Annotated in this window: 42 protein-coding genes, 4 pseudogenes and 1 CRISPR repeat array; of the genes and pseudogenes, 17 read left to right on the top strand and 29 right to left on the bottom strand. The window is 69.2% G+C overall.

Features of this window, described 5'->3' with window-relative positions; genetic code table 11:
- The 6 genes from ACFY01_RS44260 to ACFY01_RS44235 form a co-directional block, all read right to left on the bottom strand.
- Window positions 1-359, bottom strand: a 359-nt coding sequence (locus ACFY01_RS44260; protein WP_390741448.1) for a hypothetical protein, incomplete at its 3' end; no start/stop codon positions are given.
- A 182-nt stretch (window positions 360-541) separates the two neighbouring features.
- Complete coding sequence (locus ACFY01_RS44255; RefSeq protein ID WP_390741447.1) at window positions 542-1,519, bottom strand: hypothetical protein; 978 nt, start codon at window positions 1,517-1,519, stop codon at window positions 542-544.
- Between the two features lie 9 nt (window positions 1,520-1,528).
- Window positions 1,529-2,709: direct repeats of the CRISPR family, unit length 29 nt; unit sequence GTCCTCCCCGCCGACGCGGGGGTGTTCCG.
- Between the two features lie 146 nt (window positions 2,710-2,855).
- Window positions 2,856-3,374: a hypothetical protein gene (locus ACFY01_RS44250; protein ID WP_390741446.1), complete on the bottom strand. Its 519-nt coding sequence runs from the start codon at window positions 3,372-3,374 to the stop codon at window positions 2,856-2,858.
- 92 nt (window positions 3,375-3,466) lie between these two features.
- On the bottom strand, window positions 3,467-4,201 hold the full coding sequence (locus ACFY01_RS44245; RefSeq protein WP_390741445.1) for a Crp/Fnr family transcriptional regulator: 735 nt from the start codon (window positions 4,199-4,201) through the stop codon (window positions 3,467-3,469).
- 2 nt (window positions 4,202-4,203) lie between these two features.
- Window positions 4,204-4,350 (bottom strand): hypothetical protein, encoded by a 147-nt coding sequence (locus ACFY01_RS44240; RefSeq protein ID WP_390741444.1) that lies wholly within the window; start codon window positions 4,348-4,350, stop codon window positions 4,204-4,206.
- 1,515 nt (window positions 4,351-5,865) lie between these two features.
- Window positions 5,866-6,840, bottom strand: coding sequence for a helix-turn-helix transcriptional regulator (locus tag ACFY01_RS44235; RefSeq protein ID WP_390741443.1), 975 nt, complete (start codon window positions 6,838-6,840; stop codon window positions 5,866-5,868).
- Between the two features lie 80 nt (window positions 6,841-6,920).
- Between ACFY01_RS44235 and ACFY01_RS44230 the strand changes: the two genes are divergently transcribed.
- Complete coding sequence (locus ACFY01_RS44230) at window positions 6,921-7,655, top strand: alpha/beta fold hydrolase (RefSeq protein ID WP_390741442.1); 735 nt, start codon at window positions 6,921-6,923, stop codon at window positions 7,653-7,655.
- Between the two features lie 846 nt (window positions 7,656-8,501).
- Window positions 8,502-9,281, top strand: coding sequence for a hypothetical protein (locus ACFY01_RS44225; RefSeq protein WP_390741441.1), 780 nt, complete (start codon window positions 8,502-8,504; stop codon window positions 9,279-9,281).
- Between the two features lie 525 nt (window positions 9,282-9,806).
- On the opposite strand, the gene ACFY01_RS44220 is transcribed toward ACFY01_RS44225, so the two are convergent.
- The 3 genes from ACFY01_RS44220 to ACFY01_RS44210 form a co-directional block, all read right to left on the bottom strand.
- On the bottom strand, window positions 9,807-10,355 hold the full coding sequence (locus tag ACFY01_RS44220; protein ID WP_390741440.1) for a hypothetical protein: 549 nt from the start codon (window positions 10,353-10,355) through the stop codon (window positions 9,807-9,809).
- 161 nt (window positions 10,356-10,516) lie between these two features.
- Window positions 10,517-11,779, bottom strand: a complete 1,263-nt coding sequence (locus ACFY01_RS44215) for an MFS transporter (RefSeq protein ID WP_390741439.1) — start codon at window positions 11,777-11,779, stop codon at window positions 10,517-10,519.
- Window positions 11,780-11,991: 212 nt separating this feature from the next.
- Window positions 11,992-12,252 (bottom strand): hypothetical protein, encoded by a 261-nt coding sequence (locus tag ACFY01_RS44210; protein ID WP_390741438.1) that lies wholly within the window; start codon window positions 12,250-12,252, stop codon window positions 11,992-11,994.
- A 650-nt stretch (window positions 12,253-12,902) separates the two neighbouring features.
- Here ACFY01_RS44210 and ACFY01_RS44205 point away from each other — a divergent pair.
- Window positions 12,903-13,472 carry a putative immunity protein gene (locus ACFY01_RS44205; RefSeq protein ID WP_390741437.1) on the top strand — a complete coding sequence of 190 codons (570 nt, stop codon included), beginning with the start codon at window positions 12,903-12,905 and terminating at the stop codon, window positions 13,470-13,472.
- A gap of 17 nt (window positions 13,473-13,489) precedes the next feature.
- Here ACFY01_RS44205 and ACFY01_RS44200 read toward each other — a convergent pair.
- Window positions 13,490-14,458: pseudogene (locus ACFY01_RS44200) on the bottom strand (transposase); the annotation flags it as partial.
- Between ACFY01_RS44200 and ACFY01_RS44195 the strand changes: the two are divergent.
- Window positions 14,443-14,544, top strand: a pseudogene (locus ACFY01_RS44195) (universal stress protein); the annotation flags it as partial. The pseudogenes ACFY01_RS44200 and ACFY01_RS44195 overlap by 16 nt on opposite strands.
- A 29-nt stretch (window positions 14,545-14,573) precedes the next feature.
- On the opposite strand, the pseudogene ACFY01_RS44190 reads toward ACFY01_RS44195, so the two are convergent.
- The 4 genes and pseudogenes from ACFY01_RS44190 to ACFY01_RS44175 form a co-directional block, all read right to left on the bottom strand.
- Window positions 14,574-14,758, bottom strand: a pseudogene (locus ACFY01_RS44190) (beta-propeller fold lactonase family protein); the annotation flags it as partial.
- A 124-nt stretch (window positions 14,759-14,882) separates the two neighbouring features.
- Window positions 14,883-15,101, bottom strand: coding sequence for a LexA family protein (locus ACFY01_RS44185; RefSeq protein WP_390741436.1), 219 nt, complete (start codon window positions 15,099-15,101; stop codon window positions 14,883-14,885).
- A 212-nt stretch (window positions 15,102-15,313) separates the two neighbouring features.
- The gene (locus ACFY01_RS44180; RefSeq protein WP_390741435.1) at window positions 15,314-16,300 is read right to left on the bottom strand and encodes a transporter; all 987 of its coding nucleotides are present in this window, start codon (window positions 16,298-16,300) and stop codon (window positions 15,314-15,316) included.
- Window positions 16,297-16,434: a hypothetical protein gene (locus ACFY01_RS44175; protein WP_390741434.1), complete on the bottom strand. Its 138-nt coding sequence runs from the start codon at window positions 16,432-16,434 to the stop codon at window positions 16,297-16,299. Before ACFY01_RS44175 ends, ACFY01_RS44180 begins: the two co-directional genes overlap by 4 nt.
- Window positions 16,435-16,461: 27 nt before the next feature.
- Between ACFY01_RS44175 and ACFY01_RS44170 the strand changes: the two genes are divergently transcribed.
- A complete protein-coding gene (locus ACFY01_RS44170) occupies window positions 16,462-16,680 on the top strand; it encodes a hypothetical protein (RefSeq protein WP_390741433.1) in 219 nt (72 codons plus the stop codon).
- 358 nt (window positions 16,681-17,038) lie between these two features.
- On the opposite strand, the gene ACFY01_RS44165 is transcribed toward ACFY01_RS44170, so the two are convergent.
- The 6 genes from ACFY01_RS44165 to ACFY01_RS44140 form a co-directional block, all read right to left on the bottom strand.
- Window positions 17,039-17,776 (bottom strand): SDR family NAD(P)-dependent oxidoreductase, encoded by a 738-nt coding sequence (locus ACFY01_RS44165; protein ID WP_390741432.1) that lies wholly within the window; start codon window positions 17,774-17,776, stop codon window positions 17,039-17,041.
- Window positions 17,777-17,790: 14 nt separating this feature from the next.
- Window positions 17,791-18,660 (bottom strand): SDR family oxidoreductase, encoded by an 870-nt coding sequence (locus tag ACFY01_RS44160; RefSeq protein ID WP_390741431.1) that lies wholly within the window; start codon window positions 18,658-18,660, stop codon window positions 17,791-17,793.
- Window positions 18,661-18,945: 285 nt separating this feature from the next.
- On the bottom strand, window positions 18,946-19,896 hold the full coding sequence (locus tag ACFY01_RS44155; RefSeq protein ID WP_390741430.1) for an alpha/beta hydrolase: 951 nt from the start codon (window positions 19,894-19,896) through the stop codon (window positions 18,946-18,948).
- A gap of 27 nt (window positions 19,897-19,923) precedes the next feature.
- Window positions 19,924-20,868: an NADP-dependent oxidoreductase gene (locus ACFY01_RS44150; protein ID WP_390741429.1), complete on the bottom strand. Its 945-nt coding sequence runs from the start codon at window positions 20,866-20,868 to the stop codon at window positions 19,924-19,926.
- Window positions 20,869-20,963: 95 nt separating this feature from the next.
- A complete protein-coding gene (locus ACFY01_RS44145; RefSeq protein WP_390741428.1) occupies window positions 20,964-21,539 on the bottom strand; it encodes an NAD(P)H-dependent oxidoreductase in 576 nt (191 codons plus the stop codon).
- 49 nt (window positions 21,540-21,588) lie between these two features.
- Window positions 21,589-22,056 carry a cupin domain-containing protein gene (locus tag ACFY01_RS44140; RefSeq protein ID WP_390741427.1) on the bottom strand — a complete coding sequence of 156 codons (468 nt, stop codon included), beginning with the start codon at window positions 22,054-22,056 and terminating at the stop codon, window positions 21,589-21,591.
- 240 nt (window positions 22,057-22,296) lie between these two features.
- On the opposite strand from ACFY01_RS44140, the gene ACFY01_RS44135 reads away from it, so the two are divergent.
- Complete coding sequence (locus ACFY01_RS44135) at window positions 22,297-22,800, top strand: MarR family winged helix-turn-helix transcriptional regulator (RefSeq protein WP_390741426.1); 504 nt, start codon at window positions 22,297-22,299, stop codon at window positions 22,798-22,800.
- A gap of 115 nt (window positions 22,801-22,915) precedes the next feature.
- Here ACFY01_RS44135 and ACFY01_RS44130 read toward each other — a convergent pair whose 3' ends face one another.
- Complete coding sequence (locus ACFY01_RS44130; RefSeq protein ID WP_390741425.1) at window positions 22,916-23,899, bottom strand: helix-turn-helix domain-containing protein; 984 nt, start codon at window positions 23,897-23,899, stop codon at window positions 22,916-22,918.
- Between the two features lie 199 nt (window positions 23,900-24,098).
- Here ACFY01_RS44130 and ACFY01_RS44125 point away from each other — a divergent pair, with 199 nt between their 5' ends.
- The 6 genes from ACFY01_RS44125 to ACFY01_RS44100 all read left to right on the top strand — a co-directional run bounded on the left by ACFY01_RS44125 (window position 24,099) and on the right by ACFY01_RS44100 (window position 29,730).
- Window positions 24,099-24,599, top strand: coding sequence for a cupin domain-containing protein (locus tag ACFY01_RS44125; RefSeq protein ID WP_390741424.1), 501 nt, complete (start codon window positions 24,099-24,101; stop codon window positions 24,597-24,599).
- A 134-nt stretch (window positions 24,600-24,733) separates the two neighbouring features.
- Complete coding sequence (locus tag ACFY01_RS44120; RefSeq protein WP_390741423.1) at window positions 24,734-26,785, top strand: AAA family ATPase; 2,052 nt, start codon at window positions 24,734-24,736, stop codon at window positions 26,783-26,785.
- Window positions 26,786-26,927: 142 nt separating this feature from the next.
- Window positions 26,928-28,394, top strand: coding sequence for an NF041680 family putative transposase (locus ACFY01_RS44115; RefSeq protein ID WP_390741451.1), 1,467 nt, complete (start codon window positions 26,928-26,930; stop codon window positions 28,392-28,394).
- A gap of 31 nt (window positions 28,395-28,425) precedes the next feature.
- Window positions 28,426-28,692: a hypothetical protein gene (locus tag ACFY01_RS44110; protein WP_390741422.1), complete on the top strand. Its 267-nt coding sequence runs from the start codon at window positions 28,426-28,428 to the stop codon at window positions 28,690-28,692.
- Between the two features lie 136 nt (window positions 28,693-28,828).
- Complete coding sequence (locus ACFY01_RS44105; RefSeq protein ID WP_390741421.1) at window positions 28,829-29,515, top strand: PH domain-containing protein; 687 nt, start codon at window positions 28,829-28,831, stop codon at window positions 29,513-29,515.
- Window positions 29,516-29,538: 23 nt separating this feature from the next.
- Window positions 29,539-29,730 carry a hypothetical protein gene (locus ACFY01_RS44100; protein WP_390741420.1) on the top strand — a complete coding sequence of 64 codons (192 nt, stop codon included), beginning with the start codon at window positions 29,539-29,541 and terminating at the stop codon, window positions 29,728-29,730.
- A 69-nt stretch (window positions 29,731-29,799) separates the two neighbouring features.
- Here the strand turns inward: ACFY01_RS44100 and ACFY01_RS44095 are convergent, their stop codons facing one another.
- Window positions 29,800-31,344: an ISL3 family transposase gene (locus ACFY01_RS44095; protein ID WP_390741419.1), complete on the bottom strand. Its 1,545-nt coding sequence runs from the start codon at window positions 31,342-31,344 to the stop codon at window positions 29,800-29,802.
- Window positions 31,345-31,419: 75 nt separating this feature from the next.
- Here ACFY01_RS44095 and ACFY01_RS44090 point away from each other — a divergent pair, with 75 nt between their 5' ends.
- From ACFY01_RS44090 to ACFY01_RS44080, 3 genes are read left to right on the top strand one after another with little or no spacing between them, the layout of a single operon-like run.
- Window positions 31,420-32,334 (top strand): transposase family protein, encoded by a 915-nt coding sequence (locus ACFY01_RS44090; RefSeq protein WP_390741450.1) that lies wholly within the window; start codon window positions 31,420-31,422, stop codon window positions 32,332-32,334.
- Window positions 32,235-33,071 carry a GNAT family N-acetyltransferase gene (locus ACFY01_RS44085; protein ID WP_390741418.1) on the top strand — a complete coding sequence of 279 codons (837 nt, stop codon included), beginning with the start codon at window positions 32,235-32,237 and terminating at the stop codon, window positions 33,069-33,071. Before ACFY01_RS44090 ends, ACFY01_RS44085 begins: the two co-directional genes overlap by 100 nt.
- A gap of 16 nt (window positions 33,072-33,087) precedes the next feature.
- Window positions 33,088-34,380 (top strand): MFS transporter, encoded by a 1,293-nt coding sequence (locus tag ACFY01_RS44080; RefSeq protein WP_390741417.1) that lies wholly within the window; start codon window positions 33,088-33,090, stop codon window positions 34,378-34,380.
- Between the two features lie 88 nt (window positions 34,381-34,468).
- Here ACFY01_RS44080 and ACFY01_RS44075 read toward each other — a convergent pair.
- The 7 genes and pseudogenes from ACFY01_RS44075 to ACFY01_RS44045 all read right to left on the bottom strand — a co-directional run.
- Window positions 34,469-34,801 (bottom strand): annotated as a pseudogene (locus ACFY01_RS44075) (transposase); the annotation flags it as partial.
- A 303-nt stretch (window positions 34,802-35,104) separates the two neighbouring features.
- Window positions 35,105-35,950: an RNA polymerase sigma factor SigF gene (locus tag ACFY01_RS44070; RefSeq protein ID WP_390741416.1), complete on the bottom strand. Its 846-nt coding sequence runs from the start codon at window positions 35,948-35,950 to the stop codon at window positions 35,105-35,107.
- Window positions 35,951-36,316: 366 nt separating this feature from the next.
- Window positions 36,317-36,922: a hypothetical protein gene (locus tag ACFY01_RS44065; RefSeq protein ID WP_390741415.1), complete on the bottom strand. Its 606-nt coding sequence runs from the start codon at window positions 36,920-36,922 to the stop codon at window positions 36,317-36,319.
- 235 nt (window positions 36,923-37,157) lie between these two features.
- Window positions 37,158-37,583: a hypothetical protein gene (locus tag ACFY01_RS44060; RefSeq protein WP_390741414.1), complete on the bottom strand. Its 426-nt coding sequence runs from the start codon at window positions 37,581-37,583 to the stop codon at window positions 37,158-37,160.
- Between the two features lie 656 nt (window positions 37,584-38,239).
- Complete coding sequence (locus tag ACFY01_RS44055) at window positions 38,240-38,953, bottom strand: alpha/beta fold hydrolase (protein ID WP_390741413.1); 714 nt, start codon at window positions 38,951-38,953, stop codon at window positions 38,240-38,242.
- A gap of 139 nt (window positions 38,954-39,092) precedes the next feature.
- The gene (locus tag ACFY01_RS44050) at window positions 39,093-39,893 is read right to left on the bottom strand and encodes a hypothetical protein (RefSeq protein WP_390741449.1); all 801 of its coding nucleotides are present in this window, start codon (window positions 39,891-39,893) and stop codon (window positions 39,093-39,095) included.
- Window positions 39,893-40,432, bottom strand: coding sequence for a SigE family RNA polymerase sigma factor (locus ACFY01_RS44045; protein WP_390741412.1), 540 nt, complete (start codon window positions 40,430-40,432; stop codon window positions 39,893-39,895). Before ACFY01_RS44045 ends, ACFY01_RS44050 begins: the two co-directional genes overlap by 1 nt.
- 384 nt (window positions 40,433-40,816) lie before the next feature.
- On the opposite strand from ACFY01_RS44045, the gene ACFY01_RS44040 reads away from it, so the two are divergent.
- Both ACFY01_RS44040 and ACFY01_RS44035 read left to right on the top strand, forming a co-directional pair.
- Window positions 40,817-40,942, top strand: a complete 126-nt coding sequence (locus tag ACFY01_RS44040) for a hypothetical protein (RefSeq protein WP_390741411.1) — start codon at window positions 40,817-40,819, stop codon at window positions 40,940-40,942.
- 474 nt (window positions 40,943-41,416) lie between these two features.
- Window positions 41,417-42,307, top strand: a complete 891-nt coding sequence (locus tag ACFY01_RS44035; protein WP_390741410.1) for a replication-relaxation family protein — start codon at window positions 41,417-41,419, stop codon at window positions 42,305-42,307.
- Window positions 42,308-43,979: the final 1,672 nt, after the last annotated feature.

The following is a 43,979-nucleotide window of genomic DNA, read 5'->3' as shown; positions in this document are numbered from 1 at the left end:
TGCCGACGCTCGATCAGACCCAGCTTCTCCAGGTGATGCCACTGACGTGAGACGGCCATGCTCGCCTTCTGGTCGGGGAGCATGTAGATGCCGGCTGCTCGTCCCCATAGCTGCGAGCGCTCGGTGACGCCGTAGTCGCCGCTGGTGGTGACCGCGTAGACCAGCAGCAGCAACTCCAGGGCGTATGGGGCCCGCAACAGCTTGGACAGGGGCCCCGGCCCGGTGGTCGGCTCCCCGTACTGACCCTGGACGCGGGTCCGGATGAACTCCTGGCGGATCGGGAAGAGGTCGTCGCGCCGCTGGGAGCGCCGCAGCAGGTACTCGATCGACTCATCCCGGGTCATCACTCGCTCGGCCATGGCCCCCGCTCCCCTCCGCTGGCACCCCGGCGGCGCCCCCGCGAAGAGCATGCCCCCATCCGTGCGGTCCGGCCGAACACCGTCCGCCCGTCCCGCACACCCTCTTCACCGGTGCCGGAGGAAGTGATAGATCCAGATCACCAAGGACCCCCGTATAGGACCGGATGCGCTGAAGACGCAGGTCATTCAGCAGCAGCATCGAATCCACGCTCATCTTTCGCCCACAAAGTTGCAGCCTCAGAACCCGTTGACTGCGTAGATTCACGGCGAAGAGTGAACCGGAACGCATTGGTGAGCCGAACAGCCCCCGGAACGCAGGTGACCTGCCCCACCGCTCTACAGCACGCCGAGCAGGGCGTTGCCCTCCCACTGATCGACGACTTCGAGGTAGCCGGCGAGGACCTTGAAGTGGGGAACGAGGGCCGGGAGCCGTAGGGGACCGGGACGACGCGGAGGCTGATCTTGGATACTCGCAGGTCGGCCTGGATGCTGCCGGGGGTCTCGGCGTAGTCGCGGACCCGGTTGAAGGCGAGGTCGTGTCGGCGGCCAGCGACGGCGAAGTGCATGAGGACCAGGGCGCGGTCGCGCAGGCCCGTGAGGTTGTCCGGGCAGGCGGTGCTGATCTTCACCAGGTGCTCAACGAGCAGCGGCGGGGCCTGGCCCCGGCCGCGGGTCTCGCCCTGCTCCTCCATCTCCTTCACCAGCTGCTTGAGCCGGTTGCGGCCGAGCCGCGCGACGCCGTCCTCCAGCCGCACGCCGTGCTCGGAGCGGGCGGACACCGCGGTGCCGGAGATCCGGCGGTCGATGGTCGACGGCGCGGTGCACGTTCCCTTCCTCCCGCCGGACTGGGTCCACAGCCACTCGACGAACATCACCAGCGTGCCGAGGGTGAGCGCGAGTACCGGCACCCCGGAGGCGGCGCAGAACCTCGTCCAGCTCACCCAGTCCTGGGCGTAGCTTCTGCGGGTGCGGCGGCCGCAGCCACGGGCGCGGCGGCCGCCGTCGCGGAAGTACACCTCGCCCAGGCCCTCGACAAGGATCGCCTGCAGCTGCTGTTCGTAGCGCCGGCGTCCTGGGCCTAGACGGCGTAAACGCACCAGACCCCGGACCAGCAGCAACCACCCGACGCCGAGCGCCGACGCGGTGCGGCGCGGGTCCAATCGGCGGAACACCCCCGCGTTCGGCAGGGAGAACTCCTCGCCCGACAACCAGTTCGTCCACGCCGTCGGAACACCCCCGCGTCGGCGGGGAGGACCAGGTCTACGGTCTCGTCTGCCTGATCGAGGTCGGAACGCCCCCGCGTCGGCGGGGAGGACGCCGCCTCGGCCTGCTCCACCCGCTCGAAGTGCGTAACACCCCCGCGTCGGCGGGGAGGACCGGGCAGCCGGTGACCTTTCCGGATCCCGGGACGGAATACCCCCACGTCGGCAGGGAGGACGAGATCGCCCCCTTCGTCGACCACTTCCTCCGCGGAACACCCCTGCGTCGGCGGGGAGAACATCGTGCACCAGCGCCTGCATCAGACCGTCCGCGGAAGACCCCCGCGTTGGCGGGGAGGACTCCACCAGGCGCTCGTCGAAGATTTCCTGCATCGGAACACCCCCGCGTTCGCGGGGGTGTTCCGCCGTTCGGCACTCGCGGGGGCAGGGTGAACTTGTCCTCCCCGCCGACGCGGGGGTGTTCCGTTCGTCCGCTGTCACGACGCCGGCGACTTCTTGTCCTCCCCGCCGACGCGGGGGTGTTCCGTAATCGGCCTGGGGTGCGCGAATGACAGAGCGGTCCTCCCCGCCGACGCGGGGGTGTTCCGGTCCGAGGGGGGTAAGACCCCCGGTCACTCCGTCCTCCCCGCCGACGCGGGGGTGTTCCGGCCCCCTGTCAGGTCTGGCCACCACCGTCTCCGTCCTCCCCGCCGACGCGGGGGTGTTCCGACGATGTCACCGCGCTTGATTCCGGACTTGAGGTCCTCCCCGCCGACGCGGGGGTGCTCCGCGCGATGAGATGTGGCTGGCCACCCGCGCACTGTCCTCCCCGCCGACGCGGGGGTGTTCCGCCGTCCAGGCGCCGGGCGATCTCGGTGTACGGCTCCTCCCCGCCAAACGCGGGGGTGTTCCGATCCCCATGGTCCAGCCGGTGTTGGCCAGCTGGTCCTCCCCGCCGACGCGGGGGTGCTCCGCTCTACCTCGTCATCATCTGCTGCCCGTACTGGTCCTCCCCGGCGACGCGGGGGTGTTCCGTTCCTGAACGAGCCCAGTCACCACGGCCTGGCATCCTCCCCGCCGACGCGGGAGTGTTCCGGAGTTCGTCGTCCTCGGTGAGACCTGGACCGGGCCCTCCCGCCGACGCGGGGGTGTTCGGGCGCGGCGACGCAGGCCTGGGCAGCGGCGCGGCACCGGATCCGGGTCAGCGTGGGCTGGCCGTGGCGACGGATCCGGTGCCGCTGAGGGGATGGTCTGGGGCGGGCAGCGGTGTGCCGCCCGCGGTGGCCTGCTGTGGTGGTCAGCCGCGGCGCAGGAGGGTGATCTTCTGCCGGGCGGTGGAGATGGCCTGTTCGAGGTCGGCGCGGGCGGCTTCCTGTTTCATGGCCTGGACGAGCTGCATCTGGTGGTCCTGGGAGGACACCTTGAGGGCGGGGGTGGGTGCGGGCAGGGCGGTGTCGAGGTAGTCGTCGACGCACTCGACGACCGCGGTGAGTTCGGAGCGGATGGCCTCGATGTGGCCGACGATGCCCCGGATCATGTCGCCGATCTGGGAGATCTCCTCCATGTCAGGAGTGCGGCTGGGCTTTTTCGCCCGGCGGCACTGGGCCTTGTAGAGGTCGGCGAGCCACTGGTCGGGCTCGTCGGAGGCGGTGTTCTCGGCGTCGGTGGTGCGGATCTGCTTCATCCAGGCGAAGACCTCCCGGTGGTGCAGGAGCCCGTACAGGGCGAGGGCTCCCATGAGGAAGGAGGAGACGATGCCTGCGGCGAGGGAGCCGGCGCTGGTGCCGATCGCCAGCGTGGTGCTGTTGATGGTCATGGTGGTCCGTTCGCGGGCGCGTCGTCCCCGACGGTTGGGGGCGGCGCGAGGAAAAGGGTGGTGGGTCCGAAGGGGGGTGCCGGGGGGTGGTGTCAGGCCCCGGTGAAGCGGCTGAGGCCGTCGACGTCGTGGATGACGAACTGGCGGTAGCGGGCCTCGATGACGCCGTGGTAGCGCAGGGTGCGCAGCGCGTTCTCGGTGGTGGAGACGGCGAGCTGGAGGGCTGCGGCGATGTCTTTTTGTCCCAGGCCGGTGATGACGGTGTGCCGACAGGTGCGGGGGTCGGGGACTCCGGCGGTCCTGGCGAGGTGGGCCAGGAGTCGGCTGACGCGTTCCAGGGGCGGGCGGATGGCCATCCCGTAGACGACTTCGTCGGTGCGGTGGCGTTCTTCGAGGCTGTGCAGCAGGGCCAGGCGGGCCTCGTAGAGGCGGCGTTCGGTGAGGGCGTTGAAGTAGCGGGCGGCGCAGGGGATGGCGACGGTGGGGGTCAGGCAGCGGGTGTCGACGCGGGAGGTGGGGTCGAGGAGCGCGGCTTCGCCGACGAGTTCGCCGGCCGCCCGGAAGCGGGTGATGGTGGGGATGCCGGGGCCGGTGCCCAGCGGGTAGCGGTCCTGGCGTACGACGCCCTCGAGGAGGATGTAGACGTCAGGGTTGTCCGCGCCCATGGGCAGCAGTTCGTCGCGGGTGAAGGTGCGGCTGCGCAGGCCGGCCTGCAGCAGCGCGTGCCAGGTCTCGGCCGGCAGGCGGTGCAGGAAGCTTCCCTCGGGCTTGCCTTCGTGGGCGTGCAGGAGGTCGGTGGGCCGGGAGACGTCGAGGGCGGGAGGCATGGTCACTCCCCCGTCGCGGCCCGGCGGGCGGGGCGCGCATCCGCGTAGGCGCCCTGGAGGGCGCGGTGGTGACGGCTCTTCAGGGTGGGCGCGGTGGGGTGGCCGGGAGGGTAGGGCGGCACAGCGCCGTGGGAGCGGGTGATGCTCATCGTCTTCGTCCTTATGCGGTTGATCGGCCTGGGACCCCGCTGTGTCAGCGGGGTCCCAGGTGGTGGGTCCGTCGCCTCTCCGGGAGGTGGTACGTGCCCGGGTGGTGTGGGCCGGGCGGGGTGGAGATGACGTTGGATCGGCATCACGCTACCGCTCGCCATGAGCCGAGAGCTAGTCGCGTTTCCGAAGGCGCTGCGGGAACGATTCGCGCCACGTTGATCCCCTACCTGTGGGGGATTTCGACGACCCGGCCGGGAGCGGAATCTATAAAACCGCTCTATCGATTTTCAGGAATCCCCGCATTCGGCATGCAGATATTCATGCGCAGACCTCAAAGCGCCTCCGGGCGAGGTCCGTGGGGCTTGCATGTAAACCGGCAGCAAAAACGGGAGGCCCCGGGGCACCACCCCCGGAACCTCCCGGAAAGGGTCCGGACCCACCAGGATCAGACCGGTGTCCAGTAAACACTATGGACCGCGTTAAGGTCACTCCCGAACGGGCGCCCTGTGGTCTCTACCGCTCCAACTAGCAACGGAAACCCCCTACCTGCGGGGCTTTGACAGGGACAGCACACCCTCGCGAGCCCGTCAAGGCGGCACTCCGTGACTCCGGAACCTTCGTCCCTTTTGTGCACCCGAGAGCGAGACGCGCCCGCCCCCTGAAGGCCGCGAGAGCGCTATCAAATGATAATCAACGTTCAAGAGTCAACAGATCCGGTCAAGGGGCGCCCGACCCGGTGCCGCCCGGTCGGCCACAGGTGCGATCATCGCATGGATGCCCTGGCCCGCCGCGATTGGCTTCTCAACAATCCACGGGCAGGCATCAGGGGAAATGCGAGGCGCATAGAAAATGAATCTCCCTCTCACCCGCGACGGGATATCGAACACCAATCGGTGACCCAAGCAGCCACACTTCCGAATGTCGACTGATCCACATTGTTGCCCGTCTCCTTCCGTTCACCGGCAGCCATGCAGAACAGCCCATGCACCCACAGCTGAAGCTCAGCTTTTGCCACGTCAGTTCCGTTACGCGGGGGACCAGTTGACGTCGGAAGCTGCACGGACATGGTTGATCGGGCACAGAGAATGATCATGTGGGCACAGCGGGTAACTTGCGTCACACTGCACGCCATCTGACCGCCAGCGTGCGCTCCCCATGCATCCGAAGCGCCCCATACCCCACCCCGTGCGCGGCACCCTGCAACACGCTCCCCCGGCACGCCGCCCCCGCACCCAGGCCATCCGCGCGGAGGACTTCGCGATGCCCGCACCGGTGAGATACCGCTCGACCGCCGCGGTGTACGTGACCGGAGGAGCGGACAGGGGCACCACCCTGGCGCTCGGCAGCCGGAGCGCGCGCCCGCTCCCGAGTTGGGTCTCACCGGTTCGATCGTCACGCCGTCCCGTCCTTCCGGTCCTGCCGCAGTAAATGCGTACACCTCGCCCCGGCGGCCCGAATGGCCCTCGCAGGTCGCGGCGATCGCGGTAGGGGCTCTGCCGCAGTAAATCCGGCGTTTACTGCGGTAGTTGCTCCGGTCCTCGCTGGGCGGCTGCGGTGAGCTGGGCGGCCAGGTCCTTGAGCGCCTGCCGTAGTTCGTCGGGATGGTGGATGCTGAAGGGCCACTCCAGGGAGGCGAGCATGTGGGCCATACCGTCCAGCCGTTCTGCCCGTGCGTGCATGAGAACGCCGGTGGGCTGAGCGGTGAGGGTCACCGCTGAGCGAGGCAGTCGGCGAGCGATCTCATCGAGGGGGCCATGAATCGTCACCTCGACCTGCCAGCGGTAGGACCCCTGAGCGAGGGTCGAGGTCAAGTGGGCGACGGGATCGAAGCCGTCGGGTGCGGTGAAGCTGTCGGCTCGGGGGGCGACGGAGGCGATGCGGTCGATGCGGAATGTCCGCAGGCTGTCGCGGAGGTGGTCGTGGCCGACGACGTACCAGCGGCCGGTGTGGAAGACCACGCCGTAGGGGTCGATGTCGCGTTCGGTGTGTTCGTGGCGCCAGGACTGGTGGTGGATGCCGACGGTCGTGCGGGCACGGGAGGCCTGGGCCAGGGCCAGCAGGACGCCGGTTCCGGGTGCCTGCCCAATCACGGCATTGGCAGTGAAGGACAGGGTCTCCCGCATGTCGGCGAGCGGTTCGCGCAGGGCGTGCGGAAGCACCCGCTCGATCTTGGCCAGGGCACCGGCACTGGCCGGCGCGGCAGTGCCCATGCCCAGACGTTCTGCCGCGAGCAGGCCAAGGACGACGGCGAGGGCCTCGTCATTGGTGAGGACCAGGGGTGGCATGCGGTAGCCGCGGGCCAGTCGGTAGCCGCCGTAGCGGCCGCGTTCGGCCTCCACGGGGATGCCCAAGTCGCGTAGGTGGGCCATGTAGCGGCGCACGGTGCGGATGTCGGTATCCAGGCGGTCGGCCAGCTCCGCCCCGGTGAGCCGGGCGTTGGACTGGAGTAGTTCCAGCAGGGTCAGCACACGGGTCAGGGGATGCGACATGGATCACTCGGCATTTCAGGGCGGATTCTGTCCTGTATGGACTTTACGCTCCCCGCAGCACCTCTTTCTTGGGAGATCACATGGCCACCTTCGCACTCGTTCCCGGCGCCTGGCTCGGGGCATGGGCCTGGGAAGACACCGCCCGCGCTCTGCGGGAGCGCGGCCACACGGCACTGCCGCTGACACTGACGGGCCTGGCCGAGCACGCAGACCAGGGCGGACCCGAGACGGACCTGGACACGCACATCGCGGACATCACGGGATTCGTCGAAGAGCACGATCTGCGCGACGTCACGCTGGTCGCCCACAGCTATGCGGCTGCTCCGGTGACCGGGGCAGCCGGACGTCTCGGCGACCGGCTGAAGCGCGTGATCTACGTGGACAGCGCCCCCTTCGCCGCGGGCATGTGCATGCTCGACCTCATGCCACCGCAGGCAGCGGACCAGCTGCGTCACCAGGTCTCCGCTTCCGGTGACGGGTGGCGGCTACCGATGCCGCCGTTTGAGGTCCTGGGATTGTCCAGCAGCCTCGACGGGCTCGATGAAGGCCAGCGGGACGCTCTGCGCTCGCGTGCCACCCCACAGCCGTTCGGCACCTACGCCCAGCGTCTCGACGAGCCGGCCGAGCCCGGTCCTGGTGTGGACCGTGCCCTGGTCGCGTGCCATGACTTCACGGGGCTGCTGGATGCCGGGGTGCCGATGCTGGCCTCCCTGAACCAGCCGCCGTGGCGGCGCTTCGACCTGTCCACCGGGCACTGGCCGATGCTGTCCGCGCCCGCCGAACTCGCCGACATCCTCGACAAGGCCGTCTCCTGACCGCGCTGGATGAGAGGCACAGCCCGAGAGAGCCGTGGGCGGAGTCACACAGGCGGCCTTGGACGCCGCTCCGCCGGAGGGTAGGCGTGCGCCGGCCCGGTGTGGAGGCAGCCGTTCCTGGGCCCGCCGACGCGCTTCGCGCATGGCGCGGTCGGCGGGAGCAGCTTCACCAGCGGTCTGGATGACCGTCTGCGTTGGGGCCATCCCCCGCAGGCGCAGGGAGCACGCCTTCCTCCCGCACGCCGGACCGCTCCCGCAGACACCCGAACGGCGGCCAGCCGCAGCGGAAGGCACCGAGTTCCCCGCAGCTCCGGGTAGTCCGGCCTGCCAGCGCGGTGCCCCACACCCTGGCCAGCGCCGGCCCTGCCGCTGTACCTCGGCCTGTCCGTCGCCCGGGGCGTGCGGGCACGTCCCGGCCGCGGGAGATGAGCGGGCGGGGACGTGGGAACGCCTAGAGACGCCACGCAGTGGAGCGCGTGGGCGCGTTGGCCGTCGGGGCCGGGGGATGCGCGCGGGAGTCGGGCCCAAGCGCCGCCCGTGACGGCGGAGGTCTCTGCCGCAGGCGGTTCGAGGCACGTGGTGCCGTGGGCGGACTCTGCGGCGTTGGTGTCGGCGGCGGCCCGCGGCCGGTCCGCCGCGTGATCGATGTGCCCGCGGCCGCCTGCCAGCGGGCCCCGATCGTGCCGGGCACCCGGCACGCGCCCCCCGACGCAAACTGTGGGGCTGAGCTGTTTGCGTCACGAGGTGAGCAGTGGGATGTGGCGTTGCTGACGTCTGTCCCCAATCCGGTGCCGTTGTCGGTTCGGCCGCGATAAGAAAGGGAGCCGACAGCGCAGGGGGGCGAGCATGAACGCGGCACAGCTGGTTGTGGTCGTTGTCGTGGGTTTGGGTCTGTGGGTGCTGTGGAGGCGGCACCGGTATCCCGGCGGATGGGCCTTCGCGTTCAGCTTGAAGTACGAGAGCGACCGCGACGCCTTGGCAAATGCACGTCATAAGGCACGTGTAGTGTCCCGCAGAGCGGCTGAGGCCGAGTCTGCTGCGCAGGCCGAACTCACCTCCACGCAGGCCGCTTACGAGCGAAGGCTGCGTCAGCTGGAGCAGCAGATAGCACGGCTGCGCAATCCCGGCACCGGTGAGCGACTGGACAGCCTTGGCGAGCTCGCCTTGTTCCAGCACGTCCTCGTGGTGACGTCCGGACCGGCAACGCGCTCGATCGAGCTGGCCGGCCTCGACGCCCGCTTCGACACGGGCAAGACAAACCACTCGATCTACCTCACCGACGTCACCGGGCGGGTACATCGCGCAAAATACCCTCACCTCCTTCCCGCGATGGATGACCACCAGCGGTTCGACGAGGAAGCGGTACGCGACTTCACCGTAGCCATTCAGAACGCCATCGCGGACGAGAACAGCTTCCGCGTGCGGATCCCGCACCAGCTCTCTGAAGCTGAGGACGAGTTGGAGAAGGCCCGGGCCGACACTCACGCGCAGGAGGCGGCACGCAAAGAGCTCGCCCGTGTACGACAGCGCAACCGCCAGGACCCGCAGCGTAAGGTCGCAGACTCCGAACTGGAAGAAGCTCTCCAGAACTGGAAAACCCTCACAGGGCACCTACCACCCAAGTAGTCAACGGATAGGAAGTTGCTGGCAGCCGTTCTCAAGGCGTCCGGCAGTCAAGGACCGCTGGCCCCCGTGAAGCATCGACCCCTGACCGGCGGCGCCGACTTTCGTAAAGTGCGGAAACAGCCTGTCGATCTTTAGAGCCGCAGGCGGATAGGAGGTTTCCCCGCGCCGGCTGGGTCTATCGGTTTCGCGGCTGCCAGCGCCTCCGTCGTAGTACTGGCCGTCCCGGCACCATCCGCTGGTGGACTCACCCTCCCAGTTGAACTCCAGCGCGTGGCTGCTGGCAGGGAGGAATGGCGATGCGCCGGATGAGAAAGGCCCTGTACTGCTGGTTTAGGAGCTTGCGCGAGGTGAAGCCACCGTGCGAATGGGCTCACCGCGTCGCCGTGTCCGACAACTGTCCGCCTCCGCCACTGGTTTGTCCTGATGGCACGACACTGGACGTCGGCGCTGACAACGGGACGGGCGCCGGACCAGTGTCGCAGCTGGCCCCTGGGATGCTCTGTCCCCCCGGCTGCAACCCGCTGCTCAGGAAGCGGTTGCATCCGTCGTGGAGCTGATGGTTGGGCCCGTATGACGTGGCCTGCCCGCACCTGGGGCCGGTTCGCCGACTGGCGGGTGGGCGGGTTGAGCGCTGCCCGTCGGGGGTGTGGCGGACGGGGCGGGCTCTTCGTGTGCGGGCGTCTGGGGCGGCGTGGTGCCGTTGTGCAGTTCGCCCGGCTCGGCCTTGTCGTGGGTGGTTTCCGGTTCCTGGCCGGGTGCGGGTTCCTCCGCAGTGGTCTGCGGCTGCGGGTAGAGGAAGTCGAACAGTTGCCTCAGGTGGTCGGGAACATGGACGGGCTGTCCTTCCTCGATGGCATCTGCGATGCGTACGGCGAGAGCGTCGGCGGAGGCCGCCTTGTCGCTGGCGTGCGGTCCTGCCGGGGTGGCCGGTAGCTCCCCTTTGGCTTTGCGGGCGCTCTTGAACAGTTCGTGCATGGCTTCAGGGGTGACAGGGTCGGGCAGCGGATCGGCGTCGATGTCGGCCAGGGCGGCCGCGATGAGGTGCTCGTTGCCTTCCGTGATGGGGTCTGTCAAACGAGCGGTGTAACTGGGGTTGTTGGTTACTGACGGGCTGCTGAGAGCCGGCCGTCGAAGGTGATGTCGAAGGCGTTCAGCGCGGTCTTCCATCGCATGGTCGTGAGTGATGGGAGTCACCTTCTGAAGGAGCAGTGGCGGCGGGAGTCTCGGCTAGACCCTTACAAGCCGCTGATAGACGACGTCCTGCCGGCCTTGGTGTCGGCGTGGGCGGTCGGGGAGGGGGCTGGGCTGGGGACGGTGAGCTTGGTGAGCCCGATCAGGCAGGTGAGCATAGCCGCGGCGGCGAAGGCGGCGGCGAAGGCGTATCCCCAGCGGGCGCCGTCAGCGTCGATGACCTGGCCGGCGGCGGCCGAGCCTACGGCGGTGCCGACCGAGATCGCCGAGGTGAACCAGGCCATGGCCTCGGTCTGCCGATTCGGCGGCGCCTGCCGTTCGATGAGGCTAAACCCGCTGATCAGCATCGGTGAAACAGCCAGCCCGGAGCAGAGCATTACCGCGGCGAGGACGGTCAGCCCAGGCATCGCCCAGAACGTGGCCGTTCCGGCCGCGGCCGCGGCCAAGGTCAGCGTGAACCGGCGCCGCAGCGAGGCGTTCCACGTCCGCGATCCGTACCACAGCCCACTGGCCGCGCTGCCCAGGGCGTAGCCGCCGAGGATCAGCCCGGCCAGCGGCTTGTGCCCGTGCTCCTGGGCGAAGTCCACGGTGGCCAGGTCGATCGCGGCCAGCATTGCGCCGAAGAACAAGCCCACCGGCGCCAACGTGACCAGGCCCCGCGCTGGCAGCAGGTGCGTGGGCGCACCGCGCACCGCGGCCTTCCGGTCCGCGGGCGGCTCGGAGGCGCGCTGCACGGCCAGCAGCAGTGACCCGAGCACGCACGTGGCCGCCGCCACCTCCAGACCCGCCGCCGGATACACCCCGGTCGCCAGCAAGGTGACCAGCACCGGCCCGGCCACGAAGATCACTTCGTCCGCCACCGACTCCAGCGAGAACGCGGCCTGCAGCAACGGCGAGCCGCCCAGCAACGCGCTCCACCGAGCCCGCACCATCGAGCCGAGCTGCGGGGTGGCGGCACCTGCCAGTCCGCTCCAGCCCATCAGTACCCAGCCCGGCTCACGTAGTTGCGTGCTGCAGATGAGGCCGGCCGTCGACGCCCCGTAGAGCAGCGTCAGCGGTGGTAGGACCCGGCCCTGGCCGAGCCGGTCGGCGAGCCGGGCGACCGAGGGCGACACCAGCGCATACCCCGCCGATCCGGCCGCGGCCACCTCCCCCGCCAGCCCGTACTGGCCCGTGACCGAGGAGACCAGCAGCACAGTCCCCAGGCCGGCCATGGCGATCTGCAACCGTCCGACCAACCCCGCCGCACAGAACCGCAGCGCACCCGGACTGGCCAGGGCCCTCCGATAGGAGCCATCGCTTCCCATGATCTCCGCCCGCACTCGCCCAGAACCTCAGGTGTGCGATCAAGATGATGCAAGCGCCCAACCCGCATCAACTCATTTCAAGGCATCGCTGGCACCCTGTCGACGACGATGGCGATATTCCCCAGGGGGCCTGCCGGGGAATTCCCCACCCCCTGGGGCGTGGGGTCGGTGTCTGCCGGGGGTGGCCGCGTAGTGGAGCATGGACGGGTCCGTCACGGGGTTCTCCGCAGCGGGACAATGTCGGTGCGGTGGTGGGGCATCGTCGGCCGGGCGGCCTCGGGGGTGGCCAGCAGGGCGACGATCGTGACCGGCTGCTGGCAGTGCGGGCAGTTGCGGGTCGCGGTCGGCTCCAGCGGGTCACGGACCCCGGCGGACTGGTGAGAGGCCGGGCGAGGCGCCGGTGGAGGGGGAAAGTCGGGCCGGGCCGGCAACGCGGCTGGCGGTGCTTGGCCGAGGAATCCGAGCCTGCGCACACCCGTCTCCCCTCATCGATCACCTCGCCGGTGACCATGAGATGTACAGGCACGCCCCGGTGACGTTCCCGGCCCGGGCGCGGTCTTCACCCGGACGGCAGGCACAGCTTCACCGGAAAAACGATCCGCGACTCCCAGCACGACGACCGGATCCCGGTGGGCCGCAGCCGGCTCGGCAACCGGCCACGGCACCACCCACAGCCGAGGCGCCAAGTCGAAGAAACTCACCCCAGCACACAGTGTGATTGCAGGATCGGCATACCAGCACACGGAGCCAAGCCGGTGATCATCCAAGCAGCCGGTCCAGCACCCCTCGGTCGGGTGATGGCATGTCATGCGACGCTTGCCCGGTTCTGGTCGGGCTCATGGTCGGGGCGGGCGCGCCGGGCGCCTGCCGGTGGTCGGTGCGTGGTCATCGCGGTGGCTCCTTCGCTCGGGCCGCCCTTCGGTGGGCGGTGATCGAGCGAGCAGCGTGCACAAGCCCCCCTTTGTCCGCGGTCTGAAGACGGCCGATAGCGAGCGTGGTCAAGACATCTCAATGGGTTAAGAAGTCAAGTGCGACGTTGCTGTCTGCTTCGGAGGCCAGTCGGCAGGAGCGGCCAAGACCGCTTTCCCGCCGCGCTGTCGTGGGAATCATCGAGGATGGGAGCATGACAGGGGAAGCGGGCGAGATCGTTCTGAGCAGGCAGGATCTTCGTGAGGTCACCGCGTTCGCCGCGGCATGCGCGGAGGTCGTCCTGGAAATATTCGAGGCTGATCAGCCGGACGACTCGCGGCCTCGAGACGCCATCAGTGCCGCGTGGGCGTTCGCCCGGGGCGGCGAGCGCGGGAAATCTTTGCGCGACACAGCTTCGGCAGCCCTCAAGGCAGCCAAGAGCGCGCACACGGCGGCTGCGCGCGAGGCAGCGTGGGCAGCGATGTCTGCGGCAGGCGCCGCCTATCTGCATCCGTTGGCCAAGGCCACCCAGGTCAAGCACATTCTCGGAGCCAGCGCTTACGCAGCCAGAACGGCCGAAATCGTCGCCGACGACGATCGGAGCGTCGGTGCCGAACACCTCAAGCGGATGATGGACCGCGCAACACCGGCCGTCGTTGACGTACTCAAGCGCTACCCGGCAGCGCCGGATGGCGGCGGACGGGTTGGCGAGCTCATCCGCATACTGGACACTGACCTCCGCACCCTCACTGAATCTCAGGGTTCCGATGGCGCAGCCTCCTAATGAGGGGTGTCAGGCACTCACTGGCGCAGCCTGCGGCCATCTCCCGACGCAGATGCTTGAAGCAGCGGTGCGAAGGCGCGTTGTTCATTGAACGGCGGCCGGGTCTGGAGGCAGTGGTGGAGCTGGCCGAGGAAGCGGTTGAGCAGGTGGCGCTGGGCGGGGTCGTGCCAGTCGCTGGGCTCACGTCGGCGGCGGTAGTGGGCGTTCGCTCCCGGTGAGGCCTGGAGGGCCGAGAAGGCCCAGAGGAAGCTGGCGTGCATGAGCCGGTTGTTCTTGGCGAAGCGGCGGACGACGAAGCATTTCCTGCCGGAGGCGCGGGTGATCGAGGCGGAGCCGGCGTAGGACTTGAGTGCTCTGGTGTCGGCGAAGCGGGTCAGGTCGTCGCCGATCTCGGCGAGGACGCGGGCTGCGAGCAGGGCGCCGAGTCCAGGGAAGCTGAGCAGGATCTTGCTGTCGGCGTGCTGGCTGAAGGCGGGTTCGGCGGCCGCGGCGAGGTAGTCCGCGGCCTGGCAGGTGGCGTCCAGCCGCTTGAGTAAGGCCAGCAGTTGCTGGCCGAAGGCGTCCTCGACGGCCGGAAGCTGCCGGCGTATTCGGAGCGGAAGATGTCCCGCAGGCGCGCGGTCTCGGTGCCAAAGCGCGGGTGCGACCGCTGCGCTTGGAAGCGGCGCGCAGCCGGCGAGGGTGAGTTTCGCCGCCCTGGCCGGGGTCGGAGCGAGTGTGAGGATCGTCCGGGCGTCTGCCCTGGTCAGGCCGCTGTCCTTGCCCTGGAAGGCGTGCAGGACAGCAGGGTAGTACTCGCGCAGCAGCGAGCGGGCCTGGTTGGCGACCTGCTGGCGGCTCCCACGGCGTCCTGCTGGGCTGGGGCCGGCACGGTGATGGCCTGGGCGAGTTCGCTGTCGGCGGGCAGCGGTCGGTGGGCGTGCATTGTCGGTGCGCAGGATGTTCACCAGGACCAGTGCGTCACCGGGGTCAGGGGCGCGGCGGCTGCGTCGGGGTGCTGCTGGGTTCGGTGAGCCAGGCGCTGCTGCACCACGCCCGCTGCCCGGTCGCCGTCGTCCGGGGCACTGCGTGACCAGTGCCGTGTACGCGGCCGACGAGCGCTCAGGCGAAGACCACACTGGAGGTCGCCGGGACCGAAGCGAACCCGCGCGGTGCGGGATGCCTGTCGCGGGATCCACGTCCAGCCATGTGACGTCGCCTGAGCGCTCGTTGGCCACGCACAGGCGCGTGCCGCACGGGTGCAGGGCCAGGTCGCGCGGCCACCGACCCCCACACGACACCGACGCGCATACCTGGTCGGGACGGAAGGGCTCGTCTTACTGGGGCAGCACGCAGAGCCGGTCTTCCACCAGCTGTGCTGCACCGGCCGGTCACCCGAAGCGAGCACCAGGTGATAGCGGCCGGGACTGCTCATGCGAGGCGGGTCCCTCTGGGCCGTCCCGGCTCGCGCACGATCGCGGCCTTCGCCTCCAGCTCGATGAGATGGCAGTGCACCGATGCCCTGCTGCGCATGCCGCCGGCCGCCCCGATCTGCTGCATCGTCGGCGCTTGGCCGTGGTCAGCGATGTGCCGGCGGATGCAGCGCAGGTTGCGCTCCTGGGTGTCGGTGAGGTAGTCGACGCGGCGCATAATTGAATTAGAGCATGTGGTCGAATTTGTGGGTAAGCGGAGACACGACAGCTGTGACTCGCAGCGATGGTTGGCCACTCGCAGAGCTACTTGGCCACTGTTCCGTACACCGAGTGCTTCAGTTGAGCGTTGAAGACAGCCGAGGGGCAGCCGGTGTTGGCTGCCCCTCGGCAAATTCGAGTCCTGCTTTGGGCCGCCCGACCGTCTTCTGGTCAGGTCAGTCGGCGGCGGATCCACCAGGTGCAGAAGACGGCCAGGCCCGCGGTGAGGCCGAGGTAGATCCCGGTTTCGGCCCATTGCAGGGCCCAGAAGTTACCGGCGGGCTGATAGGTGATCTGCTGCTGATACCCGGCCTTGGTGAGGGTGTTGACGCAGTCAGAGAAGGAGCCACAGTCGGTGAATGACGCGGGTAGTGCGGCGGTGTGGCCGGAGGCGTTGACGGTGTGTTCGGACAGTACCCAGGCGCCGGGCTGGCCGAAGTCCACCTCTCGTACGGCGTCGGCACCGAGGTTTACCGGCTTGGCTTCGGTGAACGGCAGAGTGACGTGGACCGCCGGGGCCAGGTGGGGGCGGATCCACAGGGGCATGGCGAGTTGGATTGCGGCGAAGGTCGCGAGGGTGGCGGCCATGGCGGTCACGGTGCGGCGGATGAGGACGCCGAGGGTGACGCCGAGGAGGAAGGCGAAGGCGGCGTAGCCGATCGGGACGATGCCTCGGGCGCCGAACACCATCGGGTCCAGCCTGGAGAAGAAGGGGGTCGTGGAGTCGGAGTTACCGCTGCTCACGGCCTGGTCGATAGGGCTGCTCCACCAGATCACCGCGAGACTGGCCAGGCCCGCGGCGGTCACCGTGGCCAGGCCGATCAATCCGAGTTTGGCCGCCAGCCAGCGGGTGCGGGTGAAGGTCTGATTCCACGCGAGCCGGTGAGTGCCAGCTTCCAGTTCGCGCGTGATCAGCGGTGCGCCCCAGAACATGCCGATGACCGCCGGTACGGCGAGGACGACCGTCCAGCCGAAGTAGTACAGGCTCTGGTCGGAGCTAGAGATCTGGCTGAGCAGGTCGCGCCCGGCGGCGGCCGAGGTGTCGGCGAGGTCGGCGAGTCGAGGGCCGGTAGCCGCGAGGAGTACGGCGAGGGCGGCCACGGCGGCGAACAGCACCGCAGCCTGGGTGCGGAACTGACGCCAGGTCAGCCAGATCATCGCAGGACCTCCAGCGCGGGACGGGTGTCGCGGACCGCGTCGGCGGGCCGGGTCATATAGGCCAGGACGATGTCTTCCAGGCTCAGAGGGGTGATGGTCCAGGCGGGGTCGTGAATCGGAGTGTCGGTACGCATGTCCTCGCCGCGAAGATCGACAAGTACATGCGGTTTGGGCAGCGGAAGGTGAAGGACGTCGACGGCCGTGAGCGGCCGATGTGGCGCACCCGCTGGTGGGTGCCCGACGGTCGCCGCGGTGATCAGCCGCACCCGCCGCTGCTGCTCGTCTTCAACCGGATCGGTCCGCGCAACCCGGGCACCGTGACGCCGGTGGGGACTTCGGGAATGGTGCACCCGGCCCGGCTGGCCCGGCTGCTGCCGTAGTAGTTGTCGCACCGGTAGACGGCTGAGTCGTAGGAGACGGTGCCGGGGGTGTAGCCGGCCCTGGAGCTGGGTGAGCATCTTCCCGAACGCGCGGACGTGCCCGGTGAGGGCATCCAGTTCGGGACAGCCGGCGAGGACGGAGGGCTCGGCGCCGACAGCACCGACGACATCGCCCTGCTCGCCCTGCGCCCCGCCCCACCAGCCGGCACCTGATCCGGCCGACGTCCGCGGCCAGGTGTCCCAAGCCGACGTCAGGACTTTGCCCGTCCGGCGTACACCTCCCTGCCCGCCATGGCTCGTGGATATCGCGGACCTGGTCGAAGCCAACGGCAGGTGTCTGGTGTCCGCTCGGTGTGGGTCAGGTGAGAGGGCCGAGGGTGAAGCCGCCGTCGGCGACGATTTCGGAGCCGGTCGCGAAGCGTGCCTGGTCGGAGGCGGCGAACAGGATGAAGTCGGCGATCTCCTCCGGGGCGGCCCGGCGGGGTACGGCCAGGTCGTCGACGGGGACGAGTTCGGTGCCGTCGGGGCCGTAGGCGAGGGGGGTCTCGATGATGCCGGGGTGGACGGCGTTGACGCGGATGTTGTCGCGGGCCAGTTCCTTGGCGGCCGCGCGCAGGAGGCCGCGCAGCGCCCACTTGCTGCTGCTGTATGCGACGAGGCCGGGGGCGGCTGCGAGTCCGGCGATGGAGTTGACGTTGACGATCGCGCCGCCGCCGGCTTTGCGCATGGAGGGGGCGGCTGCGCGGATGCCGAGCAGGGCGCCGGTGAGGTTGGTGTCGAGCACACGCCGGAACTCATCGAGCGGGATGCTTTCAGTGGTGCCGACGCTCAGGTAGGCGGCGTTGTTGATCAGGATGTCCAGTGATCCGAAGCGGGCCTCGGTCCGGTCGATCGCTTCGGACCAGTCGGATTCGTTCGTGACGTCGAGCCGGACGCCGAGGGAGGGGCCGCCGAGTCCCGCGGCCAGGTGGTCGGCGCCGGCCAGGGCGGTGACGACGGTGTTGGCGCCGGCCTGGGCAAGGCGGGCGGACAGTGCGGTGCCGAGTGCGCCGGTGGCTCCGGTGACCAGGACGGTCTTGCCGGTGAAGTCGAACATGTGAGGGTCTCCTTTCAGTTGCCGGCGAGGCCGGTGGTGGGGGTGGTGTCGTCGGCGTCGGTGGAGTGGGCGAGGTCCCACCCGGCTTCCAGGGCCTGGAGGCGGTCGCGCAGGGCGGCGGTGGCCAGCGTGTAGGCGTCGGAACCCAGCGTCAGGCGGAACGGGGCCTGGGGCTGGTCGGCGGAGGCGATGATGGCTGCCGCGATCTTCACGGGGTCGCCGGGTGCGGGCAGCGGGGGCAGGTCGCCGGACAGGGTGGCGCGCAGCTGTCCCGAGGGCCCGTCGGCGTATATGGGCAGTGGTGCGCCCAGGACCGCGCTGGTGCCGCCGAAGTTGGTGCGGGAGACGCCGGGTTCGACGACCGTGACGCCGATGCCGAAGGGCGCGAGCTCGGCGGCGGCCGACTCCCAGAAGCCCTCGATGCCCCACTTGGTGGCGTGGTACAGGCTCATGGCGGGGAAAGCGACCTGGCCGCCGATGCTCGCGATCTGGATGTAACGTCCGCCGCCCTGGCCGCGCAGATGCGGGACGACGGCGCGGGCGAGCTGGATCGAGGCCGTGAGGTTGGTGGCGATCTGCTGGTCGATCTGCTCGTCGGAGAGTTCCTCGGCCGCTCCGAAGAGCCCGTAACCGGCGTTGGAGACGACGACGTCGATCCGGCCGAGCTCGGTGAACGCGCGGTCCACGACCTTGCGCACGGCGGTCGTGTCGGTGACGTCCAGGCCGGCGCGCCAGAGCCGGTCGCCGTGGCGGGCCGCCAGGTCGTCGAGGGTCTTTGGCCGCCGCGCAGTGGCGGCGACCCTGTCCCCGCGTGCGAGCAGCTGCTCGGTGAGGTGGCGGCCGAAGCCGGAGGACGTGCCGGTGATGAACCAGGTGCGGGTCATGGGTGCTCCTCGATCAGTGACTGACTGGATGCAAGCCGTCCCACCGCCTTCCATGGCCTCCGTGCCCGGCCCGCTCACCCGCCGCGCGGACGTCCCGTGGTGCGGCAGGAGGGCCATCTCCGCGCGCTGACGCTAGTAGGCGCGGTTGAGGTCGGTGGGGACGCCGTCCGGCCGTGAGCGGTCACGGGTCATCGGCGCCATGGCCAGGCGGTGCGGCAGCTGGAGGACTCCGACCAGAGGGTCATTGCAGTCTTTCCGTGCGGTGGATGGATGGGTGGTCGCGGTTTAGATCGACTTCAGGACCCGGACACGGTCGGCGATGGCGCGCCGGGCGACGTCGGAGGTGAAGGCGATGGCGTCGAACTCGTGCGGGGCGCCGGGGTGCAGGTGGAATTCGACCGGCACGCCGGCGCGGCTGAGTGTGGTGGCGTAGGCGGTGTCCTCGTCGCGGAACAGGTCGAGCTGGCCGACCTCGATGTAGGCCGGTGGCAGGCCGGTCGCGTCCTCGAGCCGGGCCGGGGCAGCCGTGGCCGGGACGTCGGGCCCGCCGGCGGCCTCGCCGAGCAGGGCCGGCCAGGCGGTGCGGCTGTCGTCGTAGGACCACAGCAGATAGGGGGCGATGTGCGGGTCGGGGGTGGGGACGCGGTCGTCGAGCATCGGCATGATGAGGATCTGGCGGGCGATGTGCGGCCCGCCGCGCTGTCGCGCCAGGATCGACACGGCCGCGGCCAGGCCGCCGCCGGCGCTGTCGCCCATCACCCCGATCCGGTCGGAGTCGACGCCGAGTTCGGTTGCGTGCTCGTGCAGCCAGCGCAGTGCCGCGTAGGCGTCTTCGAGCGGTGTCGGGAAGGGGTGCTCGGGTGCGCGGCGGTAGTCGACCGACAGCATCGGCACGCCGCTGGCGGAGACGTAGCGGGCGACGGGTCCGTCGAACAGGTCGATGTGGCCGAAGATGTATCCGCCGCCGTGGAAGAACACCACCGCCGGACCCGGTGCGGCGCCGTCCTTGACGTACCAGCGCATGGCGATCTGTGCGCCGTCGTCGGCGGTGGCGTGGTGCTCGCTGGTCTTGACGTCGGCCGGGATCGGCTGGGCGGTTCCCGCGGCGCCGATGATCGGCTCCCAGAGCGCGCGCTGCGCCGCGACGTCGCCCACAGCCGGTGGCGTGGCGTCGGCCATTGCACCGGCCATCGGGGCCAGGGCTTCGGCGATTTCCGGGTCCAGGCTGAGGGCCATGACTGTTGCCCTTTCTCAAGTCGGGGGTCAGGCGGTGGGCGGGACGACGATGGCCTTGCCGTGTACTGCGCCTTCGGCGGCGCGGGCGTGCAGGGCCGGCAGTTCGGCCAGCGGCACCCGCTCGGCGACGGCGACGTGCAGTTCCCCGCGGTCGACCAGCGCCACCAGCTGCGCCAGCTGGTCGGCGTCGCTGCGCACGAACAGGTCGACGCCGCGCACGCCGCGCTCCTCGTCGGAAGGGGCGGGCATCCACACCGTGGTGTTCACCAGCACTCCACCGGAACGGATCAGGCCAGGGAGCGCGGCCAGCTGCGCCGGATCGATCGGCGCGAGGTTGAGTACGACGTCGACCGGCTCGGTCACCGCCGCGGTCACCTCCGTGGCGGTGTGGTCGACAACCTCGTCGGCCCCCGCCGTCCTGACCTGCTCGCCGCTGCGCGGGCTGGCCGTGGCGATCACGTAGGCGCCGGCGTTCTTGGCCAGCTGCACGGCATAGCCTCCGACCGCTCCGCCCGCGCCGTTGATCAGCACGCGCTGTCCGGCGGCCAGCTTGCCGTGGTCGAACAGCGCCTGGTACGCGGTCAGTCCCACCAGCGGCAGCGCGGCGGCGTCGGCCAGCGGGACGCTCTTCGGTGCTGGGGCGAGGTTTTCGGCCGGGGCGAGGACGTACTGCGCGGCGGCGCCGGGCTTGTCCATCGGCAGGAAGCCGACGACCTGGTCGCCGACCGCGAGGCTGTTCACGCCCTCGCCCAGCGCGTCGACGGCGCCGGCGACGTCGATACCGGGGGTGTGCGGCAGCTCCACCGGGATGGGGCCTTGCATGAAGCCGCCGCGGATGTTGCCGTCGACGGGGTTGAACGTCGTCGCGGCGACGCGGATGCGGACCTGACCGGCCCCGGGGACGGGAAGTTCCACGTCCTCGTAGCGCAGGACGCCGGGGTCGCCGTACTCGTGGAAACGCACTGCCTTCATCTCGGTTCTCACCTTCACTTAGATCCCATGTGCTTCGAATTCGAAGCACTGATCTGACGGTACATCTGCTTCGAATTCGAAGCAAGTGGTGTCGGTCATTGCCGGTGCGAGCGCATCGCCGTGGCGAGTTCGGCGGCGGCCCGGTCGATGCAGGCGTGCAGCCGTCCCGCGTCGCTTTGGGTCGTGGCCTGCCAGTCGTCGGGTCCGGCGACGACGACCGTGGGCACGGGGTCGGCGTGCACGTCGGTCAGGCGCCTGCGTATGACCTGCGGGAGGTCGGGCGGCTGCCAGCGGGAGTGGCTGTTGAGCGCCAGCAGTACCGGCATGCCGGAGAGGACTCCGTCCCCGAGGGCGGCGAAGAACGAGTCGAACACTTCGCTCGGGGACGAGGCGAGCACCGGAGTCGCCACCACCAGCCCGTCGGCCGCCACGACCGCCGCGATCGCCTCCCGCAGATCGAGACTGGCGCGGCCCTGGGCGGAGTGCCGGGCGAGATCGGCCGCCAGCCGGTGCAGCTCCAGCACCTCCACCTCTGCGCGCGCACCACCGGCCGCGAGCGACCGGCACACAGCCTCCGCGACCCAGTCCGCGAGCCGGCGAGTCGAACACGGATGGCCGATGCCGGAGCTCACGACGGCCAGGGACACCGGACTCCACACGCCGGTGCTCATCCCGGCATCGTGTTCACGGCTTCATCCCTGTGGCCGAGCCGTGGTGCGGTCACCGGGGAGGACCAAGCACGATGTTGCCGGAGAGTTCCGCGGCTTCGGCGAGCAGCTGCGCGGAGATCTCGAAACCCTCCGGGCGCGGCTGACGAAGGTCACGGCCCGCGTGGCGGAACATCTTCTCCAGCCCGCCGGGTGTCGAGATGAGCAGCAGATCCGCCTTCTCGGAGGTGATGCGGTAGCCGTGCGGGATGCGCCGGGGCAGGAAGACGATGCCGCCCTCGCGCAACTCGTGCTCCTCCTCGTCGGCCCACACCAGCGCCGAACCGGACAGGAGCAGGAAGACCTCGTCCTCGTTGTTGTGCACGTGGAACGGCGGCGCCTCATCTTTGCTGACGTCGAAGCGGCCGACGGTCAGCTGCCCGCCGGTCGCCTCGGCGTCGAGCAGGACGTTGAAGACACTTCCGCCGATCCACTCGAGCTGCTGCTGGTCCTCACGTTGCGCGAGATAGGGGATGCTCATGGCCGATCCTCGGGGTCCGTGGGCGGCGGCGCCGTCCTCCTGTCCGCAACCCTGCGCCGCCCTACTGCCCGGCCTCCATGTTCTGCGGTGCTCAGTCGGGCCCAACACTGCCCACAGCGTGGGCTCACGAGGTCACGGCACCGGGCCAGCGCTCGTGGACAGTTCCGTTCCAGCTCCGCCTGTGGTGACTGGAGGGAGGGCCAGCCACACTCTTCGAATTCGAAGCAGTAGACTCCGGTCATGCCTGCTTCACCGCCGTCCCTCGACCCCGTACAGCTCGGCGCCTACTTCAACCTCATCGAGGTGACCAGCCTGCTCCGGCATGCGGTTGAGCAGCAGCTGCGCGAGACCGGTGATCTCAGCTACGTGCAGTTCCAGCTGCTGGCCCGCCTCGGAGACTCGCCAACCGGCAGCCACCGCATGACCGACCTGGCCGACGGCGTCGTCTACAGCCGCAGCGGCCTGACCTATCAGGTAGATCTGCTCGAGAAGAGGGGCCTGGTCATCCGTGCTCCCTCGCCGGACGACGAGCGGAGCATCACCGTCACCATCACCGACGCCGGACGTGAGCTGCTTGTGAGGGTGCTGCCAGGTCATGTCGAGGTGGTCAGCGGCCTGCTGTTCGAGCCGCTTTCCCACGACGACGTCAAGGCCCTCGCCGCCCTGCTGGCGCCGGTACGCGACCACATGCGCTCGACGCCACCTCGCTCGGCCGCGTCCCGCCGCCGTAAAGGCGGAACGTAGGGACTCGACAGGCGTGGAAGCCCCGCCCACGGCAGCGGAACAGGACGCGGCGAGATGCCGGGCCGGCCGCGGCAGTCGCCGGTGAACCGGCACGCGGCAGAAGAGGACCGAGGCGTCAGACCGGTCGGCGGGCGAATTGCGCCGGTGTCGCCTGGTAGTGCTTCTTGAAGGCACGAATGAAGTGGCTGCTGTCGGTGAAGTGCCACCGCGCGGCGGCCTCGGAGACGCTGAGCGGTGAGCGAGGTGCGGTCAGCGCCGCGGCCGCTTCCTCCAGCCGTCGGCGACGGATGTAGGCGCTGAACGACTCCTCCAGACTCGCGAAGGCCCGTTGCAGGGTGCGGACCGAGACGTGCAGGTCCGCGGCGACCGCGGCCGGTGACAGGTCGGCGTCGGTGAGGCGGGCATCGGCCAGATCCTTGGCCGCCTGGGCCAGCGCCGGCGTGAAGGTGGGCTCACGATCGTCGAAGTGATCCAGGACCAGCCCCTTGGCCAGTTCGAGCAGGGCGTTGCGGGACGCGTGCGCGCCCGCCGGGCTGAGGCCGCTCATCACCCGCTGCACCATGCTGGTGTGTGCCATGAGGATCTGCGCCGCGGGCGAGTCGGCCCGGCCGATGCGTGGTTTCCCGGCGACCAGGTGCCGCAAAACATCCCCGGGCAGGATGAAGATACGGGTGCCGATCTCGGGCGTGGTGTGGAAGTGATTCTCCGTCACGACGTGGTGCATGAAGTAGGTGCCGGCCGAGACGTACGCGTCACCGCCCTGATCGTGCGGGTCCTGCAGGGCGACCGCGCCGCGCAGCCCGACGTACAGCCTGATCTCGTCGTGCTCGTGTCGCCCGACCGCGCGGGTGCTCAAGGGGGAAGAGCCCCAGAGCTCATTGACGGCGGTGTCCTGCAGGGTCACCGAGCCCATCGTTCCCTGGAAACCCTCGATCGTGGAAGCGCTGAACTCCGGCAGCGGGTACAGGTCTCCCATGCGCTCGTTCCACGCGTCGATGAACGGCTCCCACGTTCCCCGACCCGTGCCGGTGGACTCGGCGTCGACGGTGAACGTGCCCGTCCTGTCGCCTGGACCAAAGAAACGCGGCCTGCTGCTCATGCGTCCTCCGCCGCCGATGAAGATGTCGCCGGAATCCCATCTGGTGTCGCAAACGTACACGCTTTCTACGCACGGCCGTTCCTACTCTTGACTGCACTACAACAGTTAACGATCTACCGCCTACGGTGCGCTGGAACGAGCTGCCGGCCTGCACGCCGACGCCGCCTCCACCTGACCGACCACTGAGGAGACGACCGCGATGATCCCCGATGACGATCCGTCCCGGTCGCTGACCGTGGCGAACCCCGATGCCCCCGGCACGACGTACGTCTCGCTGGTGGGCAACACGTACGCCCTGCTGGTCACCAGCGCGCAGACCAACGGCCGATACTGCCTGATCGACATGCGCGTGCCCGACGGCGGCGGTCCGCCGCCGCACCGGCACGACTTCGAGGAGATGTTCACGGTCCTCGAGGGCGAGATCGAGTTCACCTTCCGCGGCGAGAAGCACACCGTGGGGGCCGGGTCCACGATCAACATCCCGGCCAACGCGCCGCACAACTTCCGCAACATCTCGGGCGCGCCGGCCCGCATGCTGTGCATGTGCACCCCTGCCGGCCAGGACGAGTACTTCCTGCGCGTCGGAGACGTCGTCGCGGGCAAGGACGCGCCCCAGCCGCGGCTGTCGCAGGACGAGCTCGCCGAACGCCGCCGCCGCGCGGTCGAGCTGGCCCCGGTCTACCGCAGCGAGTTCCTGTAACCACGCACGCTGACCGTTCCAGGAGAGGCAATTGCCTCTGGAACCGAACTTGTTGTTTCCACGACCATGGTTGTACCTGGTCGTCCACTTCCTGCCGAGCATGGAGGCAGGACAGCACCGGAAAAGAGCGCGCATTGGAAGCGGCGGGACTGGCGGGCCGACTGGCCGCGGCACGAGCCGAGGCACTGGTGGGCAGGGAGCCGGAGCGGGCGCTGCTCGACCGGATGCTGTCGGGCGCGGCGGACGCTCCGCTCGTGGCCTACCTCCACGGCCCCGGCGGCATCGGCAAGTCCTCACTGCTGCGCTACGCCGCCCGGCATGCCGACCTCGCCGGCCGTCGCGTGGTGCACGTGGACGGGCGGTTCCTCGACGCCGATCCGCGCCGGCTGGAGGAGGCCGCGGCCCCGGCGTGCGCCGAATCCGGCGCGGTGCTGCTCATCGACACCTTCGAGCAGTGTCAGCCCCTCGAGGCGTGGCTGCGCGAGACCTTCCTGCTGCGGCTCGCCGACCATGCGGTCGTGATCGTGGCCGGCAGGGTCGCCCCCGACCCCGAATGGTCGCTGGACCCAGGGTGGGCGCAGCTGTTCACCGCGCTGGCCGTGCGGCCGCTGGACGCCGCCCAGTCCCACGCCCTGCTCGCCGCCCGGGGTGTCCCCGCCGAACAGCGCGGCGCCTACGTCGCCTTCGCCGGAGGCAGTCCGCTCGCCCTCTCACTGGCCGCCTCCGTGTCCGCCGCGACCCCCGGCGCACCGTGGGAACCGACCGGCGACGTCCTGACGACGCTGGTCGAACGGCTCGTGGGCGACCTGCCCAGCGCCGTCCACCGGCGCGCCCTCGAGGTGGTGGCACAGGCCTACGTCACCCGCGAGCCCCTGCTGCGCGCGGTGCTGGGTGCCGAGGACACCGACACGGTGTTCTCCTGGCTGCGCCAACTGCCCTACATCAAGGCCACCCCCGAAGGACTGCACCCGCACGACGCGGTGCGCTCCACCCTCGCGGCCGATCTGCGCTGGCGTGACCCCGAGCGCTACGACGACGTCCGCGTCCGCATCTCCCTCGCCGGCCTGCAAGCCGTGCGCTCCGCCGCCGAAGACGACGCACTGACGCGGGTCGCGGAGTGGATGTTCCTCTTCCGTAATCAGGGCGGCCCCGACGATCTGTACAACTACCGGACACACCCGCACATCGAAGACACTCCGCTGCGGCCCGGCGACGTGCCCGGCGTGCTGCGCATGGCGGAGGAGGAGGGCCCGGCATCGGCGGCAGCGGTCGCGCACTGGGTGCGCCGCCAGCCGGAGGCCTTCCGCGTCCACCGCTACGCGGGTTCCCACGCACCCGCATCGTTCATGGCCATCCTGCGGCTGGACGCACCGCTGCCGGAGGACCGCTCCGCGGATTTGGTGATCGCAGCAGTCTGGGACCTCGTGGAGGCGGCCGCTCCTCTGGGGCCCGGCGAGCACCTGGGTATCCGCCGATTCGCGGTGCAACCCGGCGGGAACCAGCGGCCCTCGCCCCTGATGGAGCTCATCAGCCGGCGTGCCATCGGCGAGGAGATGCGCACCCGCGGACGCGCGGTGACCTTCACCGTCTTCGAAGATGCCGACCGGTGGGGGCGCTACCTCGCCGAGGCCGGGATGCCGCAGCTCGTGGCCGTGGACGTCGGCGGGCGGCCACAGCACATCTTCGGCCGGGACTGGCGACGGCAGACGATGGAACAGTGGGTGCAACACCGGGCTCGCACCGCGGTCACGCCCGTGACGACATGGCCCGCTGCTGCCGCCGCGAGTGGTCCGGGTGACCGGCCGCCGCACGCGGCGTTTGCGGAAGGCGTGCTCGAGGCGCTGCGCACCTGGCACACCCCCCGGGAATTCGCCACCAGCGTCCTGCTGCACTCCCACCTCGTGCCGCCGGGCTCACCGGACCCGGCCGCGGACCTGCGCGGCGCCATCATCACCGCCCTCGACGCGATCCAGACCGACCCCGCGGGCGTCAAAGCCCACGAGGCACTCACCGCCACCTATATCACCGCCTCCCGCACCCACAGGGCCGCCGCCCGACGGCTTGGGGTGCCCTACGGCACCTACCGGCGCCACCTCGCCCTGGCCAAGGAACGCCTCATCGAACAACTGCTACGGCAACCTGCCACAACCACACCGACCCCGTCACACATGTCGCCGGAGGAGTGAGCTTGTCATTTAACATCCGGCGTCGAACGCGGCTCGAACTTGATCAGCTTTTTCGCAGTTCGGCGGACGTGTAGGCGGCCTTCGTCTGATCCTGTGCTCCGTCACAGAGTGGATCAGCGCGAAGGCCGTGGTCGTGAGTTTGATGCATCAAGGCGTCCTGCCGGATGCGTTCGCGGAAGTGTCACACTTCCGGTCGGAGCTGTACGCGTGTCTGACCGTGCGGGGCGATGCGTTGTTCGAGTTATGTGACGCGCTGCTGTGCACGGAGGGGCCGGTGCGGACGCTGGTTGATCTCGCGCTCGCGCCCGAACACCGCCGTGGGCACGGGGCTCTGTACGGCGGACTCAACCAGGGCCGGATCGATGTCGCCCGATTGCGTCGTGCTCTGGTCGGGGTGCGGTTGCCGAGGGCGGCGGATGGTCGGCTCGTGCTGGCGGTGGATGTCTCGCCGTGGCTGCGACCGGACGCTAACACGTGTGCTGACCGGGCCTTTTGCCATACCTTCGGCCGGGGCGAGGGCAAGCATCAGATGGTGCCTGGCTGGCCGTACTCGGTGGTGGCCGCACTCGAGACCGGCCGTACGTCTTGGACGGCGGTACTGGACGCGGTCCGTCTGGAGCCCGCCGCCGACGTTGCCGCGGTGACCGCGGTGCAGATCCGCGAGGTCGTCGAGCGCCTGCTCGCTGCTGGCCAGTGGCAGCCGGGTGACCCGGAGGTCCTGGTTGTGCTGGACGCCGGATACGACGCCCCGCGCATCGCTCACCTGCTGGGTGACCTGCCCGTCGAAATCCTCGGCCGACTCCGTTCGGACCGGGTGATGCGGCGTCCGACACCCTCCCGCAAAGAGATCCACCTGGCCAACCCCAAGGGCGGCCGGCCGCCCAAGCACGGCGGCGAGTTCGTCTTCGGCGACCCCACAACCTGGGGCAACGAGCAGGCCATCACGATTACGGACACTCGGCTCTATGGGAAGGCGACCGCGCAGGGGTGGGACCGGCTGCACCCGCGGCTGACCTGCCGGGCCGCATGGCTCGACCACGACGGGCCACTGCCCGTCATCGAGGGCACCGTCATCCGCCTTGTGGTGGAGAAACTGCCCAGCGGCGGGGTGAACAAGCCGGTCTGGCTGTGGTGGTCAGGCACCGGCGCCACCGCAGCGGATGTCGACCGCTGCTGGCAGTCCTTCCTCCGCCGCTTCGACCTGGAACACACCTTCCGCCTGTTCAAGCAGACACTCGGGTGGACAAAGCCCCGGCTTCGCAGCTCGGAGGCGGCCGACCGGTGGACCTGGCTGGTGATCGCTGCTTATGCCCAGCTCCGACTCGCCCGGCCACTGGCCACAGATCTCCGGCGCCCCTGGGAGAAGCCGGCCCCGCCGAACAAGCTGACCCACTCCCGCGTCCGCAGGGGGTTCAGGAACCTGCGCACGAAGACCGGCTCCCCAGCCAGTGCACCGAAACCGTCCAAGCCCGGCCCTGGCCGACCACCTGGTTCCAAGAACCGTCACTTGGCCGCCCGGCACGAGGTGGGACGCGTCCTCGCCACCGGTGAGGCCTACAGTCGCCCCAACCACCACAAGGTCGGTACCAAACCCCGCAGGACAGGCTGACAAGTGGCATAGGCGTCAGCACACTGAACGCATGCGATATGAGGAGAAAGCGAAGCTCACCATCGCGAGAGCACTGGTCCCGGTGGCCATCCTCATCTCCTCACCGGTCCTGCTGATCGCCGGAACGCCGATCCGCCACCGATACCACCGCTACGTCTACCGGGACCAGGCCCCACCGATCCTGGACAAGAAGCAGGGCTGGATCAGCATCCACTGGTTCGTGGTCACCAATCCTCTTCTCGAATGGCTCTGCTGGCCCACAGAGTCACTTGCCCGTCTCGTCTCACGCCAGGGTTAAAAGCCAAGGTTACGGTGTGAGCCGCGGTTCTTTGGCAACTTCCATGCCCCGCAGTCGCTGTGGTTGCCTTTTCGTTACCGAACTTGGCGGGCGCACTGCTGTTCGGGGTGTGCCCGTCTCAGACACAATCGCACACATGTCGACATCGGACCCGCAGTCACCACTCCGCGCCCCACAGCCGGCTTCCACCGACTTTGTCTTCCGGTCCCCCGCCGGCATCGCCACAGGAGCAGTACTCCTTACCGTCGTCCTGGGGCTTGGGCTCAGCGCGGTCGTCAGCGCCAAGGGTGGCGTGCCCTGGAAAGCACTGTCGTGGCTGCTGCTGCTGATTCCGCTGCTGATCGCCTTCACCTTGCGGCCTGCGGTCTTCGCCAACGACCACCGGCTGCGCATCCGCAACCCAATCCGCACCATCACACTGCCCTGGGGCGCCGTCTCCCGTCTGCGGGCTGGTCACTCCAATGAGGTCTTCGACCAGACCGGCACTAAATACCAGTTGTGGGCCATCCCGGTCTCCGCGCGTGGCGTGAAGCGAGCCAGCCGCGAGCGGGTCAGGATGGTTGAGTCTTCGCTGAATCCGGGTGGCCCCGTCCTGGACCGCCGCGGACTCTTCGATGCGGGACGGCCCGACCGGCCGAATGCGGAGGCAGAACGTCTGCGGCCGAGGGCCGACAGGGCCATGGAGAGCCTGCGTGCGCTCCAGGAAGCAGGTGCCATGACCAAGGAGGGCCAGGGCCAGCCGCAGGTACGCTGGGCGTACGAGATCCTCGGCCCGGCGGCGGCTGGCCTGGTGCTGCTGGTGGTCCTGCTCGCCGTGGTCTGATCTGAGATCCTTCGGTGGCTGTCGTGAGTGCCAGCGATTGCACCGTCCCCAACCCACCACTCACCGTTCAGCCACGAGAGCGCATCGCGACAAAGACCACGGCGTACTACCGAGCACTCGACGAGGGCGCCACCCTGCGACACCACTTCCGCCATGCTGACGAGGAAGGCGGCCTCTGGTACATCGAGGCCGTACCGACTGTCGGCGACGGCTGAAAAGTGGTTCTGGAGCACTTTCAGTGCCGGAGCCACGGAGGGTCACCACAAGCGCGATCACGAACGACCTCACGCCGCGAAGAGGATTCGCTTGCGGAGCAGGTCGAAGTTGGCGCGCCCGAACATCTGCCGCTTGATCATCTTGATCTTGTTGTTGTGGCCCTCGACGGCGCCGGAGCTGTAGCTGAGGCTGAGCCCGGCGACGACGGCGTCGAGGTCCTGGCCGAGGCCGGTGACAAAGCCGTGCAGGGTGGGCAGGTTGTCAGCCTGCACGCGTTCTATCCATTGACCGAGGTCGCGGCCCCGGCGATCATTCATCAACTCGACGAAGGTGCGGACATGTTCGGCGGTTCGGTCGAGGGCGGGGCAGCGGGTGAGAATCTGCTTGAGCTGCTGGGCCTGGTCGTCGTCGAGCCGGTCGGGGCGGCGGGTGATCCAGCTGGTCACGTCGCGCACGGACGGCGCATTGCGGGGCGGATCGTCGTGCGGGAAGGCTTCGCGTAGCCGTTGGACGTACCTTTTCACCACGCTCTCGCCGCCGGGATAGCCGCGCTCGCGGACTTCCTCGAACAGTCGGCGGGCCACGGTGCAGCCCTCCGCCCACCGCTGATGGAGGTGGGGTTTGTAGGGGTCGAGGATGCTGGTCCGGCCGGTCCACCGTCCGACCAGGAGCTCGTCCGCGGTGGCCGCATTGGCGAGGCGGCGGACGGTGTTGTGGGCCGGGCCCAGTCGGCGGGCGATCGGCCGCAGGCCGAGCCCCTCATCCCGCAGGGCGTGGACGGCCGCGTGCTGCTCCCGCACCCGATCGGACAGACGGCCCGACTGTCGTGGTTCATGCGGGGAAGGCTGCGCAGACTCTAGGCTGTCCAAGGGCTCGGCGGCGCGGACCGGCGCAGTGTTCTCCGGCTCGCGCAGTAGGGCGCGGTGCTGGATGACCGTCTTCTCGACGGCCTCCGCCAGGTTTTTCCAGATGTCCCACCGGTCGGCGACGTGAATCGCCTCCGGGGCGCCGAGTCGTCCGGCTTCGGCGTATGCGGTGGACCGGTCACGGCAGATCACCTCGATGCCGGGGTGGTCGGAGAGCCAGGCGGCCACCGTCGCCGTGGCCCGGTCGGGAAGCAGATCGATGGGACGGCGCGTGTCGATGTCCACCAGGATCGTGCCGTAATTGTGTCCCTTGCGCAGAGCGAACTCGTCCACCCCGAGCACCCGTGGCGTGTGCACTTGGGGCTCCGGCAGACGGCGTATCAACCGCAGGAGCGTCGACCGGCTAGCCCGGACCGCGAGCGTGTTCGCCAAGCGGGCGCCGGCCCGGCCAGCCAGCATCACCCCTACCTGTTGCAGCACCGTCTGCAGCCCGAAGCTTCGCCTACCATGCCGGAACGTGAGTCCGTCGACCTGCTCGACGAACGTGGCCTGCCGGCAGGCGCGGTCACGGCAGCGGAACCGCCGTACCTGTAACTTGATCACCACGGGATGCCCGGCGACCGCAGTATCGGCAAGGCGGCGCACGTATCGGCTGTGCACCCGGCCCGACGCCGTCCCGCAGGCGGGACATGCAGCCCGCTCCGCCGATGCGCGGGCCCGCACGACCACCAACTCGCCGTCGACCACTGCAGTTACGAGTTGGTGCGTGATAGCGGGTGAGGCGTCTTTCCTGGCTGGTGGCATGATCCGGGTGTGGCGATCATGGTCAATCGGGCGGTGTTGGCGCATCCGCAGTTCACGGGGATCTCTCGACGGCATCTCGCGCTCCTGGCCGAGGAGTTGGCGGTGCCGTGGCAAGCCGGGGTCGAGGGCCGTCGCCATGCTGCACGAGGTGGGGCCAGGAAGCGGGCCGCAGGAGCTGGCGCCCGTCACCAGCTGGTCTTCGTCGACCGGCTGGTGGCCACGCTGATCCACCTGCGGCACGACCTGCCGCACTCGGTGCTGGGGCTGCTGTTCGGTGTCGACCGCTCCACCGTCACCCGTGCGATCGCCGAGATACGTACGCTCCTGGCCGAGCGGGGATGCGCGGTCCCCGACCGCCCCGGCCTGCGATTACTGACTCTGGCCGACGTGTTCGCCTACGCCCAGGCCGAAGGCGTCGAGCTGCGGCTGGACGCCACCGAGATCCAGGTCCGCCGACCTCCGGCCGGCCGCGGCGGACGGCGCGCATTCGTTTCCGGCAAGAAGAAACAGAACACCATGAAGGCCACCGTCATCGCCGACTGGCGCGGCCGCACCTTATGGACCGACTCCCTGCGGCCTGGGCGTATGCATGATGCCACGGCCGCCCGCAACGAAGGCATCGACGTCTGCTTCCAACACTTCCCCGACATCGAGGTCCTCCTGGACGACGGCTACCTCGGCCTGAGCCGCGACCACCGCGGGCAAGCGATCACACCGCCAAGAAAACCACGGCCCGGAGCACTGCCCAGCAGAGTCCAACAGTGGGAACGCGACCGCCACGGGCACTCATCCGACCGCATCACCGTCGAGCACGCCCTTGCCGATCACAAGCGGTGGAAGCAACTGACGCGCTGGACCCACCGTCGCGACCGCCTTCCCGACACCTACCGCGCCATCGCCAGCCTCGTATCCGACCGCACCGCCACGACCTGAGAACGGCCGCGAGCAGGACAGACAAGGACCGCGAGAACATCCGGCGGGGCATCCGAAAACACGACTGGAACCTGGAACTGGCCAAGCAGGCACAGGACTTCGGCTTCTTCTACGACCGGATGCACGTCCCCACCATGGCCGCCCGGCACGGCGGCTGGGTGCGCAGCGAGCGGCGTGACGTGGCGGAACACGCGCTGTTTCGCCGCGGGATGCTGTTCTTCCTCCGCAGGGCGGACGAGCGAATCGCCGGTGTGCTGTGCCGTCTCGAAGGGGACGTGCTCGTGATACGGCTCGCCGGCGTCCTCGAAGGCGATCCGGTGCATTACCGGGACGGGGCACAGCTCGTCCTCTACCACCTGGTCATGCGGTGGGCGATCGAGGAGGGCATCGCCCACGCAGAACTGTCGGGGTCACGGCCGTTCATCAGCGAGGGCCTGTACGCCTTCAAGCGCAAGTTCCGCCCGCGGATAGTCGTACCGCGCACCCACTTCGCCCGCAAGCGCCTCGTGCTGATCCCTCGTCGGGACACCCCGGAGGTACGCGACTTCCTGTGCGAACATCCCGCTATCACCATCGATCCGGCGGGGAAGCTGCACGTCACCTACCTCTACGACCGTGATAGGCCGCCCCGTGTGGACCTCCCGTGGGACTGCTCCGGCATCACCGGGGCACACGAGTTGCATTTGGACGACCTGCTCGCGGGTCTGCCCAGGCCGGACGCACATGACGGGAGGTGAACAGGAGACATCCCGGATGCGCACACGACCGACGGCGACGACGAACCGCCGTGGAGGCCCGACGTCGCCGCTGCGCGTCCTGGCGGCCGGTCAGGCGATCACCGCAGCCGGTGACGGCGCCTGGCTCACGGTGTGGACGATCTACCTCACCCGGTTCGGTGGGCTGAGCGCCTCCGAGTTCGCCGTCGGTGCGACCGCTGGGGGCGCCCTGGCACTTCTCATCGGCGTCCCCCTGGGACGTCTGGCGGACCGGCTCGGGCCCCGGCGCATCCTGGTCGCTCTCACCCTCGTCAGCGGTATCGCCCTGGCCGCCTTCCTCGGCGTCAGGAACTTCTGGACGTTCCTGCCCGTGGCCCTGGTGGCCAACGCCTGCGACAAGGCACGTGTGGGTGTCTTCCAGGTCTACGTCATGGGACTGGCCCGCCGCCGTGAACGTGTCGCGGAACTCGGCAAGCAGCAGGCGGCACGCTCCGTCGGCTTCACCCTCGGCGGTGCCCTGGGCGGTGTCGTCCTCGCCTTGGGCTCGCTGCCCGCCTTCGTCGTCCTCATCCTGGCGAACTTCACCACCAACATCCTCTACGCCGTCATACTGCTGCGCCTGCCCCCGACCGTGCCCCCGGCCCGTGACAGCGCGCACCGGAACACACGCGTCCTGAGGGACGTGCCCTTCGTCAGCATCGCCGTGGCCGGCGGTGTGCTGACCCTGGGCTGGTCGCTGCTGTCCACCGGAGTGCCCCTGTGGATGACGCATCACACCGACGTGCCGCCGTGGACGGCCGGCGCCCTCGTCGTACTGAACGGTGTCCTGGTCGCCCTCCTGCAGGCCAGGGCGGCACGCGCGGACAACTCCCGCCGGACCGCCACGCGCAAGGTCCTGTCGTCCGCCGTCGTTCTCGGCGTCGCCTGCCTCCTGTTCGCGCTCACCGGCGTCGTCCACGGCCGCGTGGCCATGCTGGTCGCACTGGCCGCCGGCTGCGTCCACGCGGCGGCGGAGGTGATCTTCGTGGCGGCCTTCTGGGGTCTGTCGGTCGCCCTGATGCCCGAGGACGCCGCGGGCGAATACCAGTCGGTGGCAAGCATCGGCACGGCCGCCGCCAGTGTCCTCGCACCCCTGGTCGTCGTGCCGCTCGTGGTCGGCATCGGAGCGACCGGGTGGGTGCTGCTGGCCGGGGTGTTCGTGCTGGCCGGAGCCGCGACCGTACCCCTGTCCGCATGGGCCGCCGGTAGACCGTCCCACCAGGAGACCGCCCGCCACACCGCGGTGGAGAACCCCGACGGCCCGCCACGCCCATCGGCGGGGGCCTGCTGACAGGCCGGGCGACCGGCCGCGGGAAACGCCTCGCCTCCGCCATGGGGCTCGCCCGCCGCAGCGGTGCCAGCGAGGATCGCGCCTGGCCACGCCACTCGCTCAGCACTGAATGGTCGAACCCTGGGTCCTCGAGCTCCGGGCCGAGGGCGTACTTCCAGTCGATACGTGCCCTGGCAGCCAGGGCGGCCTGGCGGTCGGACAGGCCCTCGGCGAACTGCAGGATTGACACCAGGGAGAGAACCGCCGGAGACAGGGCCGGTCGACCCCGCTGCGGGAACAGGTCAGCGAAGTCCTCGTCACGGAACAGCTCGCCAAGCGCATCACGCACCCTGATCGGCAGGCTGCCCTGAGGCAAGGCGGCCTCGGCGATCCTCCGTGTCCTCTCTGGAACCCGGCCCGGCCCGCTCGTACGCAGCGACACTCACGCCTCCCCGACGCTGTCCGCCCCCGGCAACATCGCCGGACGATCGGATCAACGACACCGGGCCGCGTACGACCACAGTGGAATTGGCCAACAGAGTCGTGAGCCGTGGTCAAGGAGGAACGCGGTGAGTGTGCACCGGGTGGATGCGCGGCATCGTCCCCGTCGATGTCGTCCACTCCCGGCGGGTGGGCTCCACTCGGTGGAATAGATGCCGGGCATCGTCGGTGCGCGCCGCGGCCTCGGGTGCGCGGCATCGGTTCACTCAGTGGCCGGCTTACCGGCCGCGGGGCGGTCCGGCTGTCAGCGGGTGGTGAGCATGCCTTCGCGCAGCCGGGTCAGGCAGCGGGAGAGGAGTCGGGAGACGTGCATCTGGGAGACGCCGAGGCGTTCGCCGATCTGGGCCTGGGTGAGTTCTTCCACGAAGCGCATGTGGATGATCTGCCGCTCGCGTTCGTCGAGTGCGGCGATCATCGGAGCGAGGGCGTGGAAGTCTTCCACGAGTTCCAGGGACCGGTCGTCGGTGCCGATGAAGTCCGCCAGGGCCGTCTCGCCGTCCTCGCTGCTGCTGATGGCGGCGTCCAGGGAGGAGGAGTTGTAGCCGTTGGAGGCCAGGCGGGCCTCACGGACTTCGTCCTCGGACAGGCTCATCAGCTCCGACAGTTCCTTCACCGTCGGGTCGCGGTCCAGGCGGCTGCGGAGCTCTTCGGTGGCGCGGGCGAGCTGGACGCGGGCCTCCTGCAGGCGGCGCGGCACGTGGACGGCCCAGGTGGTGTCGCGGAAGAACCGCTTGATCTCGCCGACGATGTAGGGGATGGCGAAGGAGGTGAACTCCACCTCCCGCGTGAGCTCGAACCGGTCGATGGCCTTGATCAGTCCGATCATGCCGACCTGGACGATGTCCTCCATCTCCTCCGGCCCGCGGCTGCGGAACCGGCCGGCCGCGAAGCGCACCAGGGACATGTTCATCTCGATCAGCGTGTTGCGCGCGTACTGGTACTCGGGCGTGCCCTCCTCGAGGACCGCGAGCTGGTCGAAGAACAGGCGCGTCAGCTGCCGAGCGTCCTTGGGCGCTACCTGGGAGGGGTCGGCGACCTCCGGCAGACCACTTACCTTCGTGTCCGTCTTCGCCGCAGTCACTGTCGCCATGATGCTTCCCTCCCCTATCGCCGCACGCTGCCGGCCTGCCACGGGCCGACGACGGCGCGGCTACCCCGGCCTCCGCAGGTCATGCACACAACGGAAAACAGGCACGCCGTCTCGCCTACGGGACAGTTGTCGCCTCGCCCTCGAAGCCACCGCCCCGCACCGGAGGAGATCCGAGAAAGAGACTCGCAGCAGACGGTCGGGGCCGATCGCCTCATACGGGTGGTGTGAACCTCATCGGGACCAGAGGTGCCGCGCCGGCTCTTCCTTGAGTCTGTTCGTGAGTTGCTCTCTCGCTACGGGTCCTCCATGGGCAGGCGAAGGACGGGCGCTCAAGGGCTTGGGTGCTGCGCTAGGCCACCTTCGTTTTCAGGCCGAAGAGGTCGCCGAGTCGTTTGGCGTCGCCGTCGGTGGCAAGTCCGTCGAACCCTCGACACCACCACTACTGACGAGCTGCTCGGGGTCAGGGAACACCTGTGCGCTCTCATGCTTGAACCCACTAGTCATACGGGCCAGCGCGGAAAGCTGGATCTTGCTGCCCGCCTCCCAAACCAAGCACTCGGTGTCGCCGCCCTGCGGCAGCGGGACGTGCGGAGACTGCCGCGGGTACTGCTGCAGCACCAGTCGTTCCACCACCCGGGCCTGCCAACGTGGCACCTTGACCTTCTGCAGGACGATGCCACCTCGGTTCTGGTGGGTGCGCACCCGCTGATTGAGGCCAATGCCGATTTTGACGAATCGTTCCCCGTGCCAGTCCGGGAAGGCGATCAGGTACACCCAGGTCGGAGTCTCGTCGCCAAGGGGGAAGCTGCCCAGGCTGTGGTATTTCCATCGGTCGCTTCCGGGCGCACGTCCGACTGTCCCGTAGTTGTCGCCCAGCTGCGCGCCGGACGACCCCATGGGCAGGTGCCACAGGACGACCTCTTCCAGCGGGACTGCGGGGAGCAGGGGCTCCAGGCGGTCGATGAAGAGCATTTGCTGCTTCTGCGGGGTGCTCCGCTTGTGCCCGCATGGACACTTGGTGCGATTGCGTACCTCAGCGCACTGATGCCAGCTGTTGGCACGGACTCGTCCGCATTCATCACAAGTGCGGATTTCGATGGGTGTCGGCCTTCCCTGATACATGCCTTCGACAGGCTCACGGAACCACACTTTCACCTGTCTGACCTGCATGCTCATATACCCACCCCGGCACACATCGTACAGCCGTTCACTCACCGTCGACGCTGACCCGATCAAGCGGGCGATGGCGAGAGTGCGCCGTGTGATGGTGTATCCGCTCGTCGTCGTCCACACGCCACCGTGGCACCCGCCCGCAAATCCCGCCCGCTCGCGGGGTGAGGCAGATCGTGGGCGCTACCTCGGAGCCGAGCGTCTGGTGGGTGTGGAGGGCCAGTCGTTCCCAGCGGTCGGCATCCGGATGGGGCGCAACCGCCTCCACGATCGCGCAGAGGTAGGCGGCTGGTGAGCCCGGGCCGAGAGTGAAGGCGAAGTCGGTGAAGCGGTCGGGTTCCTGTTGCGCGCGGCTGCACAGTGTCCGGGCGAGCTCGTGGAGGCCTCCTCGGAGAGGCCAGAACCGTTCGGGTTGGGGCTGGGCGTACTTGTCCAGGGCACGGCGCCACTGGTCGTCAGTCATGTGCCGGGTCGCATGGTCACTGATCGGCGAGCCGACGACCCCAGTCTGAATTGGTGTCGGTGGCGACGGGACGTGGCCAGGAAACTTGCAGTCCCATTCGGCGCGCCGACGGCGTACCACCACGGTCTCGACGTGCTGGCGCGGGACCCGCAGGTGGCCTTCGCGTGCGTGGTACTGCCGGGCCGCAGCGATGTTCCGTTCCCAGGCAGCGTGCTGGGACAGTCCATACAAGACGGCCAGCGAGAACTGCCTCGGCGTGCCGCTCTGCGACGGTGTCACCGTGTAGGGCATCACCGACAAGTACTCGTGCGTGCAGGGCACTTTCAGCGGATAAGGGGCTCGCGTAAGAACCGCGCTTACCTGCGTCGCCGGGGGATCCGCTGCACCATCCCGGAACAAGGCCGACCAGGCGCGTCACCGCAAGCAGCGCGGCTCTCGCGGCGGCCGGCCGCCGAAGTTCGACCCAGTCGACTACCGTGAGCGCCACGCGGTCGAGTGTGGGATCAACCGCCTGAAGAGGTACCGCGCCGTCGCCACGCGATACGACAGGCTAGCGGTCCGCTATGAGGCGACTGTCCTCATAGCGGCCATCGGCGAATGGCTGTGACCAGCACACAAGCGCGCCCAAAACCAGCCCGGCAGGCATGGAGGTGCTCTCACTCCACGGCAGCATTGAGGAGAATCTGCGCCAGCTCGCGCGGCTGGGAGAACATCGGCCAATGCCCGGTGTCCATCTTGACCAGCCGCCAGCACTTGCTGTTCAGCAGCTCAGCCACATCTTCGTCGGGCTCGGCGTCGTCGGGCTCGGCCCCCGGCATCACGCACAGGATGTACGTCGCCGGCAGTTCACCGAGCGGCCCCGCCAGCACAGCGGGCTCGGTCAGCGTGGCACCTGGGTGAGGCGTCGAGCCACGCACGAGGCGTGCGATCTGCTCATCGGTGAGACCTTCGCCGTCAAAGTGAGCGGCTGGCGCGAGCGGCCAAAACCCTCCGTTCTCGGCGATCGATGCCTCCACTGCCGCCCCGCCGTCCGGCCAGGCGGAGACAAACGACTCGCCGTCAGTTGGAACACTTGAGTCGACGAATACCACGCGGGCCAGTCGGTCACCGATCCGCTCCGCGGCCTGACCTACCGGGATGCCCGAATAGCTGTGACCCACCAGGACTACGTCACGCAGGCCCTGGCGTTCTACCTCGGCAACGATGTCCTGGACGTGAGTCGCTTGCCCCGCCGGTACACCCCGCTTGTCAGCAAGACCGGACAGCGTCAACGGATAGACGCCGTGGCCAGCAGCACGCAGATACGGCACAACCTCGCCCCACGCCCACGCCCCGAGCCGTGCACCTGCAACCAGCACGAAATTCACCATGCCCGCACCGTAGCCGGGCAGCCTGACGATCTCCTAGAAAATACTTTCGATAACAGCCGTAGCGGAGGGCCGGGCGGCGCGGACGCTGTAGCTGTCGACGGGCGTGACGGAGTGCGGGCAGGCCCGGGGTGAACGGCTGCTACTTCGTCACCTCCACAGACTCAAAATCCGTACCTTTCGGCGCTGCGCACACGAACCAGTTGGCACCGGGGTATGCAGCGGCAGGTCGGAGCGCCGCATTCGGGGCGTCGATCGAGTAGGTCTCTTCGCCTCTGCGTGCCACCGAGCTGTTGCCGTCCTTCCAATGGCAGGTGATCTCCTTGGCGGACTTGGCCGCTTCGCCGATCACCAGTGTGAAGGGGGTCCGCACCTGAGCCAAGGGGGTGAGGCCGGCCTGCATGCCCGTGGCTGGAGGGAGCTTGTTGAACAGCACCTGTTTCCCTCGGCCTTCCTTGTCGGCAAGGATCGCCGAGACTGAGGTCTTGCCGATGAGATCGGTGTAGCGGGTGACGCTTTCAGGCTGGTACCCGAAGTTGCCCATCGCGTCCCACTGAGCAGCAGCCTCACTCTCGTTGTGCGGGGCGGGCCACACCTGAACGCCGACTTGCCACGCCTTTCCCTCGTACTTGCCGCCGCTCAGATCCGCCCACTCCGGCACACCCACCTCCCGCGTCTGCGGCGCAGGCCGCGTGGCCGCGGGCGCCCCGCGCTCCCCATGCCCACCAGTCAGCCCGGCATATGCCAACGTCGTCACCGTCGCCCCCGCCAGCATCACCGCCGTGGCCGCCGCCACTGCCCAGCGGCGTGCTTTGCGACGCCGGCCTCCTCGCATCACCGCCTCCACCGGGGCTGTACCGATCGCGACGCTGTCGGCGGTGTCCGCGAGGAGGAAAGCGATGTCCGTCTGTGTCATGTCGTACCTCTCCCGGTCCTCGTCCATCACTTACGCCCTCCGTGTGTCACCGTCTCGGCCAGTCCCGGTGCGGCACGGAGTTTGGCGATCCCCTTTGCCGCACTGCTCTTGACGGTGCCGACCGAGCAGCCCATCGCCGCCGCCGCCTGCGTCTCCGTCAGGTCCTCCCAGTACCTGAGGACCACCGCCTGCCGCTGCCGCACCGGCAGTTGAGCCAGCGCCGCCAGCAACATGTCGCGGTCGTCGGCCTGCGTGATCCGGTCACCCGTGCCAGGCACCTCGCGCACCAGCCCCGAAACGTCCCTGGGCGCCAGGAACTCCTTCAGCCGCCTTCTGTGTCTGCGTGCATGCGCGTTGATCATCACACGCCGTACATACGCCTCCGGATCGTCGGCCGAGCCAACCCTGCGCCAGGCCACGAAGACCTGCTCCAGCGTCGACTGGACCAGGTCCTCCGCGGCATGCTGCTCCCCCGTGAGGAGAAATGCCGTGCGCATCAGCCGCGGCCAGCGACCGACGACGAAGTCCTGGAAGTCCTCGCTTCGGACCGGTCTGTGATCCCCCATGGGCACCTCCCTAGATGTCAAAAGGAGTCCATGAGTCGTCCAGACCGTTGCCTCACACCACGAAAAATTTTTTCGAAGCCCTCCACCCCCACCCGCACCCGCACCCGCACACCACCGAACCGCCCAGCCCGATACTGTGCGCGAGTCCCACTCATACACGACGAGGCCCACAACACCCGGCCAAGCAGTCACCGAAAGCGCAGACCGAGCAAGACGAGCTCACCCTCGCCGAACGGGCCTGGAGCGGATGAGAGCCGTCACTCGGAAAGTGAGTAACAGACGCAGACAGTCCCGGCCAAAGCCTGGACAGCGCAGCACCCCGCTGCCGAGGACACCAGGAGCAGAGCCGATCGACCGCTGAGCATCTTGGGGCGAGCGCTCACCATGTCCCAGCTGGCGACGCGCACCCAGGTCGACCCAGCCGAATGCTGCGACAACGAGCGCAGCTGGCAGCGCGCCGTGACCAAGACCCGCACCCTCTACGAGCACGGCCAGGACAAGGACGGCTGACGTCTGCTCCCGACGCTGCGCCCGGCCGGCGCTCAGGTCCTCCTGGCGCGCCGACTCGTCAGGCGCTGAGCGCGGAGCCCCGCCGACGCGCAACACTCCTTGAGGGCCGCACGATCCCTCGGCCGCTCCACCACACGACACCACGTCCGCCCTCCCCTTTTCCTCTTTCTTCTTGGGTGGGGCCGTTGTGGGGGTGCAGAGGGGGATGTCGGCCTACCCGACCACGGCTGAAAGGCGTGGTGAACTGCGGATACGTCGTCAGGTTCCGGAGGAGTGCGGACAGTTGTCGGCGGGGTTGTCGACGGGGTCCCCGGTGGGGTTGCGGGCGTGGTCGGGGGCGGGGTTATCGCATCGTGACGCTGGTCGGGCCATCACGGTCGGTGGTCCGGTCGGGGCCGACTGCTGGCCTGGGAGGTACGCGCAGCGGCCGGACAAGACCGGCGCTGCACCGTACGCGAAGGAGCGACGGTGGCGATGCTGAACGTGGATGCCGGCGGCGGGGACCGGCTGGCGCTGGCCGTACTGGCGCGATACCGGATGGCGACGACCGAGCAGATGCATCTGGTGATCGCACCGGAGGTGCGGATCGAGCAGACCCGGCGCCGCCTGTCCAAGCTGCGCGACGAGGGGCTTATCGACCGCGTCACCCTGCCGCAGGCCGGCCGCACCCGGGTGTGGTTCGCCACCCCGTACGGCGTGGACGTCGCCTCCGAGTGGCCCGAACTGCGCGGGCGGCGGCCGCCGCGGCTGATCGCGGACCGCACCGCGGCCCGGCTCCGGGCAGGGCATGCCCTGACGGTGACGGAGACCGGCCTTGCCTTCCTGCAGGATGCCCGCCGCCGCGGTGACACCTGCCGGCCGCTGGACTGGATCCCCGAGGTCCACCACCCCCTCGGCAGCGGCGAGGCCGTCATCCCCGACGCCCTGCTGTACTACCGCACCTGCGAGGACGGCGGATCGATGCTGCGGGCCTTCGTCGAAGTCGACCGGGCCACCATGGGACCCGAACGCCTGGCCGCGAAACTCACCGCCTACGCCCGCCTCCACGACTACGTCCCCGCACCCCCGCCCGGACGCCCGAGGCCGGCCGCCGGGCAACAGCTCCCGGAAGAGGACTGGAGGCGCCGCTATCCCCTCTTCCCGCGGCTGCTGTTCGTCCTGGACGGCACCGGCCCCACCGGCATCGAGACACGCATCCGCGCCCTGCGCGCGGCCGCCTCGGAACTGGCGCTCTCCGGCTTCCTGCGCAACGTCCCCGTCCTGGCCACGCCCCTGGTCGACCTGCTCCGTGGTGGCCCCTCCGCACCCGTGTGGCGGCCTGTCCAGGACCCCGACCGGCGCGTCCCTTGGAGTCAGTCCCGGTAGCCCTAGGCGCCCTGCGCAATCGCTGCGCACCAATCACCGCGCAGCGGTTGCGCACTGCCACACCGCCCGTACAGCGATGCGCACCACCCGACCACCAGTCCCACCACGAGCCTCGGGACCCCGACCACAGCCCCGACCACCGCAGGTCACAGCGTTGCGCAGCCGCTGGGCAATCGCGTCGACGACTGCGCAGCCGGAACCCGGTGGCGGTGGGTGGTGCGCAATCGCTGTCCGACGGGTGATGCGCAGCCATCGCTGCCATGGCCACGGGGGCGCAGCCCGGCTGTCCTCGAATGTGCACGGCCCGCCGGCCGACTGCCGTGTGCTGACGCGGCCGTGCCGTTGCCCCGGCTGTGCTCGTTGGGCGGGTCACACTAGTGCAGCGTGGCGGTCTTGAGCCTGCCTCCCCGTGCAGGTCACGACCGCGCCTCTCACCCGGTTGCACCGGCCGGTGAGGCGCGGCCCCGGGACGTCATGGCCCGAGAACACCCGGGGCCGCCTCTGCGCCCGGCACTCACGACGGGCACGAGCCCCGGGCTGCCGCGCGCGTGCCCGTGGACCTGGCACGCGCATGGGCAGGGCTTCCTACGGAGCGGACGGTCCCGACTGCCCGGGGGGCGGCGGCGTCGTCATGGGTGTCGACGGGGCCACCGTCTGCGGTGTGGCCGCGGATGGGTCCTTCTCCATGAGGAGCAAGAAGACAGTCACCACGGTGAGGCCGACCACTATGGCTGCCCCCAGCTTCTGGTCTCGGTAGGCCACGTAGACCGCAGCTCCGCCGAACGCGAGGCCGACGAGGAGCGTGAGCATCACCGGTCACCGCCGAAGGGGACGACGGCAGAGAGCATCCTGTGGGGGAAGAGACGCAATGGAGTCCCCCTGTGTGACTTCAGGGCGTGCAGCCCCTTAGTCTCGATTCCAGCGCTGATGGCTTCGATCCAATCTTGATGTCGGCTTCTGGCAGGAGCACGAGTCGAGTGGCGGGCTGTCGGACTACGTAGGTGGCCCCCCGTTGGCGCGGGGGGTCACTGCTTTTTGGCCTCCTGGTGTCGAGAACGGGCATCGGACTACGTGGTGACCGACAACGTCCCGTTGGCGCGGGTGGTGATTCTTGGCAACCAGTCCGGCGTCGATCTCGGCCCGGATGTCCTTGTTTCACCGCGCTGTTGGTCAGAGCAGAAGCGTACGCAGTCCTGGTAGAGCCGACACGAGCACCCGTCTGCCTTCAGGGGGCCCGACAGCCCGTCAGGCTCGCGCGGGGGGAACACTTTTCCGGCGGTTGTGTAGCGTGGTTGTTGTGCTCCGTCCCGAGCATCGACAGTCAGTATTCGCGCAGCTCAGAGCAGTTCCGGTCGGCCGCCGAGATGACAACTGAGCGACCACCGCATCCTCCAGGATGTGACCGAAGTCACCTACACACGTTGTGTGTTGCCCATGCCGACCTTGGGGCGCGAACCCTCTTTCGCGTCAACGTTCCGCAGGGTCGAACCGGATAACGGCGTCGGTCCGCGGCGCGTCGATCATGTAGCCGCCAGACGTAGCCGACGGCAGGGTTCCACTGGTCGGCGGCCGCATCTGGCGGTCCTCGGCCCTGCGATCGCGGGTGGTCGGCGCCGGTCATCCCGGCTGTCCGGCCTGCCTGTCGGCGTCACTCCCCGGCGGCAACAGTCCG

Origin of the sequence: Streptomyces sp. NPDC001480, assembly GCF_042894725.1 — a bacterium.
GTDB lineage: Bacteria > Actinomycetota > Actinomycetes > Streptomycetales > Streptomycetaceae > Streptomyces.
Note: the sequence above shows the minus strand (reverse complement) of the source record. Positions and strands in the feature narration are given on the sequence as shown.

Coding starts and splice junctions, on each gene's coding strand:
- ACFY01_RS44250 (WP_390741446.1), bottom strand. CDS start 3,374: ATGACCATCAACAGCACCACGCTGGCGATCGGCACCAGCGCCGGCTCC.
- ACFY01_RS44245 (WP_390741445.1), bottom strand. CDS start 4,201: ATGCCTCCCGCCCTCGACGTCTCCCGGCCCACCGACCTCCTGCACGCC.
- ACFY01_RS44240 (WP_390741444.1), bottom strand. CDS start 4,350: ATGAGCATCACCCGCTCCCACGGCGCTGTGCCGCCCTACCCTCCCGGC.
- ACFY01_RS44235 (WP_390741443.1), bottom strand. CDS start 6,840: ATGTCGCATCCCCTGACCCGTGTGCTGACCCTGCTGGAACTACTCCAG.
- ACFY01_RS44230 (WP_390741442.1), top strand. CDS start 6,921: ATGGCCACCTTCGCACTCGTTCCCGGCGCCTGGCTCGGGGCATGGGCC.
- ACFY01_RS44225 (WP_390741441.1), top strand. CDS start 8,502: ATGAACGCGGCACAGCTGGTTGTGGTCGTTGTCGTGGGTTTGGGTCTG.
- ACFY01_RS44215 (WP_390741439.1), bottom strand. CDS start 11,779: ATGGGAAGCGATGGCTCCTATCGGAGGGCCCTGGCCAGTCCGGGTGCG.
- ACFY01_RS44205 (WP_390741437.1), top strand. CDS start 12,903: ATGACAGGGGAAGCGGGCGAGATCGTTCTGAGCAGGCAGGATCTTCGT.
- ACFY01_RS44185 (WP_390741436.1), bottom strand. CDS start 15,101: ATGCGCCGCGTCGACTACCTCACCGACACCCAGGAGCGCAACCTGCGC.
- ACFY01_RS44180 (WP_390741435.1), bottom strand. CDS start 16,300: ATGATCTGGCTGACCTGGCGTCAGTTCCGCACCCAGGCTGCGGTGCTG.
- ACFY01_RS44175 (WP_390741434.1), bottom strand. CDS start 16,434: ATGCGTACCGACACTCCGATTCACGACCCCGCCTGGACCATCACCCCT.
- ACFY01_RS44170 (WP_390741433.1), top strand. CDS start 16,462: ATGCGGTTTGGGCAGCGGAAGGTGAAGGACGTCGACGGCCGTGAGCGG.
- ACFY01_RS44165 (WP_390741432.1), bottom strand. CDS start 17,776: ATGTTCGACTTCACCGGCAAGACCGTCCTGGTCACCGGAGCCACCGGC.
- ACFY01_RS44160 (WP_390741431.1), bottom strand. CDS start 18,660: ATGACCCGCACCTGGTTCATCACCGGCACGTCCTCCGGCTTCGGCCGC.
- ACFY01_RS44155 (WP_390741430.1), bottom strand. CDS start 19,896: ATGGCCCTCAGCCTGGACCCGGAAATCGCCGAAGCCCTGGCCCCGATG.
- ACFY01_RS44150 (WP_390741429.1), bottom strand. CDS start 20,868: ATGAAGGCAGTGCGTTTCCACGAGTACGGCGACCCCGGCGTCCTGCGC.
- ACFY01_RS44145 (WP_390741428.1), bottom strand. CDS start 21,539: ATGAGCACCGGCGTGTGGAGTCCGGTGTCCCTGGCCGTCGTGAGCTCC.
- ACFY01_RS44140 (WP_390741427.1), bottom strand. CDS start 22,056: ATGAGCATCCCCTATCTCGCGCAACGTGAGGACCAGCAGCAGCTCGAG.
- ACFY01_RS44135 (WP_390741426.1), top strand. CDS start 22,297: ATGCCTGCTTCACCGCCGTCCCTCGACCCCGTACAGCTCGGCGCCTAC.
- ACFY01_RS44130 (WP_390741425.1), bottom strand. CDS start 23,899: ATGAGCAGCAGGCCGCGTTTCTTTGGTCCAGGCGACAGGACGGGCACG.
- ACFY01_RS44125 (WP_390741424.1), top strand. CDS start 24,099: ATGATCCCCGATGACGATCCGTCCCGGTCGCTGACCGTGGCGAACCCC.
- ACFY01_RS44115 (WP_390741451.1), top strand. CDS start 26,928: ATGCATCAAGGCGTCCTGCCGGATGCGTTCGCGGAAGTGTCACACTTC.
- ACFY01_RS44110 (WP_390741422.1), top strand. CDS start 28,426: ATGCGATATGAGGAGAAAGCGAAGCTCACCATCGCGAGAGCACTGGTC.
- ACFY01_RS44105 (WP_390741421.1), top strand. CDS start 28,829: ATGTCGACATCGGACCCGCAGTCACCACTCCGCGCCCCACAGCCGGCT.
- ACFY01_RS44090 (WP_390741450.1), top strand. CDS start 31,420: ATGGTCAATCGGGCGGTGTTGGCGCATCCGCAGTTCACGGGGATCTCT.
- ACFY01_RS44080 (WP_390741417.1), top strand. CDS start 33,088: ATGCGCACACGACCGACGGCGACGACGAACCGCCGTGGAGGCCCGACG.
- ACFY01_RS44070 (WP_390741416.1), bottom strand. CDS start 35,950: ATGGCGACAGTGACTGCGGCGAAGACGGACACGAAGGTAAGTGGTCTG.
- ACFY01_RS44065 (WP_390741415.1), bottom strand. CDS start 36,922: ATGCTCTTCATCGACCGCCTGGAGCCCCTGCTCCCCGCAGTCCCGCTG.
- ACFY01_RS44060 (WP_390741414.1), bottom strand. CDS start 37,583: ATGACTGACGACCAGTGGCGCCGTGCCCTGGACAAGTACGCCCAGCCC.
- ACFY01_RS44055 (WP_390741413.1), bottom strand. CDS start 38,953: ATGGTGAATTTCGTGCTGGTTGCAGGTGCACGGCTCGGGGCGTGGGCG.
- ACFY01_RS44050 (WP_390741449.1), bottom strand. CDS start 39,893: ATGGACGAGGACCGGGAGAGGTACGACATGACACAGACGGACATCGCT.
- ACFY01_RS44045 (WP_390741412.1), bottom strand. CDS start 40,432: ATGGGGGATCACAGACCGGTCCGAAGCGAGGACTTCCAGGACTTCGTC.
- ACFY01_RS44040 (WP_390741411.1), top strand. CDS start 40,817: ATGTCCCAGCTGGCGACGCGCACCCAGGTCGACCCAGCCGAATGCTGC.
- ACFY01_RS44035 (WP_390741410.1), top strand. CDS start 41,417: ATGCTGAACGTGGATGCCGGCGGCGGGGACCGGCTGGCGCTGGCCGTA.